This window comes from Ancylobacter sonchi, assembly GCF_018390695.1.
In the GTDB taxonomy this organism is placed as follows: Bacteria; Pseudomonadota; Alphaproteobacteria; order Rhizobiales; family Xanthobacteraceae; genus Ancylobacter; species Ancylobacter sonchi.
Genome location: NZ_JAHBGF010000020.1, coordinates 390357 through 446683 on the forward strand (window position 1 = coordinate 390357; position 56327 = coordinate 446683).

Annotated in this window: 51 protein-coding genes (2 of these 51 cut by a window edge); 22 read left to right on the forward strand and 29 right to left on the reverse strand. The window is 69.3% G+C overall.

What is annotated here, in order from left to right; all coding sequences use genetic code 11:
- The 15 genes from KHC28_RS12495 to KHC28_RS12565 all read right to left on the reverse strand — a co-directional run.
- Window positions 1–579, reverse strand: the start of a protein-coding gene (locus tag KHC28_RS12495; protein ID WP_246564721.1) for an MFS transporter. The gene continues 600 nt to the left of window position 1, outside the view; 579 of the gene's 1179 nt are visible here — the first part of the coding sequence; the start codon lies at window positions 577–579; the stop codon falls past the left edge of the window.
- 41 nt (window positions 580–620) lie between these two features.
- On the reverse strand, window positions 621–1907 hold the full coding sequence (locus KHC28_RS12500) for a protease (protein ID WP_214008676.1): 1287 nt from the start codon (window positions 1905–1907) through the stop codon (window positions 621–623).
- A gap of 216 nt (window positions 1908–2123) precedes the next feature.
- Window positions 2124–4484 carry a xanthine dehydrogenase family protein molybdopterin-binding subunit gene (locus KHC28_RS12505; protein WP_214008677.1) on the reverse strand — a complete coding sequence of 787 codons (2361 nt, stop codon included), beginning with the start codon at window positions 4482–4484 and terminating at the stop codon, window positions 2124–2126.
- Window positions 4485–4495: 11 nt separating this feature from the next.
- Window positions 4496–4951, reverse strand: coding sequence for a (2Fe-2S)-binding protein (locus KHC28_RS12510; RefSeq protein WP_214008678.1), 456 nt, complete (start codon window positions 4949–4951; stop codon window positions 4496–4498).
- Between the two features lie 17 nt (window positions 4952–4968).
- On the reverse strand, window positions 4969–5808 hold the full coding sequence (locus tag KHC28_RS12515; protein ID WP_214008679.1) for an FAD binding domain-containing protein: 840 nt from the start codon (window positions 5806–5808) through the stop codon (window positions 4969–4971).
- A 94-nt stretch (window positions 5809–5902) separates the two neighbouring features.
- Entirely contained in the window at window positions 5903–6913 is a 1011-nt protein-coding gene (locus KHC28_RS12520) for an ABC transporter permease (protein ID WP_214008680.1), read from the reverse strand.
- Window positions 6906–7958: an ABC transporter permease gene (locus tag KHC28_RS12525; protein ID WP_214008681.1), complete on the reverse strand. Its 1053-nt coding sequence runs from the start codon at window positions 7956–7958 to the stop codon at window positions 6906–6908. Before KHC28_RS12525 ends, KHC28_RS12520 begins: the two co-directional genes overlap by 8 nt.
- Window positions 7955–9496, reverse strand: coding sequence for a sugar ABC transporter ATP-binding protein (locus KHC28_RS12530; RefSeq protein ID WP_214008682.1), 1542 nt, complete (start codon window positions 9494–9496; stop codon window positions 7955–7957). Before KHC28_RS12530 ends, KHC28_RS12525 begins: the two co-directional genes overlap by 4 nt.
- A 285-nt stretch (window positions 9497–9781) precedes the next feature.
- Window positions 9782–10870: a TMAO reductase system periplasmic protein TorT gene (gene torT / locus KHC28_RS12535; protein WP_214008683.1), complete on the reverse strand. Its 1089-nt coding sequence runs from the start codon at window positions 10868–10870 to the stop codon at window positions 9782–9784.
- 135 nt (window positions 10871–11005) lie between these two features.
- Window positions 11006–12952: a hydantoinase B/oxoprolinase family protein gene (locus KHC28_RS12540; protein ID WP_214008684.1), complete on the reverse strand. Its 1947-nt coding sequence runs from the start codon at window positions 12950–12952 to the stop codon at window positions 11006–11008.
- A 5-nt stretch (window positions 12953–12957) separates the two neighbouring features.
- A complete protein-coding gene (locus KHC28_RS12545; protein WP_214008685.1) occupies window positions 12958–14982 on the reverse strand; it encodes a hydantoinase/oxoprolinase family protein in 2025 nt (674 codons plus the stop codon).
- Between the two features lie 388 nt (window positions 14983–15370).
- On the reverse strand, window positions 15371–16750 hold the full coding sequence (locus KHC28_RS12550; protein WP_214008686.1) for an aspartate aminotransferase family protein: 1380 nt from the start codon (window positions 16748–16750) through the stop codon (window positions 15371–15373).
- Between the two features lie 51 nt (window positions 16751–16801).
- Window positions 16802–17761: an AraC-like ligand-binding domain-containing protein gene (locus KHC28_RS12555; protein ID WP_214008687.1), complete on the reverse strand. Its 960-nt coding sequence runs from the start codon at window positions 17759–17761 to the stop codon at window positions 16802–16804.
- A gap of 196 nt (window positions 17762–17957) precedes the next feature.
- The gene (gene pxpA, locus KHC28_RS12560; RefSeq protein ID WP_214008688.1) at window positions 17958–18683 is read right to left on the reverse strand and encodes a 5-oxoprolinase subunit PxpA; all 726 of its coding nucleotides are present in this window, start codon (window positions 18681–18683) and stop codon (window positions 17958–17960) included.
- 102 nt (window positions 18684–18785) lie between these two features.
- The gene (locus KHC28_RS12565; protein WP_214008689.1) at window positions 18786–19820 is read right to left on the reverse strand and encodes a LysR family transcriptional regulator; all 1035 of its coding nucleotides are present in this window, start codon (window positions 19818–19820) and stop codon (window positions 18786–18788) included.
- A gap of 150 nt (window positions 19821–19970) precedes the next feature.
- On the opposite strand from KHC28_RS12565, the gene KHC28_RS12570 reads away from it, so the two are divergent.
- From KHC28_RS12570 to KHC28_RS12610, 9 genes are all read left to right on the forward strand, one after another.
- Window positions 19971–20210 carry an acetyl-CoA carboxylase gene (locus KHC28_RS12570; RefSeq protein WP_214008690.1) on the forward strand — a complete coding sequence of 80 codons (240 nt, stop codon included), beginning with the start codon at window positions 19971–19973 and terminating at the stop codon, window positions 20208–20210.
- Window positions 20211–20212: 2 nt separating this feature from the next.
- Entirely contained in the window at window positions 20213–21607 is a 1395-nt protein-coding gene (locus KHC28_RS12575; RefSeq protein ID WP_214008691.1) for an acetyl-CoA carboxylase biotin carboxylase subunit, read from the forward strand.
- A gap of 12 nt (window positions 21608–21619) precedes the next feature.
- A complete protein-coding gene (locus KHC28_RS12580) occupies window positions 21620–22489 on the forward strand; it encodes a 5-oxoprolinase subunit B family protein (protein ID WP_214008692.1) in 870 nt (289 codons plus the stop codon).
- Window positions 22482–23465, forward strand: a complete 984-nt coding sequence (locus tag KHC28_RS12585; RefSeq protein ID WP_214008693.1) for a 5-oxoprolinase subunit C family protein — start codon at window positions 22482–22484, stop codon at window positions 23463–23465. The genes KHC28_RS12580 and KHC28_RS12585 overlap by 8 nt, the downstream gene beginning before the upstream one ends.
- A 317-nt stretch (window positions 23466–23782) precedes the next feature.
- Window positions 23783–25153, forward strand: a complete 1371-nt coding sequence (locus KHC28_RS12590) for an LLM class flavin-dependent oxidoreductase (protein ID WP_214008694.1) — start codon at window positions 23783–23785, stop codon at window positions 25151–25153.
- 116 nt (window positions 25154–25269) lie between these two features.
- Window positions 25270–25914 carry an amino acid ABC transporter permease gene (locus KHC28_RS12595; RefSeq protein WP_376772695.1) on the forward strand — a complete coding sequence of 215 codons (645 nt, stop codon included), beginning with the start codon at window positions 25270–25272 and terminating at the stop codon, window positions 25912–25914.
- A complete protein-coding gene (locus KHC28_RS12600) occupies window positions 25911–26582 on the forward strand; it encodes an amino acid ABC transporter permease (RefSeq protein WP_214008696.1) in 672 nt (223 codons plus the stop codon). Before KHC28_RS12595 ends, KHC28_RS12600 begins: the two co-directional genes overlap by 4 nt.
- Window positions 26583–26592: 10 nt before the next feature.
- On the forward strand, window positions 26593–27423 hold the full coding sequence (locus KHC28_RS12605; RefSeq protein WP_246564722.1) for an amino acid ABC transporter ATP-binding protein: 831 nt from the start codon (window positions 26593–26595) through the stop codon (window positions 27421–27423).
- 110 nt (window positions 27424–27533) lie between these two features.
- Window positions 27534–28385, forward strand: coding sequence for a transporter substrate-binding domain-containing protein (locus tag KHC28_RS12610; protein ID WP_214008697.1), 852 nt, complete (start codon window positions 27534–27536; stop codon window positions 28383–28385).
- Between the two features lie 75 nt (window positions 28386–28460).
- Here the strand turns inward: KHC28_RS12610 and KHC28_RS12615 are convergent, their stop codons facing one another.
- Window positions 28461–29660 (reverse strand): MFS transporter, encoded by a 1200-nt coding sequence (locus KHC28_RS12615; RefSeq protein ID WP_246564799.1) that lies wholly within the window; start codon window positions 29658–29660, stop codon window positions 28461–28463.
- 238 nt (window positions 29661–29898) lie between these two features.
- On the opposite strand from KHC28_RS12615, the gene KHC28_RS12620 reads away from it, so the two are divergent.
- Window positions 29899–30351 carry a winged helix-turn-helix transcriptional regulator gene (locus tag KHC28_RS12620; RefSeq protein ID WP_214008699.1) on the forward strand — a complete coding sequence of 151 codons (453 nt, stop codon included), beginning with the start codon at window positions 29899–29901 and terminating at the stop codon, window positions 30349–30351.
- A 24-nt stretch (window positions 30352–30375) separates the two neighbouring features.
- On the opposite strand, the gene KHC28_RS12625 is transcribed toward KHC28_RS12620, so the two are convergent.
- Window positions 30376–31830 carry an AMP nucleosidase gene (locus KHC28_RS12625; protein ID WP_376772682.1) on the reverse strand — a complete coding sequence of 485 codons (1455 nt, stop codon included), beginning with the start codon at window positions 31828–31830 and terminating at the stop codon, window positions 30376–30378.
- A gap of 266 nt (window positions 31831–32096) precedes the next feature.
- Here KHC28_RS12625 and serA point away from each other — a divergent pair, with 266 nt between their 5' ends.
- Complete coding sequence (serA, locus tag KHC28_RS12630) at window positions 32097–33365, forward strand: phosphoglycerate dehydrogenase (RefSeq protein ID WP_214008701.1); 1269 nt, start codon at window positions 32097–32099, stop codon at window positions 33363–33365.
- A gap of 75 nt (window positions 33366–33440) precedes the next feature.
- On the opposite strand, the gene KHC28_RS12635 is transcribed toward serA, so the two are convergent.
- Window positions 33441–35789: a Tex family protein gene (locus KHC28_RS12635; protein ID WP_214009029.1), complete on the reverse strand. Its 2349-nt coding sequence runs from the start codon at window positions 35787–35789 to the stop codon at window positions 33441–33443.
- Window positions 35790–35949: 160 nt separating this feature from the next.
- On the opposite strand from KHC28_RS12635, the gene gntR reads away from it, so the two are divergent.
- The 8 genes from gntR to KHC28_RS12675 all read left to right on the forward strand — a co-directional run bounded on the left by gntR (window position 35950) and on the right by KHC28_RS12675 (window position 43149).
- Window positions 35950–37017, forward strand: coding sequence for an HTH-type transcriptional regulator GntR (gene gntR, locus KHC28_RS12640; RefSeq protein ID WP_246564724.1), 1068 nt, complete (start codon window positions 35950–35952; stop codon window positions 37015–37017).
- Between the two features lie 127 nt (window positions 37018–37144).
- A complete protein-coding gene (locus KHC28_RS12645; protein WP_246564726.1) occupies window positions 37145–37690 on the forward strand; it encodes a gluconokinase in 546 nt (181 codons plus the stop codon).
- On the forward strand, window positions 37687–38265 hold the full coding sequence (locus KHC28_RS12650) for a TRAP transporter small permease (protein WP_214008703.1): 579 nt from the start codon (window positions 37687–37689) through the stop codon (window positions 38263–38265). The genes KHC28_RS12645 and KHC28_RS12650 overlap by 4 nt, the downstream gene beginning before the upstream one ends.
- Complete coding sequence (locus KHC28_RS12655; protein ID WP_214008704.1) at window positions 38262–39539, forward strand: TRAP transporter large permease subunit; 1278 nt, start codon at window positions 38262–38264, stop codon at window positions 39537–39539. Before KHC28_RS12650 ends, KHC28_RS12655 begins: the two co-directional genes overlap by 4 nt.
- A 46-nt stretch (window positions 39540–39585) precedes the next feature.
- Window positions 39586–40602: a TRAP transporter substrate-binding protein gene (locus KHC28_RS12660; RefSeq protein ID WP_214008705.1), complete on the forward strand. Its 1017-nt coding sequence runs from the start codon at window positions 39586–39588 to the stop codon at window positions 40600–40602.
- Window positions 40603–40871: 269 nt separating this feature from the next.
- The gene (locus tag KHC28_RS12665) at window positions 40872–41123 is read left to right on the forward strand and encodes a DUF3302 domain-containing protein (protein ID WP_214008706.1); all 252 of its coding nucleotides are present in this window, start codon (window positions 40872–40874) and stop codon (window positions 41121–41123) included.
- Complete coding sequence (locus KHC28_RS12670; protein ID WP_214008707.1) at window positions 41120–42061, forward strand: HlyD family secretion protein; 942 nt, start codon at window positions 41120–41122, stop codon at window positions 42059–42061. Before KHC28_RS12665 ends, KHC28_RS12670 begins: the two co-directional genes overlap by 4 nt.
- A gap of 113 nt (window positions 42062–42174) precedes the next feature.
- On the forward strand, window positions 42175–43149 hold the full coding sequence (locus tag KHC28_RS12675; protein ID WP_214008708.1) for a SphA family protein: 975 nt from the start codon (window positions 42175–42177) through the stop codon (window positions 43147–43149).
- A 69-nt stretch (window positions 43150–43218) separates the two neighbouring features.
- Here the strand turns inward: KHC28_RS12675 and KHC28_RS12680 are convergent, their stop codons facing one another.
- From KHC28_RS12680 to KHC28_RS12730, 11 genes are all read right to left on the reverse strand, one after another.
- On the reverse strand, window positions 43219–44184 hold the full coding sequence (locus KHC28_RS12680) for a catechol 2,3-dioxygenase (RefSeq protein WP_214008709.1): 966 nt from the start codon (window positions 44182–44184) through the stop codon (window positions 43219–43221).
- Window positions 44185–44232: 48 nt separating this feature from the next.
- Window positions 44233–44946, reverse strand: a complete 714-nt coding sequence (locus KHC28_RS12685; RefSeq protein WP_214008710.1) for an ABC transporter ATP-binding protein — start codon at window positions 44944–44946, stop codon at window positions 44233–44235.
- Window positions 44939–45694, reverse strand: coding sequence for an ABC transporter ATP-binding protein (locus tag KHC28_RS12690; RefSeq protein WP_214008711.1), 756 nt, complete (start codon window positions 45692–45694; stop codon window positions 44939–44941). Before KHC28_RS12690 ends, KHC28_RS12685 begins: the two co-directional genes overlap by 8 nt.
- Window positions 45691–46767 carry a branched-chain amino acid ABC transporter permease gene (locus tag KHC28_RS12695; RefSeq protein ID WP_214008712.1) on the reverse strand — a complete coding sequence of 359 codons (1077 nt, stop codon included), beginning with the start codon at window positions 46765–46767 and terminating at the stop codon, window positions 45691–45693. The genes KHC28_RS12690 and KHC28_RS12695 overlap by 4 nt, the downstream gene beginning before the upstream one ends.
- Before the next feature lie 2 nt (window positions 46768–46769).
- A complete protein-coding gene (locus KHC28_RS12700; RefSeq protein ID WP_214008713.1) occupies window positions 46770–47624 on the reverse strand; it encodes a branched-chain amino acid ABC transporter permease in 855 nt (284 codons plus the stop codon).
- Window positions 47625–47629: 5 nt separating this feature from the next.
- Entirely contained in the window at window positions 47630–48319 is a 690-nt protein-coding gene (locus tag KHC28_RS12705; RefSeq protein WP_214008714.1) for a 4-carboxy-4-hydroxy-2-oxoadipate aldolase/oxaloacetate decarboxylase, read from the reverse strand.
- A complete protein-coding gene (locus KHC28_RS12710) occupies window positions 48316–49041 on the reverse strand; it encodes a PIG-L deacetylase family protein (protein WP_214008715.1) in 726 nt (241 codons plus the stop codon). The genes KHC28_RS12705 and KHC28_RS12710 overlap by 4 nt, the downstream gene beginning before the upstream one ends.
- A 25-nt stretch (window positions 49042–49066) precedes the next feature.
- Window positions 49067–50179 (reverse strand): 4-oxalomesaconate tautomerase, encoded by a 1113-nt coding sequence (locus KHC28_RS12715; RefSeq protein ID WP_214008716.1) that lies wholly within the window; start codon window positions 50177–50179, stop codon window positions 49067–49069.
- A gap of 2 nt (window positions 50180–50181) precedes the next feature.
- Window positions 50182–51177: a Bug family tripartite tricarboxylate transporter substrate binding protein gene (locus KHC28_RS12720; RefSeq protein WP_214008717.1), complete on the reverse strand. Its 996-nt coding sequence runs from the start codon at window positions 51175–51177 to the stop codon at window positions 50182–50184.
- Between the two features lie 23 nt (window positions 51178–51200).
- Window positions 51201–52382 carry an ABC transporter substrate-binding protein gene (locus KHC28_RS12725; protein WP_214008718.1) on the reverse strand — a complete coding sequence of 394 codons (1182 nt, stop codon included), beginning with the start codon at window positions 52380–52382 and terminating at the stop codon, window positions 51201–51203.
- A gap of 259 nt (window positions 52383–52641) precedes the next feature.
- Window positions 52642–53544 carry a LysR family transcriptional regulator gene (locus tag KHC28_RS12730; protein WP_214008719.1) on the reverse strand — a complete coding sequence of 301 codons (903 nt, stop codon included), beginning with the start codon at window positions 53542–53544 and terminating at the stop codon, window positions 52642–52644.
- A gap of 229 nt (window positions 53545–53773) precedes the next feature.
- Here KHC28_RS12730 and KHC28_RS12735 point away from each other — a divergent pair, with 229 nt between their 5' ends.
- The 3 genes from KHC28_RS12735 to KHC28_RS12745 all read left to right on the forward strand — a co-directional run.
- A complete protein-coding gene (locus KHC28_RS12735; RefSeq protein WP_214008720.1) occupies window positions 53774–54718 on the forward strand; it encodes a LysR substrate-binding domain-containing protein in 945 nt (314 codons plus the stop codon).
- Window positions 54719–54832: 114 nt separating this feature from the next.
- On the forward strand, window positions 54833–55459 hold the full coding sequence (locus KHC28_RS12740; protein ID WP_214008721.1) for a malonic semialdehyde reductase: 627 nt from the start codon (window positions 54833–54835) through the stop codon (window positions 55457–55459).
- A gap of 92 nt (window positions 55460–55551) precedes the next feature.
- Window positions 55552–56327 carry the 5' portion of an NAD(P)-dependent oxidoreductase gene (locus KHC28_RS12745; protein WP_214008722.1) on the forward strand. It continues 133 nt past the right edge of the window, so the window shows 776 of its 909 coding nt (coding positions 1–776); it begins with the start codon at window positions 55552–55554; its stop codon lies off the right edge, out of view.

A 56327-nucleotide genomic window follows, 5' to 3' on the forward strand; every position in this document is an offset into this window, starting at 1 on the left:
CTCGATCACCGGCGCGGAGATCGAGGGCGACACCACGAAGGCCGCCGCGCATAGCGCGAGGCCGGCGCCGATCGCGTAGGGCAGGAAGCCCTGCGAGCCGGCGACCGACAGGATCAGCGGCCCGAGCGCGAAGCCGACCGACATGGCGGCGGTATAGGCGCCCATGGTACGGGCGCGCGAGGATTCGGAGCTCAGCGCGTTCAGCCAGGTCTCCGACAGCACGAACAGCACCTCGGACGCTGCGCCGAGCAGGATGCGCAGCGGGAACCACAGCCAGACCAGCGGCATGGCGGGGAACAGGCAGAGCAGCAGGGCGGCCAGCAGCAGCGAGCCGATCACCGAGCGCCGCACGCCGAAAAACGCGGTGAGGCGTGGCAGCAGGAACGCCATCAGCAGCACGCCGATCGCATGCATGGCGGCATTGGCGCCGATCAGCGCCTCGCTCAGCCCCTTTTCGGCGAGGTCCAGCGCGATCAGCGCCGCGCTCAGGCTGTAGGTCAGCCCGAAGATCGTCGCCGTGGCGATGATGGCGACGCGCGCCAGTATGGTGTTGCCGGCTGACGGCTGCATGGTGGTCATTCCCCCTCCGGGCCGCGCCGCGCAGCGGCCGCCCGGATTCCCTAGATGGCTTGCGGTGTCCGGTTGCGCGGGGCCCCCCGACCCATGCGCTCCGGCAGTTCGACGATGGCGGACAGGGCGCGGGCATAGTCGAGCACCAGGCCGGGCGTCCAGGCCATCAGCTCGGCACGGCGGCGGATGACGCCGGCGGCCCAGAATTCCGGCAGCATCAACAGCCGCAGGAGAAACCAGGGGGAACGGACCTCCTGCGCGAACAACCCTTCAATGGCGGCGTCGAGCGCCTTGGCCACCGAGCTGGAGCAGTTTCGGTTGGTCAAATTGTAGGTGGTGTTCTGGCGGTAGGACGCCCAGAAGGCACGCAGCGCCCCGACATCGAGGCCGGCGAGCTCGACCCGCCAGCTCGACGGGCACCATTCGGCGCTTTCAAACGCATAGCTCGGCTGGAACTTGCCCGGCACGTCGTTTTCCCGCGTCGCCCGCAGCACGCGGGTGAATTGCGAGCCGTCGCGGTCGATCTCCACCGCCGGATAGTGGCTGATATAGATGTCCGGCCCCGCTTCCAGCGCCGCATGGCCGGTGGAAATAACGCCGTGCTCGTCCAGCGCTGCCACGTAGCGGGCGATGCCCCGGCCGAGCCCGACGAGGTCGCCGGTCGGCGTCCAGACATGCACGGTGAGGGTGCCGACCATGGGATCGGCCGAGTCCTGTTCCGAGCCGGCATGCGCGCGGCCGCGCGGCCAGCCCTCGCTGAGGATGCGTGCCACCGGCATGCCTTTCGGCAGGCGGCGGATGCGTCCGGCCGTGACCAGCAGCCCATAGGCGGTAACGATCAGCAGCGTGCCGACATCCTCTCCGACCTCGCCGCGCCAGCCGGTCGGCCAGGGAAGGAACGACCAGAGGCCGAGTAGGAACTCGATGCCGGCGGCAATGAGCGAGCGCCGCCAACTGGGGAAACGCACCACCCAGGCGCTGGCCGCGCGGAAGCTCGCATCGGTGACGAGAAACGTGCCGACGAGGAAGCCGATGAACATGTCGCTTCCCCACGGATGGATGATGATCAGCAGGGAGATGGCGACCATGATGCCGGCCTTGCTGAAGCGCAGCGCCCGCCGCGTGCCGGTGCTGCTGAACCCGGCGGTCAGCGAGGCGGCGGCGTCGAGCAGCAGCGGCACGGTGAACCAGTGGGCCGGAATCCGCCATTCGTCGCTGAGCGCGTTGATGAGGATGGCGCTTCCCATCGCCAGCCAGACCAGACCGATGATGCCGACCACCCACCATTTGTCCCGAATCGCCCGGGCTCCGATTAGCAGCATCAGCACTTCGATCATGGGTCACCTTGCAGAAACGCGCCGTCTCGCGGTTGGCGGCCGCGACGAGCGATCTCCGATAGCATGAAGGGGACAGCCGAGAACGAGCGGCCGTCGAGGTGGCCGGAGCCTATCAATCCATGCTTCGGTTCGGCAAGCTTTCATAGCGTTGTCAACGCCCTGGCGTTAGCAACCGATGAACGGCGGTGCGTGTGCGCGGCGCGGGCCGGTTGCGGATCAGCCCTCCGCCATGCCGTGCGGTCGCACCAGATTGTCGTCCCATTCCGGTAGGATATGGGGGAAGGCGAGCTCGGGCTGGCGGCCCAGCATCAGGGCGAGCACGCGCGGCGGGGTCAGCGGCAGTTCCTGCACGCGCGTGCCGGTTGCATTCGCCACCGCACAGGCGACGCTCGCCCCGACATTGAGGATCGGCACCTCGCCGGCGCCCTTGATGCCCATTGGCCCGAGCGAGGGAGCCCCCTCGAACAGGTCGATCTCGACCGGTACCACGTCGGCGGCCAGCGGCACGCGGTAGGTTTCGAAGCCGTTCTGGCGGATCCGGCCTCCGGCGTCGATCGACACCTCCTCGTGCAGCGCATAGCCGAGGCCCTGCACCACGCCGCCCTGGATCTGGCCGCATATGGCGCTGCGGTTGAGCGCCCGCCCGACATCCTGCACCACGCGATAGGCGACCACTTCGACATGGCCGGTGTCCGGGTCGACGGCGACCTCGCAGTCATGGACAGCGAAGACCGGGATATCCAGCGCGTCGATGAAGTGCCCGGCGGCGCAGCCGGGCATGGCCGGCACGCCCTTGCGGGTGAAGGAGCCGGTGCCGGCGACCGGACCGGTCAGCGCCTGCGCCTGCGTCGCCACCTCGGCGAGGGTGAAGCCGGCGCCGTTGGGGCCGGCGATCTCGATCCGGCCGTTCTGCACCACGAGATCGTCGGGCGAAGCGTCCAGCATCTGCGCGGCGACCTTCATGAGCTTGCCGCGCACCTCCTGCGCCGCCTGCAGGCTGGCGGCGCCGAGCGAGACGGTCTGCCGGCCGCCGCCGACACCGACATCGTAGCCGGCGGCGTCGGTATCGGCCTGGCGCACTACCACGTCTTCCGGCCGTATGCCGAGCGTGGCGGCGACGATCTGCGGCAGGCTCTGCATCATCGAGCCGGAGCCGATCTCGACTCCCGAGGTGACCAAAGTGGCGCTGCCGTCGGCATTCATGTTCACCGTCGCCGCCGAGGGGCCGGTGAAGACGAACCAGGTGCCGACCGTGGTGGCGCGGCCGTAGAGCCGACCGTCGTCGGCCTGGCGCGGCGGCGCGGCGGTACGCAGCGTCTGCATGCGCTCCAGCATCGGGCGCAGCACGTCGCCCTCATAGACCTGCCCGGTGGCGCCGAGGTCGCCGTCGCCCAGCACGTTGCGGCGGCGGAATTCCAGCGGGTCCATGCCGATGGCAGCGGCGATCTCGTCGGTGTGCCGCTCCAGCGCGAAGGTGTTGTAGACGCCGTTGCAGGCGCGGAAGGCGCCGTTCGGGGCGGTGTGGGTGTAGACGGCGCGCGAGGCGAGGCGGGTGGCACCGAGCCGGTAATTACCGCCCAGCGTGTGGGCGGTCATGGTGGTGAGGAAGATCTGCTCGCCGCCATAGGCGCCGCAATCCATCAGCACCACGGCTTCCCGACCGGCGATCTCGCCCTCCCGTGTCACCGCCGAGCGGATGCGGATCTCGGCATTCTCGCGGAACAGGCAGGTGAGCATCTCCTCCTCGCGGGAATTGACCAGCCGCACCGCCCGCCCGCTGAGCTTCGCCAGCAGAGCGGCGAAGGGTTCGATGGCGATGTCGAATTTCAGCCCGAAGGCGCCGCCGACCGGTGGCACCGTCACCCGCACCTGCGAGGCGGGCACGCCGAGGAAGCGGGCGGTGGCGTTGCGCACCGTCCAGGGCACCTGGGTGGAGGTCTCGATATGGAAGCGGCCTTCCTCGTAGTTCGCCACCGCCGCCCGCGGCTCGAACGCCATGTGGTTCTGTCGCCCGACGCGGAAGGTGCTCTCGATCACCGTCACGTCCGGCCGCGCGAAGGCGGCGTCGACGTCGCCGCGCACCACCGTCGCCTCCCAGGCGACGTTGCCGGCGCGCGCGCCGCCCTCCACCAGCACCTCGTAATCCTGCCAGCCGGCATGCACCAGCGGAGCGCCGGGTGCCAGCGCGTCCTCCATGGTGAAGAGCGCCGGCAGCGGCGCGATCTCGACTTCAATGGCGGCAAGTGCCGCCTGCGCCTGCTCCAGCGTCTCCGCCGCGATGGCGGCGAGCGGCTCGCCGACATAGCGGATGATGTCCTCGGCGAAGAGCGTGTGATCGGCGATACCGATGCCGACGCGGCCGGGCGCATCGGCGGCGGTGGCGATCGCCCGCACGCCGGGCATCGCGGCGGCCTTGGTGACGTCGAGCCGCACGAGGCGTCCCGAGGGCACCTGCGCGCGCAGCACCGCCGCGTGCAGCATGCCGGAGGCGGTGCGGTCGATGGTGTAGCGGGTGCGCCCCATCAGCTTGTCGCCGGCGTCGCGGCGGCGGAACTCCATCACGGCGTCGACGGTCATCGCGATCCTCCTCAGGCGCCGGCGGCGTCGAGCGCCGCCGCGACGATGCGCTCATAGCCGGTGCAGCGGCAGGCATTGCCGGCGAGGGCGGCCTGCACCTCGTCGCGGCTTGGGCGCGGCGTGTGGGCGAGAAAATGCGTCAGCGTCACCACCATGCCGGGAAAGCACATGCCGCATTGCACCGCGTCGTGCTCGGCGAACTTGGCCTGGATCGGGTTGAGCCGGCCTCCGGCGGACAACCCCTCGACGGTGCGGATTTCATGCCCTTCCGCCAGTCCCGCCGGGGTGAGGCAGGACAGTACGGGCGCGCCGTCAAGCTGCACGGTGCAGGCGCCGCAAAAGCCTTCGCGGCACACCGGCTTGGCGCCGGTCAGGTGGAACTCATCGCGCAGCACGTCGATCAGCGGCGTCATCGGCTCGGCAAGGGAGCGCCTCGGCTCGCCATTGACGGTCATCTCGATGGGCATGGGACCTCCTGTCGGGATCAGTGGAGCGCGGCGACGGCGCGCCGGACCAGCGCGGGGAGCACCGCGACCCGGTACCAGCCCGGCGCTTCCACGCCGTCGCGACCGGTGAAGTCGTCGGCCAGCTCGGTGGCGAGGCGATGGGCGGTGCCGGCATCGAGCGGGGCGCCGGTCAGCGCGGCCTCGAGGCGAGGCCAGCGGCGCGCCACCGGCTCAACCGAGCCGACGGCGATGCGGGCCTGCGCCACACGTCCGTCGGCGTCGCGGGCGACCGACAGGCTAAGGATGGCGGTCGGGTAGTCGCCGGCCTTGCGCAGCGGCAGGCGGGCATGGGCACTGCGGGCAACGGTACGCGCGATTACCACGCGCGTCAGCAGGTGGCCGGGCACAAGCGATTGGCGAATCACGAGAAATTTCTCCAGCGGCATGCGCTCGACCGCGCCGGGCGAGTGGATCTCGACCTCGGCGTCGAGGCAGAGAAGCGCCGGCACGAGGTCGGCGGCGGCGAAGTCGGCGGTGCACAGATTGCCGCCGAGGGTGGCGGCGCGGCGCACGGCGGGGTTCGCCGAGCGGCCGGCGGCCTGGGCGAGAACGCGCAGCTCGGGGGCCTCCGCCAGGGCGCCGGCGAGGCGGTCATGGGTGACGCCGGCGCCGATGGCGACATGGTCGCTTTCGATCTCGATGCGCCCCAGCTCGGGCACCCGGCCGAGCCCGACATAGGCGCTCCGCAAGGGTTCGTGGCGGATCGGCGCCCGCATGATCCAGGTGCCGCCGGCCAGCGGCGCCCCCTCGGTGCCGCGCTCGGCGAGGGCGGCGACGGCGGTATCGAGGGAGGGGGCGAGATAAAGCGAGGGCGTCATCGAGAGACCTCCGACGGCTGTCTCGGGGCGTGTCCGGTCAGGACGGTGAGGTGGACGATGCGGCCGATCTGTCCGGTGAGGCCGATGCCGCGCATCAGCGCCGCTCCAGCCGCAGCCGGTCGAGCACCACGCCGGCGATGACGATGGCGCCGAGCACCACCATCTGCACATAGCCGTCGATGCGGGCGAGGTTCATGCCGTTCGACAGGATGGTGACGAACAGCGCGCCGACGACCGCGGTGCCCACCCCGCCGCGTCCGCCGGCGAGGCTGGTGCCGCCCACCACCGCCGCGGCGATGGCCTGCAGCGACAGCGAGCCGCCGAGGTTGGGCTCGCCGGAGCCGGTGCGCGCCGTCATCATCAGCGCCCCCAGCGCCGCGAGGCAGGAGCACAGCACATAGGTGGCGACCAGCAGCCGCTTCACCGGCAGGCCGGCCACCGCCGCCGCGCGGGGATTGGTGCCGATGACATAGAGCGCGCGGCCATAGACGGTGCGGGTCAGCACGAGGTGCAGCCCGATGCCGACCAGCACCGCGATGACGATCGCGGCGGGCACGCCGAACACGGTGCCGCCATAGAGCAGCTGCGAGAACAGGTCCGGCACCCCCTGTACCGGCCGGCCGCCGGAGATGGTGGTGGCGATGCCGATGGCGATGTTGTAGCTGCCCAGCGTCGCCACGAAGGGGCTGACCCCGAGATAGGCGACCACCACGCCGTTGAACACGCCGCAGGCGGCGCCGAGCGCAAAGCCGGCGGCGAGACCCATGACGAGCACGGTGAGGGGTTCCTGCCCGCCGGCGACCCCCGCGGCCATGGCGAGCGCGGCGCCGACGCTGACCATCGACACGGTCGGCCCCAGAGCGAGGTCGAAGCCGCGGGTGAGGATCACCACGGTCTGCGCCATGGCGAACAGAGCGAGGTAGCTCGCCTGCTGCGCGATGTTGACGAGGTTGCCGGTGCTGAGCACGGCGGAATCCACCGTGGCGAAGCCGAGCAGCAGCACGACGAGGGCGATGGGCAGCGCCGCCTGCCACAGGAGCGACAGCAGGGCGGCGCGGCGCTCGGCCGGCGCCGGGGTGGCGGGAGAGGTGGAGAGGTCAGACACGGGACTTCCTCCGCCGGCCGAGTTCGTCCAGCGCCACCGCCGCCACCATGATGACGCCGAGGAACACCGGTTGCAGGCGCGAATCGATGTGGAGCAGGTTGAGGGCGTTGCCGAGAATGGTGAGGAACAGCGCGCTGACCGCGACGATCTCCACCCGTCCGACGCCGCCGCGCAGGCTGACCCCGCCGATGACGGCGGCGGCGATGGATTGCAGCATCATGCGGTCGCCACCGAAGCTCGCCTGCCCGGAACCGACCTGGGCGGTGAGCAGGATGCCGGCCAGCGCGGCGAGCACGCCGGACAGCACGTAGGTGCCGACCAGATGCCGGCGGATGCCGACGCCGGAGACGATGGCGGCATCGGCATTGCCGCCGATGGCGTAGACATAGCGGCCGAACAAAGTGCGGCGCTGCACGAACACCATCACCGCCAGCACGATGAGCGCCACATAGATGGCGGTCGGCAGGCCGAGGAACTGGGCGCGGCCGAAATCGCGCACGAAGCTCTGCGGCATGCCGTAGACCGGGATGCCCGAGGTGATCATCAGGGCGACGCCGGCGGTCGCCGACATGGTGCCGAGCGTGACGACGAAGCCGGACACTTTCAACCGGGCGACGCACAGCCCGTTGATCAGCCCGACCGCCGCGCCGCTGCCGAGCCCGGCGGCGACGCCGCAGGCGATGACCAGCGCGTCATTGCCGGGGAAGGCGGCGGCGGCGAGGCCCATCACCTTGGCCGTCACCACGCTGGCCAGCGCCACCACCGCGCCGACCGACAGGTCGAAGCCGCCGGCGATGATCACCAGCGCCTGCCCGCAGGCGACGATGGTGAGGAAGGAAGCGTTGCGCAGGATGTTGAGGATGTTGATCGGCCCGTAGAATTGCGGGTCCGCCGCCGACATGCCGACCACCACCAGGATCAGCAGCGCCGGCAGAAAGCCGATGCGCCCGACGAGGCCGCGCGCGGAGGCGGCGATGCCGGGGCGGGCGGCGAGGGCGGGGGCGTGGGACGTGGAGGTGCCGGGAACCGAGGCTTGCACGCTCATGCCGCCTCCGTCGTCGCCAGATGCTCCTTGAAGAAGGAGGCGAGAACGTTCTGTTCGGTCTTCTCGCTGCCTGTCAGCTCGGCGGCGATGCGGCCGTGATGCATGACATAGAGGCGGTTGGAGAGCGCCAGCACCTCCGGCAGTTCCGAGGAGACGACGATCACCGCCGCGCCCTCGCTCACCAGCTGCTTCATGAATTCATAGACCTCGAGCTTGGCGCCGACATCGATGCCGACGCTCGGTTCGTCGAACAGGAAGACCTTGAGGTCGCGGGTCAGCGCCCGGCCCAGCATCACCTTCTGCCGGTTGCCGCCGGACAGCGCGCCGGCCGGCCGCTCGATATTGGGCGGGCGCAGCTTGAGCCGCTCCATCGCGGCGGCGACGAGGCCGCGCTCGCTGCCCTGCCGCAGCACCCCCAGCCGGGCGAAGCCGGGCAGGTCGAGCGCGGTGAGCGAGGCGTTCTCGCGGATCGGCCGCGACAGGGCGAGGCCCTCCGCCACCCGGTTGGCCGGGAAATAGGCGACGCCGCGCTTCAGGCTGTCGCGCGGGGCCGGCGCGTCATAGGGCGTGCCGTCGATGCGGATCGTGCCGGCGACCACCGGCTCCAGCCCGTAGATCGCCCGCACCAGTTCCGACTTGCCGCAGCCGACCAGCCCGGCAATGCCGGTGATCTCGCCGGCGCGGGCGTGGAAGTTCACCTCGCGCACCGAGCCGTCGGCGAGGCTGAGGCCCTCGACATCGACAGCCACCTCGGCCGGGGCGTGCTCGATGGTGGGGAACAGCACGTCGATGCGGCGGCCGGTCATCAGCTCGACCAGCTCGCCATCGGTGACATTCGCCGCGTCGAGGGTGCGGATGTGGCGGCCGTCGCGCAGCACCGTCACCCGGTCGGCCAGCGCGCGGATCTCCCGCATGCGGTGCGAGACATAGATGAGGCCGACGCCCTGCGCCTTCAATTTGGCGATCAATTCGAACAGCCGGCCGGTCTCGCGCTCGGTGAGCGAGGCGGTCGGCTCGTCGAGGATCAGCAGGCGCACCTTGCCGAGCAGGGCCTTGGCGATCTCCGCCATCTGCTGGTGGGCGCGCGAGAGGTCGTCGACCCGCTTGCCGGGGTCGAGGTCGAAGCCGAGCTCGTCGATCAGCGCGCGGGCCTTTTTCCGCATCGCGCCGGCGCGCAGCACGCCGCCGGCCGAGATTTCGCGGCCGAGAAACAGGTTCTCTTCCACGGTGAGGCTCGGCACCAGCGAGAATTCCTGGAACACCGGGCTGATGCCGATGGCGCGCGCCCGCTGGGGCGACAGATGGCGGATCTCCTCGCCGTCGAAGCGGAACGTGCCCTCGTCCGGCGGGAAGGTGCCGGAGATGACGTTGATCAGCGTCGACTTGCCGGCGCCGTTCTCGCCGAACAGCACGTGCAGCTCGCCCGCCCGCACGTCGAGATCGACATGGTCGAGGGCGCGCACGCCGGTGAAGCGCTTCGAGATGCCTTTCAGCTCCAGCAGGGGGGCGGCCTTTCGGGCCTCTACGCTGATGTTCATCCGTTCTCCTACCGTCCCTTCTCCCACTCCTCGTGGCAGAGGAGCGGGGTGAGGGGGCTCTACGCTTCCCGATGCCGTCGACCCTCACGGCCCCGGCTTCGCAGGGCCGCCTCTCCGCCGAAACCGTACTCGGCAACAGCCGAGTTCGGGCGGGGAGAGGGAAAGAAAGGCGATGGGCGCGAGTTCTCACCCGCGAGGGGATCGATGCAGTTCCCGGGCCACGCGAGGCTCCGTGCGCGGGGACGCGCACGGAGCCTCGACGCGGTACCGGCGCCCGTGGGGGTCCTACTTCGCCTTGACGGAGTAGACCGGGCTCCAGCTGGCCGGGGCGAGCACGAGGTCCATCTGCAGGTTCGGCACGGTGGTCTTGTCGATCACCGCCGCGATCGGCTGCACCAGGCTGACCACCGGCTTCTTCTCGATCAGCCGGATCGCCTGGTCGATGGCGATGGCGCCTTCGCCGACCGGGTACTGGGTGGCGAAGGCGAGGATGTCGCCGCGGTTCAGCGCGTCGAGCATCGCCTGGTTCTCATAGGAGGAGATCACCTTGATGTCCGAGCGGCCGGCCTCGGCGACGGCGCCGATGGCGGCCTCGGCGGTGGGGGCGCTGCCCCAGATCACGTTCATCGACGGATAGGCCTGCAGCGCGTCCTGGATCAGCTGCAGCTGCACCGCGACGCCGGAATCGCCGAACTTCTCGCCGAGGATCTTGGCCTTCGGATTCTTCGACACCGCCTTCTTGAAGCCGTCATTGAAGGCTTCCGCCCAGCCAGAGCCGGCCGGGCCGGGGAAGGTGACGATGTTGAGGTCCTCGTCGGGCTTGGACTGCGCCAGCAGGCCGTCGCCGGTCACCTCGCCCATGGCGAAGAAGTCGACATAGTTGGCGGCCGGCAGCGCGTTGGGCGGCAGCGGGTTGGTGACGCCGACCACCGGGATGCCCTTGGCCTTGGCCTCCTCGAACTTCTTCATCAGGCCGGCGCCGGAAATCGCGCCGACGATGATGGCGTCGGCCTTCGCCGCCATGCAGTCGTCGAACTGGGAGAGCTGCTTGGGCAGGTTCTCGTAGCCGCCGGCCTCGTAGAGATTCATGTTGACGTTGGAGGCCGCCGCCTGGGTGACGATGCCATAGGCCACCGCGACCCAGAAGCTGTCCTTCATGTGCGGGAACAGCACGCAGATATTGTAGGGCTTCTCGGCCTTGGCGAGCGGGGTGTATTCCGCCGGCACCGGCTTGCCCGAGGAGCTGTCGTAGATCTTCATCGGGAACCACTTCGTCTCCGCCGCGGCGGGCGACAGCGAGGCGGCGGCGAAGGCGAGGAGGGCGGCGCCGGCGAGGGCGCGGCGCTTCACGCGGGAGAGGGCGGTGGTCGGCATGTCTCTTCTTCCTCTGGTTGGTTTTTGGCGGGAGGAGGCCGGCGGGACGACCCGTCGCCTCCTCTCCGAACGCACTGCGTCGCGCCGCCGGAGCGGCAAAGAATGTCGCGGCGAAAAGGTTGCGGCGACGAAGGCTCAGGCCCAGCCGGCGATCGAGCGGCGCTCGAACACCTCGCGGAACTGGCGGGTGGATTCCGGCAGCAATTCGCCGGTGCCCCAGTCGAGGATCACCGCATGCTGGCGGATGGCGTCGAGGGCGTCGATCTCGCCGGCCTGGTAGCGCTGCGCGACGAGTGCCGGGTCGAGGCGGGCCTCGGTGACGCGGCGGGCGCGGATGGCCTCGCGCAGCGCCGCGGTGGCGGCGACGTCGATGCGGTACTCGCACAGCTCGGCGTCGATGGTCTCGACGACGACGCCATAGTCCTTGGCGGCGCGTTTGACCGAGACGTAGTCGTCCTTCACGTCCTCGAGCACCAGAGCGGGATCGCGCTCCAGGGGGTCGCCGAAGCCGCCGCCGCCGGCGGTGGGACGCGAGAAGATGTCGCCCTCGCCGATCGGCACGTCGGAGAAGATCGAGCCGAGGCGCTCCTCCTCATTGGCGCCGGCGCGCTTCAAGGTGAGGCCGTGCGGCATGGAGGGCAGGCCGCCCTCGATGCCCCACACCACCGCGCGCTCGCGGTCGCAGATATAGGAGATGACCGTCTTCTCGGCCTCCAGCATCACCGAGGTCTTCACCACGCCGGCGCCGCCGCGCCACTTCCCCGGTCCGGGTGAGTCGCGCAGGATCTCGCATTCGGTGGTGAGGATCGGGTTGGCGCGCTCCTGGCCCTCGACCGGCTGGGCCATCATGCCGGTGCCGAAGCAGGCGGTGGTGACGTTGGCGCCGTCGCGGCCGTTGCGCCCGCCCCAGCCGCCGGGCAGCCAGTCGTAGAACATGAAGATCGGCTTGTCCGGGGTGCGGGCGTCGCGCCCGCCGGTGAGCAGGTATTCGAGATTGAAGGCGCAGGCGAGCGCCCGCTCCGGCATCAGCTTCGACCACATCTCGTAGATGGCGTTCATGATCTTCTCGAACGGCATCAGGAAGCCGGTGACCGCGACCGGCCACTGGGCGTCGACGATCGAGCCGGCGGGCTTGATGATCTCGAAGCAGCGGTAGAAGCCGGAATTGAGCGGCAGATCGGGGAAGAAGGTCTTCATCCCCGCCGCCACCGCCGAGAAGGTGGTGCCGAAGGCGGAATTGTAGATCGAGCCGATCACCGGGTGCGAGCCGGTGAAATCGTAGATCGCCTTGTCGCCCTTGATGGTGAGCTTGATGCGGATCGGGATCATGCCCTCGCCGCCGGCCGGGTCGCGGTCGATGAAATCCACCGTCTCCCACTCGCCGTCCGGCAGCGCGGCGATGCGCTGGCGCACCGAGCGCTCGACATAGTCCTGCACGGCGGAAAGGCCGGTCTTCACCGTCTCGCGGCCATATTTGCCGACGAGGCGATGGATTTCGCGCTCGCAGACGGCGGTGGCCTGCGCCTGCGCCTGGATGTCGCCGATGATCGAGGCGGGGTCGCGGGTGTTCGACGCGATGAGGTGGGCGACGTCCTTGCAGAAGCGGCCCTTGTCGAACAGCCGCACCGGGGTGATGCGCAGGCCTTCCTTGAACATCTCCTTCGCCGAGACGTCGAACGAGCCCGGCACCGAGCCGCCGACATCCGACCAGTGGCCGTTGGACTGGGCGAAGGCGATGATCTTGCCCTCGGCGAACACCGGGCGGATCAGCCGCACGTCGGAGAAATGGGTGCCGCCGGCATAGGGGTCGTTGATGGCGTAGACGTCGCCCTCATGCATGTCGCCTTCGAAGTGGCGCATCACTTCCTTGCAGGTGAAGTGCAGCGTGCCGACATGCACGGCGATGTCGGCATTGCCCTGGGCGGCGCATTCGCCATCGGCGTCGTGCAGCGCGCTGGAGAAGTCGTGATTGTAGATCACGAAGGAATAGCAGGTCCGCAGGATCTGCTCGCCCATCTGGTCGACGCTGGTGATGAAGGAGTTCTTGAGGACCTCGAAGGTCACGGGGTCGAGCTCGGTCATCGGTCTCAGCCCTTCACGCGGATGACGATGTTGAGGAACTTGTCGACCTCGGCGCGGGCGCCGGGCGGCACGACGGTGGTGGAATCCAGCTGCTCGACGATGGCCGGACCCTCGAAGACGAAGCCGCAGGGCAGGCTGTCGCGGGCATAGACCGGGGTATCGAGGCCCTCGCCGTCGAACCAGACGCGGCGATGCGAGACCGGGTCCGGGCTGACGCCGGTCGGCGCGTGCACGGCGAATTCGGCCTTGGGCACCAGACCGATGGCCTTCAGGTTGAGGCGGAAGAAGCTGACCGGCGCGTCGTCGCGGCGGAAATTATATTCGCGCAGGTGCTCGGCGTGGAAGTGCTCGACCAGATCGGCGATCTTGCCGATCGGGCGCGGCGCGTTCACCGCCAGCGAGCGCCACTGGCCGCGATACATCATGTCGATGGAGCGCTGCAGCGCGATGTCGGCCTCCGCGACGCCCTCATGGGTGAGGCGGGCCAGCGCCTCCTTCTCCAGTTCGGCGAACAGCGCCTCGATCTCCGCCGGGTCGGCCTCGTCGGCGCCGACCATGCAGCTTTGCGAGAAGTCGTGCTGCATGTCGACCAAGAGGCAGCCGAGCGCCGAGGTGACGCCGGGATTGGGCGGGATGATCACCACCGGGATCGCCAGCTCGCGGGCGACGTCTACCCCGTGCAGCGCCCCGGCGCCGCCGAAGGCGACGAGGGCGAAGTCGCGCGGGTCGTAGCCGCGCGAGATGGAAATCAGCCGCACCGCGTCCGACATGTTGGCGTTGGCGACCTTGAGGACGGCGTCCGCCGCCTCGTGCAGGCCGAGGCCGAACGGCTTGGCGACGCCTTCCTCCACCGCCTCGCGGGCGAGGGCGGGATCCAGCATCACCTTGCCGCCGGCGAGCGAGGTGCCGAGCCGGCCGAGGGTGACGTTGGCGTCGGTGTTGGTGGGCTGGGTATTGCCGTTGCCGTAGCAGGCCGGGCCGGGATAGGCGCCGGCCGATTGCGGGCCGTTGCGCAGGCCGCCGGCCGGATCGGTCCAGGCGAGCGAGCCGCCGCCGGCGCCGATGGTCAGGACCTCGATGGAGGAAAAGCGGATCGGGTAGCCGAACTCGATGTACCAGTCCTTGGTGACGCGCGACTGCCCCTCATAGGCGAGCGACACGTCGGTGGAGGTGCCGCCCATGTCGAGGCCGATGGAATTGGGGAAGCCGCACAGCGAGGCGATGGTGCGGCTGGCGATGGCGCCGGCGGCGATGCCCGAGCCGGCGAGGCGGGCGGCGAAGTCCTTGACGCTCGCCGGGGTCATCACGCCGCCGCCGGTGTGCAGCAAGAGCAGGTCGCGGGTGTAGCCGCCCTCGGCGAGGCGGTCGCCGAGCCGGGTCGTGTAGTCGACCACCACCGGGCTCACCACCGCATTGGCCACCGTGGTGGAGAAGCGCTCATGCTCGAAGATCTCCGGCAGCACCTGCGAGGAGATCGACACCGGGATGTCCGGCATCGCCTCCTTCAGGATCTCGCGCATGCGCCGCTCATTGGCGCCGTTGAGATAGGCGTTCATGAAGCACACCGCGATGGCGGCGACGCCGCGCTTCTTGAGGATGCGGGCCACCTCGCGGGCGGCGTCCTCGTCCAGCGCCTCGACGATGCGGCCGGTGGAATCGATGCGCTCGGGCACGGTGAGACGGTCGCGGCGCGGCACATAGGGCGGCACCACGTCCTTGTAGACGTCCCACAGATCTTCCTTGTTGGCGCGGCGGATCTCGATCACGTCGCGGAAGCCATTGGTGGAGACCACGGCGGTACGCGGCAGCCGGCGGGTGATCAGCGCGTTGGTCGCCACCGTGGTGCCGTGGGAGAACAGCGCCACCTTGGAGAGGTCGATGCCGGCCTTCTCGACGCCGCTGAGGATCCCGTCGATGGGATCGCGGGTGGAGGAGGTCTTCTCGATCCGGATGAGGCCGCTGGCCTCGTCCATGATGCAGATGTCGGTGAAGGTGCCGCCCACATCGACGGCCACGCGGAGATTCTGCACGACTGCGCTTCCTTGTCCTAGGCCCGCTCCGTCCGCTCCAGCCGCGCATGAGCATAGGTCGGCCGGAAGGGATCCGGCCGCCGGCGTCAGGACGGCGGGGAGGCGATGTCGGAGGTGTCGGCAAGGATTAAACGTCGTTTCGCGACGGCGCTCTTGACGCTCCGCGCAGCAAGCTTTGCGTCTGAGAGCGATGTTGGCCCGATTTATGGGCTCGACCGTGCGCTGCCTGCAAAATGGTCAGCAGCGCTGCCCGGCTACGGCGGACGCGGCGTAGGGGCGTGGGGCGCGCGGTGTGCATGCGCCGGGTGGGCGTAGGGCGCGGGCAAAGAAAATCCCGCCCCGGAAGCCGGGGCGGGATCGATGGGTCTCGCCGTGGAGAGGCGATCGATCAGGCGTCCGGCATGCCGGCATTCACCCAGTCGGTGATCTCGTCCAGCGTCACCTTGAAGCGGCGCAGCATCTCGTCGATCTGCTCCTCGGTGATGATCATCGGCGGGCAGAAGGCGATGGAATCGCCGATGGCGCGAATGATCAGCCCGTGGTCGTGGGCGCGGTCGAACAGCTTGAGGCCGACCTTGCCGACGGGGTCGAAGCGGGCCTTGGTCTCCTTGTTCGCCACCAGCTCGACGGCGGCGATCAGGCCCATGCCGCGCACCTCGCCGACGAGGGGATGATCGGCGAAGCGGGCGAGGCCGGCGCGCATGTACTCGCCCATGGCGGCGGCGCGGGCGACGAGGCCGCGTTCCTCGATGATGGCGAGGTTCTCCAGCGCCACCGCGGTGGCGACCGGATGGCCGCCGGTGGTGTAGCCGTGGCCGAAGGTGCCGAACTTCTCCGACTGGTCGGCGATCGCCTGGTAGATCTCGTCCTTGATCAGCACGGCGGCGAGCGGCTGGTAGGAGGAGGTGATCTGCTTCGAGCAGACCAGGATGTCCGGCTGGATGCCGAGCGTCTCCGAGCCGAACATGGTGCCGAGCCGGCCGAAGCCGTTGATCACCTCGTCGGCGATGACCAGCACGTCATACTTCCGGCAGATCTCCTGCACCTTCTGCCAGTAGCCCTTCGGCGGCACGATGACGCCGCCGGCGCCCATCAGCGGCTCGCCGATGAAGGCGGCGACCGTCTCCGGCCCCTCGGCGAGGATCAGGTCCTCGAGCTCCTTGCCGAGCCGCTCGACGAAATCCGCCTCGGTCTCGCCCGGCAGGGCGTTGCGGTAATAGTGCGGACGCGAGACGTGCCGGGCGAAGGGCAGCGGCAGGTCGAAGCCCTTCTGGTTGCCGGCGAGGCCGGTGAGGCTGCCCGCCGCGATGGTGATGCCGTGATAGGCGCCCTCGCGGGAGATGAACTTCTTCTTCTCGGTGCGGCCGAGCGCGTTGTTGTAGTACCAGACGAACTTGATGACGCTGTCGTTGGCCTCGGCGCCGGAATTGGTGAAGAACACATGGGTGAGCCCGGCCGGGGCCAGCTCGACCAGCTTGGCGGCCAGCAGCGCCGACGGCGCGTGCGCCTTCTGCGAGAACACATGGTAGTAGGGCAGCTTGGAGAGCTGCTTGGTCGCCGCCTCGACGAGGCGCGGCTCGCCGAAGCCGACGCCGACGCTCCACAGCCCGGCCATCGCCTCGATATATTCGCGGCCCTCGTCGTCATAGACATAGATGCCGTCGCCGCGGTCGATGACGATCGGGCCCTGGCGCTCGTGACGGCGCAGATTGGTGACGGGATGGAGGTGGTGGGCCACATCCAGGCTGTGGAGCGAATTGGCGGACATGCGGGGAAACCTTGAGGCGGGGAAACCTGTAGCGGGGAGAACCCCCCGCGATCAGCTCGCGGGGGAACGGGAAGCGGAGCGCGTCTCGCTCGGCGTGCAGCCGAAGCGGGCGCGGTAGTTGCGGCTGAACTGGGCCTGGTCGCCGAAGCCCCATTCATAGGCGATCTCGGAGATCGACTTGCGGCAAAGAGGATCGCGCAACATCGCCTCGCAGGCGAGCAACCTTTGGTTGCGTATGTAGGCGCAAACCGTAATACCTTCGGCTTCGAACAGCTGGTGCAGGTAGCGCACCGAAATGCCGCAGCCCTCCGCCACCGCCTGCGGCGACAGCCGGACATCGCCGAGCCGGGCGCGGATGAAATGCTCGCAGCGATGCAGATGCGCATTGCGCACGCTGGAGGAATGGCCGGCCAGCACCCGCTCGTCCGCCTCGATCGCCATGGCAAGCAGGTCGACCAGCTGCTTGCCCATCAGGGCGCGGGCCGGCTCGTCCATCTCGTCGATGCGCGCGCCGGTGAGCCTGAGCATGTCGACGAACAGCGCGCCCACCGCGCGGGTGGCGTCGAATTGCAGGGTGGCGAGCCGTTCGGGCCGGGCGATATGGGCGCGCAGCACCGCGCTCGGCACCTTCATCACCCACAGCGCGGCGGGATCGCGGTGGCTGAACTCATAGGGCAGGTGGCTGCGCTCGATGAGGAAGGAGCCGGGGCGGCAATGCACCTGCCGGCCATCCTGCTCGAAGCGGATCTCGGCGAGCTCGGGCACGGTGATCAGGTAGCATTCCTCGCGCTCAGCGACGAGATGACGCTGGTGGCGGCGGTAGAGCAGCCCGTCCGACACGTTGCGCGATACCGCCACCGGGCCGAGCGACCACGCGCCGAGGCTGCCATTGAACTCGGTGCCGGCGCCGAAGCGCAGGTCGAGCGGGAAATAGGTCTTCGAGACGGCGTCCTGCCAGAACTGGCGCCGCTGGGCGGGCGCCGCCTGATCGGTCGAGTAGCTGGCACGCATGTCACGCTCCTCCGATCCAAGGACGGGGCGGCCGCACGGCGCCCCCGGAACCGGCGCCGCCGCTGGATCGCGGCGCGCCGGGGCGGTTCGATCGGCACGTCAGACGACGGTCTTCAAACGACAGTCTTCGATGGGCACGTCTCGGGGGACGCATCCCCCCATGATGGCACGTCGCGGGGCGATGGCGAGGGCGCGTTCAGGCGTGCCAGGGCTGCACCGCCTCCTTCAAGACCCGGGCCAACTCGACGGCGTTGGGGGTGTCGGAGTGGATGCAGATGGTCTCCGCCTTGAGGTCGAAGTCGCGGCCGTCAATGGTGGTGGCCTTGCCCTCGCTCAGCATGCGTACCGCGCGGCGCGCCGCCTCGACCGGATCGCGGGCCGGGTGCTCGCGGGTGATGATAAGCGCTCCCGAGGGATCGTAGTCGAGGTCGGCATAGTATTCCGACACGAAGGTGAGGCCGCGGGCGCGATAGACCTCCTCGTGCAGCGTGCCGGCCATGCCGATCACCGGCAGGTCGTAGACCGAGGCGGCGTCGGCGATGGCCTGCGTCACCTCCTCGCGCCGCATCGCCGCGCCATAGAGGGCGCCATGCGGCTTCAGATGGTTGAGCTTCAGCCCGGCGGCGTCGAGGAAGCCCTTCAGCGCGCCGATCTGGTAGAGCACGCAGGCGGCGAGCTCCTCGCGGCCCATCGCCATGTCGCGGCGCCCGAAGCCCTGCAGGTCCGGGAAGGACGGGTGGGCGCCGACCGCCACCCCCTGCGCGGCGGCAAGGCGCACGGTCTCGCGCATCACCACCGGATCGGCGGCATGGAAGCCGCAGGCGACGTTGCCGATGTCGATATGCGGCATGATGCCGGCATCGTCGCCGCAGCGATACAGGCCGAAAGCCTCGCCCATGTCGCAATTGATGACGACGCCCATTGCCACGCTCCCTGCTGCCCGTTTCGATGTCCATTCGATGGGCACGAAGCGTGGCGAAGCCGGGCGGTCAGCGTCAAATCGTATTAAACGGAAGCCGATATCTCAATTTTCGATGTCTCCGGCGATGTCCGGCGCCATCTCGCCGGGCAGCTTGCCGGCGAAGTCCTTGACGGCATCTCCGGCGATGGCTCCCGTCACGCCGCGCGGATCCGAGGAGGGCGCGGCGCGGCCGGCGCTGTCGCCCGCCACCGCGAAGCGCAGGAAGTCGCAGAAGGCCTGCGTCGCCGGGGTGAGCACGGCGTCGCGCCGCCAGGCGAGGCCGACATCCATGCTCGGCACCTCGTCGGCGACGTCGCGCAACTCGATGCGCTGGCCTTCCAGCGACCAGGGCCGGTAGACGAGATCGGACAGCACGGTGACGCCCATGCCGCCGCCGACCATGGAGCGCACCGCCTCCACCGAGGAGGTGCGGAAGATGGCGTTGGGCTCCAGTCCCTGCGCCGTCCAGTAGCGCAGCGCGGTATGCTTGGCCTCGTCGACGGTGAGCATGACATAGGGGTAGCGGGCGATGTCGGCGAGCCGCACCCGCTCCGGCCGGGTCAGCGGGTGCGACGGGGCGAGCCACAGCCGGCGCGCCGAGCGCAGCAGCAGCTGGCTGGCGAGATGCTCGTCGTCCTTCAGGTTGGACACCAGCAGCACCGCGACGTCGAGCGCGCCGTCGACCAGCGCCTGCTCGACCACCGAGCGCGGCGCCTCGAACAGCTCGATGGTGATGCCGGGAAAGCTCGACTGGAAGCGGATGTGGTGGCGCGGCAGGAAATAGCCGGACACCGTGTAGGTGACGCCGACCCGCACCGTGCCGGCGATCGGCACGGTGGAGTGGCGGGCGTCGCGCACCGCCTCCGCCACCTGGGTGAGAATCTGCCGGCCCTGCAGCAGGAAGCGGCTGCCCTCCAGCGTCACGCTTACCCCGGTGGGGGTGCGGTCGAGCAGCCGGGAGCCGAGCATCGCCTCCAATTGCTGGATGGCGGCAGTGACCGCCGATTGCGAGACGTTGAGCTCCACCGCCGCCTGGCTGATCCGCCCGGTCTCGGCGGCGGCGACGAAATAGCGGATCTGCTTCAGAGAAATCGACATCAGTCCCTCGGAATGAGGCCCTTCCGGCCCTTTTCCGCCATGCTATCTGATTTTCTGATGTCCCGAATTCCTTATTGCTACTTCTCGGCCGGAACGTCTTTTGCAACTCTCCCCGCTGCTTTGGCCCACAGCTTCGATGGACGACACGCGATGGCGAAGACGATACAGGCACCGCTTCCGGGCACCTTCTACCGGGCTTCGGCGCCCGGCGAGCCGGCTTTCAAGTCGGAAGGTGACGCGGTGGCGGTGGGCGACACCATCGGCCTGATCGAGGTGATGAAGTCGTTCACCCCGGTGGTTGCCGAGGAAGCCGGCACGCTCGTCGCCTTCCATGTGGAGAACGAGGACGCCGTGATGGCCGGCCAGCCGCTCTACGACCTCGACGCCTGATCATGGGCGTGACGTCGATCTTCATCGCCAACCGCGGCGAGATCGCGGTGCGGGTGATCCGCGCCGCCCGCGAGCTGGGGCTGCGCACCGTGCAGGCGGTGAGCGCCGCCGATGGCGACATGCTGGCCGCCCGGCTCGCCGACGCCGTCGCCCCTGTCGGCCCGGCCCATGCGACCAAGTCCTACCTCAACAAGGAAGCGGTGGTGCGCGCGGCGCTGGAGGCCGGTTGCGACGCGGTGCATCCCGGCTACGGCTTCCTGTCGGAGAATGCCGAGTTCGCGCAGATGGTGGAGGCGGCCGGCCTCGTCTTCATCGGGCCGAAGCCGGAGACCATCCGCCAGATGGGCGACAAGGCCCGCGCCCGCCAGGAGGCGCAGGCCGCCGGCGTGCCGACCGTGCCGGGCACCGAGGGGGTGGTCGCCGATCTCGACACCGCCAAGGTCGAGGCGGCGCGCATCGGCTATCCCGTGATGATCAAGGCGGCGGCCGGCGGCGGCGGACGCGGCATCCGCGTCGCCCGCGACGAGGCGGAACTCTCGACGCTGTTCCCGCAGGCGAGCGGCGAGGCCCGTGCCGCCTTCGGCGATGGCGGGCTCTATCTCGAGCGCTTCATCGGCCGCGCCCGGCACATCGAAGTGCAGGTGCTCGGCGATGGCGAGCGGGCGGTGCACCTGTTCGAGCGCGAATGCTCGCTGCAGCGCCGCCGCCAGAAGGTGTGGGAGGAGGCGCCGGCCGCCTGCCTGACGAATGAGCAGCGCCTCGCTTTGTGTGCGTCCGCCGTGCGGCTCGCCGAGCGGGTCTCCTATCGCGGTGCCGGCACGCTGGAATATCTGTTCGACGACGTCACCGGCGAGTTCTTCTTCATCGAGATGAACACCCGCATCCAGGTGGAGCACCCGGTGACCGAGATGGTGACCGGGGTCGATCTGGTGCGGGCGATGATCCGCATCGCGATGGGCGAGAAGCTGGCGCTGCGGCAGGAGGACATCGTGCTGCGCGGCCATGCGGTGGAGGCGCGCATCTGCGCCGAGGACCCGACCGCCGATTTCCGCCCGTCTCCCGGCACGGTGGCCGGGCTCGCTCTGCCCGGCGGCTTCGGGGTGCGCTTCGACACGCTGCTCTATGCCGGCTACACCGTGCCGCCCTTCTACGATTCGCTGCTCGGCAAGCTGATCGCCCATGACGACAGCCGTGCCGCGGCGATCGCCCGGCTCGACCGGGCGCTCGGCGAGCTGGTCGTCGAGGGACTGCCGACCACCGCGCCGCTGCACCGCGCGCTCGCCGCCGACCCGGCGGTGCTGGCCGGTGCCGTGCATACGCGCTGGCTGGAGGAGTGGCTGGTTGCCACGCCGCTGGCTGCCGCTCCCGCTTCGCCCGTTCCCGCCACATCAGCCTGAGGACCGCCCGGAATGCAGACGCGCTATTCATTCGGCGGCGACGAGCACATCTTCGTCGAGGTCGACGAGGAAATGTCGCTGGAGGCCTTCTTCAAGAGCCTGTCCATGACCACGGCGGTGCGCGAGGCGGATATCGCCGGCATCACCGAGATCTGCCCCGCCAACGCCTCGTTCCAGATCAAGTTCGACCCGGACGTGATCGCGCCGCAGGTGCTGATGGAGCGGCTGAAGGGCTTCGAGGCGGCGGCCGAGAGCGCCGAGAAGACCATCGAGACCCGGATCATCGAGATCCCCGTGCTCTATGACGACCCCTGGACCCGCGAGACGCTGATGCGCTTTCGCGAGCGCCACCAGGACCCGGACGCCACCGACCTCGAATATGCGGCGCGGGTGAACAACTACCCGGACGTCGCCAGCTTCATCGCCGCGCATGCCGCCTCGCCCTGGTTCGTCTCCATGGTCGGTTTCGTTGCCGGCCTGCCCTTCACCTACCAGCTGGTGGAGCGCGAGAAGCAGATCGAGGTGCCGAAATATCTGCGCCCGCGCACCGACACGCCGCGCCTGACCATCGGCCATGGCGGCTGCTTCGGCTGCATCTATTCGGTGCGCGGCGCCGGCGGCTACCAGATGTTCGGCGTCACCCCGATGCCGATCTACGACCCGGCGGGAAAGATAAGCTACCTCAAGGAGCTGATGATCTTCCGCCCCGGCGACATCCTGAAGTTCCGCCCGATCGAGCGCGAGGAATACGACGCCACCGTCGCGGCGATCGAGGACGGGAGCTTCGTGCCGAAGATCGTACCCGTGACGTTCTCGCTCGACGCCTTCACCGCCGATCCCGCCGGCACCAACGCCAAGCTGCTGGAGGCCCTCAATGGCTGAGCGCTCCTTCGAGGTCGTCAAGCCCGGCCTCGCCACCACCGTGCAGGACCTCGGCCGCCCCGGCTACTACCATCTGGGCCTGCCGCTCTCCGGCGCCATGGACCGCTTCGCGCTGATCGCCGCCAACCGGCTGGTCGGCAATGCGGACGGCGCCGCCGGGTTGGAGGCGGTGTTCCTCGGCCCGGAACTGCGCTTTTCCGCCGACGCGCTGGTGGCGATCACCGGCGCCGAGCTGCCGCCCAAGCTCGACGGCGTCGAGCAGCCGCTGTGGACCGCCTTCGCGGTCAAGGCGGGGCAGGTGCTGTCCTTCGCCTTCCTGAAGGGCGGCGCCCGCGCCTATATCGCCATCGCCGGCGGCATCGACGTGCCGGAGGTGCTGGGCTCGCGCTCCACCTACGCGCTCGGCGCGCTGGGCGGCTTCGAGGGCCGGGCGCTGAAGGCCGGCGACGTGGTGCCGCTCGGCGCCCCGACCGGCTCCGGCCGCGAGGGCACGAGCCTGCCGAAGGAAGGCCGCCGCCCGACGCAGGAGAGCGGGGTGGAGATCCGCGTTGTGCCGGGCCTCTACTGGCACCGCATCACCGAGGACGCGCAGGCCGGCTTCTTCGAGGACACCTGGAAGGTGGCGCCGGAGGCGGACCGCATCGGCTACCGCTTCCGCGGCGGCAAGAAGCTCGACTTCGTGCCGCGCCAGCAGCCCTTCGGCGCCGGCTCCGACCCGTCCAACATCGTCGACAGCTGCTATCCCTACGGCTCGATCCAGGTGCCGGGCGGCACCGAGCCGATCGTGCTGCACCGCGACGCGGTGTCGGGCGGCGGCTATTTCATGATCGGCACGGTGATCTCCGCCGACATGGACCTGATCGGCCAATTGCAGCCGCACCAGCCGGTGCGCTTCCAGTCGGTCACGCTGGACGAGGCGCTCGCCGCCCGTGCGGTGGAAAAGGTGCGCCTCGCCAAGCTCGGCGAATTGATCTGACGACGGCGGGCGGGCGCCCGCAATCTTCCGACATCGTGCGAGAGGGCGGCCCGGGGCCGCCCTTTTGCGTTTGCCGGTCGGTCGCAGCCGAGGGAGGTGCGCGGCCCTTCGCGCCGCCGGCCCGGCTGCGCAAAGACCCCGACTTTCGGCGCCGGGCGTCGCCATGCTATCGCAGCGCGCCGGTTCCGCTTGCGCGCCACCCTGCCGCCGGGGCGCCGCGGGCGGGACTAGCCGATGGTCGGTTGTGGGGAAATGCGCCGCAACCTCGACAAATACGTCTATACAAATAAGATGGCGGCGCTCAGGGAGGTGGCAACATGGCGCGCGCGGACAAGTTGAAGCTCGGGACCTTCGTCTACACCTTCGGCTACAACCCGGCCGGCTGGCTGCATCCCGGCAGCGACGTCAACGGCGCCAATGATTTCCGCCACCTGCACAAGGTGGCGCAGATCTCGGAAGCCGCGAAGTTCGACTTCATGTTCCTGGCGGATTCGCCGGCCGCCGCCATTGGCGACCCGGAGGCGCTGTGCCGCCTGCCGACCAAGATGAACCGCTTCGAACCGCTCTCCCTGCTGTCGGCGCTGGCGGTCTCGACCTCGAAGCTCGGCCTCGTCGCCACCGCCTCGACCTCCTATTACGAGCCGTTCAACCTCGCCCGCATCTTCGCCTCCATCGACCATCTGTCGGGCGGGCGGGCCTGCTGGAACGTCGTCACCTCCGACCATGACGAGACCGGCTACAATTTCAACCGCGAGGGGCTCGACCCGCACGCGCTGCGCTATGAGCGCGGCAAGGAGTTCGTCGACGTGGTGTTCGGGCTGTGGGACAGCTACGAGGCCGACGCGCTGAAGCTCGACCGCGAGACCGGCGTCTATTACGACAAGGACAAGCTCCACACGCTGAACCACAAGGGCAAGCACTTCCAGGTGCGTGGCCCGCTGAACATCGCCGCCTCGCCGCAGGGCCGGCCGGTGATCGCCCAGGCCGGTGGCTCGGAGGCCGGCATCGAGCTCGCCGCGGAGACGGCGGAAGTGGTGTTCTCGCTCGCCTCCAACCTCAAGCGCAGCCAGGATTTCTACGCGACGCTGAAGGACCGCATGGGCGCCTTCGGCCGCCACCCGGACGAGCTGAAGGTGATGCCGGGCGTGGTGATCAATGTCGGGCGCACCGAGGCGGAGGCGCGCGAGAAGGTGGACTACCTCGCCGACAAGCTGCACCCGGATGTCGGCCGGGCGATGCTGGCCGAATTCCTCGAGGCCGACCTCTCCGGCGTGCCGCTCGACGCGCCGTTCCCGAAGGATCGCCTCCCCGCCGCGCCAAAAGGCTCCAAGGCGCTGTTCGACGAGCTGACCGACTTCGTGATGAAGGGCCACACGGTGGGCGAGTTGATCCGCCGGTTCAGCGAGAAGCACACCGGCAACGGCATCACCGGCACACCGGCGGTGGTGGCCGACTTCATGGAGGAGTGGTTCCAGGGCCGCGCCGCCGACGGCTTCATCGTGATGTGCCCGACGCTGCCAGCCGCGCTGGAGGACTTCACCGAACTGGTGGTGCCGGAGCTGCGGCGGCGCGGGCTGTTCCGCGACGAGTATGAGGGTGCGACGCTGCGCGCCAATCTCGGCCTGCCGGTGCCGGAGAACCGCTATGCGCGGGCCCGGCGCCAGCGCGGCGGCACGGTGCCGGCGTGACGCGCCCGGCGGATACACGGTTGGCGGGCATCTTGCTACGTTGCGTCAGCTCGGGCGGCCGCTGCCGCCCACTGCCCGCCCGTTCTTGTCCGAGAAACTGAATGTTCGATGTCAACCTGATCATCAAATCGCTGCCGATGCTGCTGCAAGCCTCGGTGTGGACGGTGATCTATTCGCTGAGCTCGGTGGCGATCGGCTTCTGCATCGGCACGCTGGTCTGCGCGGCCGGGCTGTCGTCCTCGCGGCTGGGGCGCGGCTTTTCCGCCTTCTATGTCAGCTTCTTCCGCGGCGTGCCTCTGCTGGTGCAGTTGCTGATCTCCTATTACTGCCTGCCGCTGATCGGGGTGAACGTGCCCTCCTCGGTGGCGGCGGTGGGCACGCTCGCCTTGTGCACCGGCGCCTATCTCGCCGAGATCCTGCGCGGCGGCTTCCTCGGCATCCCGCCCGGGCTGATCGAGGCGGCGCGCATGGTGGGCTTAAGCCGGGCGAAGATCCTTACCCGCATCGAGGTGCCGCTGGCGGTGCGCCTGACGCTGCCCTCGCTGGTCAACGAGACCACGATGATGGTGAAGGCCTCCTCGCTGATCTCGGTGGTCGGCGTGCTGGAGCTGACGCGGCTGGCGCAGAACATCGCCACCTCGACCTTCCAGCCGCTGGAGATCTACCTGACCGCCGGGGCGATCTATTTCGTGATCAACGGCGCCATCACGCTCGTCGGCGGGTTCGCCGAGAGCCGCTTCCGGCTGGAGAAGGCGCGATGACCTTCAACCCTGCCATCCTCACCGACAATTGGCGCGAGATCCTCGACGGGATGGCGCTGACCATCCTGATCTGGGCCGCCGGCACCGCCATCGGCCTCGTCATCGGTCTCGCTGTGGCGGTGCTGCAACTGTTCACCAATCGCTGGCTGGCGGCGCCGCTGACGCTCTATGTCGCGGTGATGCGCGGCACGCCGTTCCTGATCCAGCTGTTCGTGATCTATTATGGCGGGCCGTTCTTCGGCCTCGACCTGACGCCGCTCACCGCCGGCATCGCCGGGCTGGCGCTCTATGGCGGCGCCTATTTCTCCGAGATCTTCCGCGCCGGCTTCCTCTCGGTGCCGCCCGGCCAGATCGAGGCGGCGCGGATGATGGGCATCGGCCGGCTCGACATCGTCAGACATGTGCAGCTGCCGCAGATGCTGGTGATCATCCTGCCGGCGCTCGCCAACATGACGGTGCTGCTGTCGAAGGAGACGGCGGTCCTGTCGGTGATCACGGTGAACGAGCTGACCTCGGTGGTGCAGTCGATCGGCTCCACCACCTTCGCCTTCGCCGAGACGCTGCTGTTCCTGGCGCTGGTGTACTGGGCCTTCCTCGAAATCGTCACGGCGGCGGCGCGGCGGCTGGAGAAGCGGGTTGGCCGCTTCATGCTGCGTACCCCGAGCTGAAAGGGCGGACATGACCGCAACTCCCGACACCGGTTCCCGCCCGATCATCGACGTGCGCGGTGTGTGGAAGCGCTTCGGCACCGCCGAGGTGCTGAAGGGCATCGACCTCGCCATCCGCAAATCCGAGGTGACCTGCATCATCGGGCCGTCCGGCTCCGGCAAGTCGACGCTGCTGCGCTGCATCGCCTTCCTGGAGGAGTACAGCGAGGGCGAGATCTACATCGAGGGCGAGCTGCTCGGCTTTTCGCTGGAGAACGGCAAGCGCCGGCGGGTGTCCGACGCCGAGGTGGCGCGGGTGCGGCGCAATGTCGGCTTCGTGTTCCAGCAGTTCAATCTGTGGCCGCACATGACGGCGCTGGAAAACGTCGCCATGCCGCTGAAGCTCGCGCGGGGAATTGCGCGGGAAGACGCGGAAAAACGCGCCCGGCGCATGCTGGAGAAGGTGGGGCTCGGCCACCGCGCCGAGGCCTATCCCAGCCAGCTCTCCGGCGGCCAGCAGCAGCGCGTCGGCATCGCCCGCGCGCTCGCCATGGAGCCGCACATCATGCTGTTCGACGAGCCGACCTCGGCGCTCGACCCCGAACTGGTCGGCGAGGTGCTGCAGGTGATGCGCGACCTCGCCGCCGAGGGCATGACCATGGCGGTGGTGACGCACGAGATGGGATTCGCCGCCCAGGTCGCCGACACGGTGGTGTTCATCGACCATGGCGTGATCGCCGCCTCCGGCTCGCCGCAGCAGGTGTTCCGCAAGGACGAGAACCCACGGTTGCGGCAGTTCCTGCAGAACTACTTCGAGCGTAACGTGTTCTGGCAGGGCGCCGAGGACGGCGCCGCGCCGTGACGTTGCGGCCGCCGCGTTGCGGGGCGGAAACCGTTATGTCTATACTTTATCCATAAGGAAGACCGGCGGCATGGCGCCGTCCGCAGCTTCCGGGGGAACAGGAGAAATCGATGAAGACGCTCACCCGGCGTTCCGCCGTCACCAATGCCCTGCGTGTCGCCGCGCTCGGCGCGGTCGCCTCGCTGGCGCTCTCGGGTGCCGCTCTCGCCGAGGACCTGCTCGCCAAGGCCAAGGCCAAGGGCGAGCTCACGGTCGGCACCGAATTGCAGTTCGCGCCGTTCGACTTCGTCGAGGATGGCAAGCAGAGCGGCATGAACAAGGAGATCTTCGCCGAGATCGGCAAGGAGCTCGGCGTGAAGGTGACCTTCCTCGACCTGCCCTGGCCGAGCGTGCTGCCGGGCCTCGAGGCCGGCAAGTTCGACATGGTGGCCGGCCCCGCCACCATCACCAAGGCGCGCATGGAGCGCTACCGCTTCACCTCGCCGATCGCCAACGCCACCGTCGCCATCCTGAAGAAGAAGGGCGACGCCTCGATCACCAAGCCGGAGGACATCGCCGGCAAGAAGGTCGGCTCCGCCAAGGCGACCGCCCAGCTGGCGCAGCTGCAGGAATTCTCCAAGACCCTGCCGACGCCGCCGACCATCCAGGAATATGTCGACTTCAGCCAGTCCTATGCCGATCTCGGCGCCGGGCGCATCGTCGCGGTGGCGAACTCGCTGCCCAACATCGCCTATCTCGCCAAGACCAAGCCGGACGTGTTCGAGGTGGTGGAGCCGCCGTTCGGCAAGCCGGTCTATTTCGGCTTCATCGGCTCCAAGAGCGAGGACGCCAAATCGCTGATGGACGCGGTCGACGCCGTGCTCATCAAGATGAAGCATGACGGCCGCCTCGCCGCCCTTCAGAAGAAGTGGTTCGGCACCGAGATGTCGACCCCGGACCAGGTGACGGAAGCCAGCTTCTGACCGGCGAGCTTCTGACAGGCTTGCGCCTGTCGCGATGAGATCGATCCCGGATCGGCGCCGCCGGTCCGGGATTTTTCATGCGGCTCCGGCCGGGGACGGCATGGCGCGCAGCGTCAGCGCCCAGAAGGCGAGCGCGGCGAGCGCGATGCCGGCGCCCATCAGCGAGACGCCGGGCCAGCCGGACGAGGCGTAGACCAGCGTCGACAGCGACGAGCCGAGCGCGCTGCCGATCGAATAGAACACCATATAGGCGGCGGTCAGCCGGCTCTGCGCCTCCGGCCGGACGCGGTAGATCATCCCCTGATTGGCGACATGCGTCGCTTGCAGGCCGAAATCGATCATCACCACGCCGAGCACCAGCCACAGGATCGAGCGGTCGAGCAGCGAGATCGGCAGCCAGGCGAGAAGCATCAGCCCGAGCGCGATGCCGGTGACGCGCTGGCCATGCCCGCGATCGGTCCAGCGCCCGGCGCGCGCCGCCCCGAGCGCCCCGGCGGCGCCGGCGAGGCCGAACAGCCCGACCTCGGTATGCGACAGCGAGAAGGGCGGGGCACTGAGCGGCAGCACCAGCGGCGCCAGCAGCGTGGTGATGTCGGCGAAGATCAGCAGAGCGAGGATGCCGCGAATGCGCAGCGCCGGTTCCTCGACGACCAGCGTGACCAGCGAGCCGATCAGCCGTGGATAAGAGAGGGTCGCGCGCGGTGTCGCCCGCGACGGCAGCGCCCGCCACAGCAGCGCCGCCACCGCGAGGCCGAGCAGCGCCGCAACGAGGTAGACCGTCCGCCAGCCGGCGAGATCGGTGAGCGCGCCGGCGACGCTGCGCGCCATGAGGATGCCGAGCACGATGCCGCTCGTCACCACGCCGACGACATGGCCGCGCTCGGCGGGGCGGGCCAGCCCGGCGGCATGGGCGACCAGCGCCTGCGTCACCACCGCCATCAGCCCGACCGCCGCCATCGACGCCAGCAGCATCGCCGCCGAGCGGGAGAACGCCACGGCGAACAGGGCGAGCGCCGAGAGCAGGAACTGGCCGACGATCAGCCGGCGCCGGTCGAGGAGGTCGCCGAGCGGCACCAGCAGGATCAGGCCGAGCCCGTAGCCGAGCTGGGTCGCCGCCACGATCAGCCCGGCGGTGGCGCGGGAAAGGCCGAGATCATCAGCCATCACGTCGAGCAGCGGATGGGCGAAATAGGCGCTGGCCACCGCAAGCCCGCTGGCGAAGGCGAACAGCGCCAGCACCGGGCCGCCGAGCGGCGCTACGGAACCGGCGCTCATCGTGGCGGGCGCCCCCTGCGGGCGACGATCCCCACCGCCGGCGAGGCCGCGCAGCTCCGCCTTCGCGGCGCCGCGCGGCGCCACGTCCCGACCGATGTCCATCGTCGCCTCCCGAAGTTTGGTTTCATGATGAAACTTATAGCTGGGATAGCCAATCTGGTTTAATGATGCAACCTTAATTCGTCGCCGCGGGGCGGTAACGTGACGTCGCCGCGGGGCGGCATGCGGAGGGACGCGATTGGTCGCGCGCAAGAGCCTGAAGGGTGACCACTGTCCCAGCGCCCGCGCGCTGGACGTGATCGGCGACTGGTGGTCGCTGATGATCGTGCGCGATGCCTTTGACGGCATGACGCGGTTCAGCGAGTTCCAGAAGAGCCTCGGCATCGCCCGCAACATCCTCGCCGAACGGCTGCGCACGCTGGTCGAGCACGGCATCCTGGCCGCGGTGCCGGCCACGCAGGGCGGCACGCGGCAAGAATACCGCCTCACCGCCATGGGCAAGGACCTGTTCCCGGTGATGGTGGCGCTGCGGCAGTTCGGCGAGCGCCATCTGTTCGCGCCGCAGGAGCCGCGCTCGCGGCTGATCGACCGCGCCGACGGCCAGCCGGTCCGGCTCGACATCACGGCGCAGGACGGACGTGCCGTCGGCCCCGACGACACGGTGATCGTCAAGGTGCCGGAGGCGGAGTAGCGGCGGGTTGTCCCGCCCCGCGCCTCAGCGGAAGGCCGGCTCGTCGAAGGAGCGCAGCTTGCGCGAATGGATGCTGGCGCCAGCCTGCCGGAGCTTGTCCAGCGCCGCGAGGCCGATCTTCAGGTGCTCGCTTACCGCGCGCTCATAGAAGGCGTTGGCGGCGCCGGGCAGCTTGATCTCGCCATGCAGCGGCTTGTCGGAGACGCAGAGCAGCGTGCCATAGGGCACCCTCAGCCGGTAGCCCTGCGCCGCGACGGTGCCGGATTCCATGTCCACCGCAATGGCGCGCGACAGGTTGATGCGCCGGCGCTCCTTGGCCCAGCGCAGTTCCCAGTTGCGGTCGTCCTGGGTGACGACGGTGCCGGTGCGCAGCCGCCGCTTGAGCTGGTCGCCCTGCTCGCCGGTGACTTCCGCCGCCGCCTGCTGCAACGCCACCTGCACCTCGGCCAGCGCCGGGATCGGGATGTCCGGCGGCACCAGCTCGTCGAGGATGCCGTCCTGGCGCAAATAGGCGTGGGCGAGCACGTAGTCGCCGATGATCTGGGTGAGTCGCAGCCCGCCGCAATGGCCAACCATCAGCCAGCAATGCGGCCGCAGCACCGCCAGATGGTCGGTGATGGTCTTGGCGTTGGAGGGGCCGACGCCGATGTTCACCAGCGTCACCCCGCCGCCGGGCCGCACCAGGTGATAGGCCGGCATCTGGAAGCGGTGCCACGGCGCCGCCATCACCCGCTCGACCGCGGCGACGTCGAAATTATCGGCGTCGATGCGGATGCCGCCGGGGGTGATCAGCGCCTTGGCGGTGCCCGCCTCGATCTCGGCGAGGCCGAGCCGGACGAACTGGTCGACATAGCGGTGGTAGTTGGTCAGCAGGATCCAGGGCTGGAAGGCGCGCCAGTCGGTGCCGGTATAGTGGACGAGGCGCCGCAGCGAATAGTCGGTGCGCACGGCGTCGAACAGCGAAAGCGGGCGCGGCTCGCCCTCGACGAGGTCGAAGGTGCCGTCGGCGATCTCGTCGCCGACCAGCGACAGCAGCGGGGTGGGGAAGTGCCGCGCCAGCTCGGAGGCGGTGACCTCGCCGCGCCCAAGCTCGTCGCCGCCCTCCAGCGCATAGGGGTAGGGAATCTCCTGCCCGCTGATCCCGGTCTCGATGCGGGCGCCGAACTCCTCCACCAGCGGGGTGAGCTGGTCGAGCAGATAGGAGCGGAACTCGGCGGGCTGGGTGATCGTGGTCTGGTGCACGCCGGGAACGGCGAATTTCGCGTAGCCGCGCTGGGTCCGCGCCCGCGACATCTTCGCCGGCTCGTACATCACGCGCAGCAGTGGATAGCGATAGCGGGCGCGCTCCTCGGCATCCGGCGCCCGGCCGGTCTCGAAGAAGCGGTGGAGGTCGTGCCTCAGCGCCTCGCGGGCGGCGCCATAAAGGGATTCCAGCCGGTCTATCGCCGCTTCGGGGGTCGCCGCCGTCTCGAAACTCATCGGATCCGTCATCTCCACTTATACGCTGCTAGCGCGATTTGCGCCGGCCGTGAAGGCGGGCGCGAGGAGGATGGCGAGGAGAGCGTGTCGAGGCCTGCCGGTGGCGCAGGGCTGCCCCGCACCGTGGGGAGCCTAGACGGCGGGCGCAAAAGCAGTAAGTTCCCGCCGCCTGCGGACGGTCCGCGCCGCGGGCGCAGGATCGCCGTGGGGCCGGGGCCCGGCGCGCCGGTCCGGTCCGACCACCTGTCGCCGAAGGATACGAGACCGTGCCCGATCAACTCTCCCAATCGCCGCAGCTTTCGCTGGCCAAGGACAAGATCCGGGTGCTGCTGCTCGAAGGCGTGAACGACAGCGCCGTGCAGATCCTGAAGTCGGCCGGCTACTCCAACGTCACCCGCCTGACCAAGGCGCTGGACGGCGCGGCGCTGACCGACGCCATCAAGGGCGTGCACCTGCTCGGCATCCGCTCGCGCACCCAGATCACCGCCGAGGTGCTCGCGGCGGCCGACCGGCTGATCGGCATCGGCTGCTTCAGCGTCGGCACCAATCAGGTCGATCTCGACGCCTCGCGCATCCACGGCATCCCGGTGTTCAACGCGCCGTTCTCCAACACCCGCAGCGTGGCGGAGCTGGTGATCGGCGAGATCGTCATGCTGCTGCGCCGCATCCCCGAGCGCTCGCGCGCCGCCCATGAGGGCAAGTGGGACAAGTCGGCCAATAACAGCCTGGAGGTGCGCGGCAAGACGCTCGGCATCGTCGGCTACGGCAATATCGGTACGCAGCTGTCCAACCTCGCCGAGGCGATGGGCATGAAGGTGATCTACTACGATCACACCGACAAGCTGCGCCACGGCAACACCGAGCCGGTCGGTTCCCTGCACGAGCTGCTCTCGCAGAGCGACATCGTCAGCCTGCACGTGCCGGAGACGCCGGCGACCAACGGCATGATCGGCCGCGATGAGATCGCCGCGATGAAGACCGGCGCCTATCTGATCAACAACAGTCGCGGCACCGTGGTCGATCTCGGCGCGCTGGCCGACGCCCTGCGCGGCGGCAAGCTGCGCGGCGCGGCGGTCGACGTGTTCCCGGTCGAGCCCGGCTCCAACAATGAGCGCTTCGTCTCGCCGCTGCAGGGGCTGGACAACGTCATCCTGACCCCGCATGTCGGCGGCTCCACCGAGGAGGCGCAGGAGCGCATCGGTTCGGAGGTGGCGCGCAAGCTGGTCGACTACAGCGACACCGGCTCCACCATGGGCGCGGTGAACTTCCCGCAGGTGCAGCTGCCGGCCCGCCCGCTCGGCACCCGCTTCATCCAGGTGCAGCGCAACCTGCCGGGCATGCTTGGCCGGCTCAACGAGGTGCTGGCGCGCCACCACGTCAACATCGCCGCGCAGTATTACGAGACCAGCGCCGATGTCGGCTATGTCGTGCTCGACGCCGACGCCTCGCAGGTCGACAGCCAGGCGGTGCTCGCCGACATCCGCGAGCTCGAGGGCACCATCCGCGCGCGGCTGCTCTACGAATACAAGGTGTGAGCGGCCCGCTCCGGGCCGTGCCGATCTGGGCCGGCGGTGCCGAGGGGCGCCGCCGGCCTTTTCATTCGTGGCGGGTCATTTGCGCTTGAAGGCATCCAGCAGCGCGGCGCCCAGCGCGCCGGTGGGCTCCGGGCGGGACGGTTTCGCGGGGGCGCCGCGATGGGGGGCACCCTTGTCGCGATTGTCCCGGTTGTCGCGTGGGCCGCGCTCCGGCTGAGCCTTGTCCGCTGGCTTGCCCGCCCCGGCAGCATCCTTGCGCATCGACAGCGAGATGCGCTTGCGCTTGAGGTCGATCTCCAGCACCCGCACCTTCACCACGTCGCCGACCTTCACCACCTCGTGCGCGTCCTTCACGAAGCGGTCGGCGAGCTGCGAGACGTGCACCAGACCGTCCTGGTGCACGCCGATGTCGACGAAGGCGCCGAAGGCCGCGACATTGGTGACGGTGCCTTCCAGCTCCATGCCGGGCTTGAGGTCCTTCATCTCGTCGACCCCCTCCGCGAAGGTCGCGGTGCGGAAGGCGGGTCGCGGGTCGCGGCCGGGCTTGTCGAGCTCGGCGATGATGTCGCGCACCGTCGGCAGACCGAAGCGCTCGTCGACGAATGTGCGGGGATCGAGCGCCGACAGCGCCACGCTGTCGCCCATCAGCGTGCGCAGGTCGCGGCCGCAGGCGGCGACGATCTTGCGGGCGACGCCATAGGCTTCCGGGTGGACGGCGGAGGCGTCCAGCGGTTCCTTTCCGTCGCGGATGCGCAGGAAGCCGGCGCATTGCTCGAAGGTGCGCGGCCCAAGCCGGGCGACATCCAATAGCTGCCGCCGGCTCCCGAAGGCGCCGTTGGCGTCGCGATGGGCGACGATCGCCTCGGCGAGCGAGGTGCCGAGGCCGGACACCCGCGCCAGCAGCGAGGCGGAGGCGGTGTTGAGGTCGACGCCGACCGCGTTCACCGCGTCCTCCACCACCGCGTCGAGCGCGCGGGCGAGGTGGTACTGGTCGACATCGTGCTGGTACTGGCCGACGCCGATCGACTTCGGCTCGATCTTCACCAGCTCGGCAAGCGGGTCCTGCAGCCGGCGGGCGATGGAGACTGCGCCGCGCAGCGAGACGTCGAGGGTCGGGAATTCGGCGGCGGCCAGCTCCGAGGCGGAATAGACCGAGGCGCCGGCCTCCGACACCACCACCTTGATCGGCTTCGGCCGGCCCTCGGCCGCCGGCAGGTCGGCCAGCAGGTCGGCGACCAGCTTCTCGGTCTCGCGGCTGCCGGTGCCGTTGCCGATGGCGATCAGCTCGACGCCGTGCTGGCGGATCAGCCGTGCGATTTCCGCCTGCGCGCCGCGTACGTCGTTCTTCGGCGGGAAGGGGTAGACGGTGCTGGTGGCGGTCAGCTTGCCGGTGGCGTCCACCACCGCCACCTTGACACCGGTGCGGATGCCGGGATCGAGCCCCATGGTGGCGCGGGTGCCCGCCGGGGCGGTGAGCAGGAGGTCCTTGAGGTTGCGGGCGAACACCTCGATGGCCTCGGTCTCGGCCCGGCTGCGCAGATCGGTCATCAGATCGAGCGAGAGATGCAGCGACAGCTTGACCCGCCAGGTCCAGCCGGCAACCTCCATCAGCCAGGCATCGCCGGGAAGCCGGTCGCCGATGCCGTAGCCTTCCGCGATCATCGCCACCACCGGCTTCACCGGGCGCGGATCATCGGCGTCGACCTCGATGTCGAGCGACAGCACCTCCTCGTTGCGCCCGCGCAGCATGGCGAGCGCGCGGTGGCTCGGCACGGATCCCCAGCGCTCGGCATGGTCGAAATAGTCGGAGAACTTGGCGCCGGCCTCCTGCTTGCCGTCGACCAGCTTGGCGCGCAGATCGGCCTTGCCTTTCAGATAGGTACGCAGGCGGCCGACGATCTCGGCATTCTGCGCGAAGGCTTCCGAGAGGATGTCGCGCGCGCCTTCCAGCGCGCCCTTCACATCCGCCACCTCGCCGGCGACATAGGCCTTGGCGAGCTCGGCCGGCACGGCGGCGCGGTCGGCCAGGATGGCGTCGGCGAGCGGACCGAGGCCGCGCTCGCGGGCGATGTCGGCGCGGTTGCGGCGCTTGGGCTTGTAGGGGAGGTAGATGTCCTCCAGCTCCGCCTTGGTGGCGGCGCCCGCGACGGCGGCCTCCAGCTCCGGCGTCAGCTTGCCCTGCTGGCGGATCGATTCGGCGATGGCGGCGCGGCGGGCCTCCAGCTCGCGCAGATAGACGAGCCGCTCGTCGAGGCGGCGCAGCTGGGTGTCGTCGAGTCCGCCGGTGACTTCCTTGCGGTAGCGCGCGATGAAGGGGACGGTCGCGCCCTCGTCGAGTAGGGCGATGGCGGCGACGGCCTGCTGCGGGCGGGCGCCGATCTCGCTGGCGATGCGGGCGGCGAGGGAGGTGATGTCGGCTGTCATGCGGGTCACGGATTCGCTTCGGAAGGGGCCGACCATAGTCAGACGCGCCGGCAAACGCCACGCCCGGCCCTCCACCGGGCGGGGAGGGCGCCGGCCGCGCTAGTGCAATGAGGGTCATGTCAGCGCTATCATGGCGAAAAGCCGGGAGAGGGAATCGCAGATGCGCAAGAGACGGAACGGCGGGCGCCCGACCATCGCCGACGTGGCCCAGCGCGCCGGCGTGAGCTCGATCACCGTGTCGCGGGCGCTGCGCGATCCCGAGCGGGTGTCGCCGCAGCTGCGCCAGCAAATCGAGGAAGCGGTTCGGGAGCTGGAATATGTGCCCGACCAGCACGCCCGTGCGCTCGCCTCGGCGCGCACCGACGTCATCGGCGTCATCATTCCCTCGTTCACCAACAACGTGTTCGCCGACGTGCTGCGCGGCATTTATGACGGGCTGGCGCAGACCCCCTATCAGGTGCAGCTCGGCAATAGCCGCTACTCGCCGATCGAGGAGGAGCGCCTGCTTGCCACCTTCCTCAGCCAGCGCCCGGCGGCGCTGATCGTCGCCGGCATCGACCAGACCGAGCGCGGGCGGGCGCTGCTCGCCGCCGCCGGCTGCCCGGTGGTGCAGGTGATGGATCTGGGCGACGACCCGGTCGACATGATGGTCGGCTTCTCGCACAGAGCGAGCGGCCATGCCGTCACCAGCCATCTTTTGGAGGCCGGCTACCGGCGGATCGGCTTTCTCGGCGCCCGCATGGACCCGCGCACCCAGCGCCGCCTCGAGGGCTATCGCGCCGCGCTGGCCGAGGCCGGCCTCTACGATCCCGCGCGCATCACCACCACGCCGGCCTCGTCCAGCGTGTCGCTGGGGCGCGACCTGTTGCGCGACCTGCTCGCCCGCATGCCCGATACCGACGCGGTGTTCTGCAACAATGACGACCTCGCGCTCGGCGCGCTGTTCGAATGCCAGCGCGCGCTGCTGGCGGTGCCGGCGAGCATGGGAATCGCCGGCTTCAACGACCTCGAAATGATGGCGGCGGCCTGCCCCTCGCTCACCAGCGTGCGCACGCCGCGCTACGAGATCGGCTCGCGCGCGGTGCAGATGGCCCGCGCCGCCATCGCCGGCCGGCGCCCGGCCGAGCGGGTGGTCGATACCGGCTTCGCGCTGCAGATCCGCGAGAGCACGAAGCGCCCGGAGACCGTGCGCCCCCAGCCGATGGGCGCGCTTTACAACAACGCATGACAGCGCTAACATAACTCATCTTCACAACAAGAGCAGATCATCTGCCGTCGTCTGGCCATCGCGCCGCGACCGATAGGGAGAACGGAACTGTGTCTGTTAGCGCTGTCTTCTCGGCGTACCCTTCCCCATGAGCTTTTCGATCTCGTCGCCCGCCCCCCTCGTGGTGGTGATGGGCGTGTGCGGCTGCGGCAAGTCGAGCGTCGGCGCCGCGCTGGCGGCGCGCAATGGCTGGGCCTTCGTCGAGGGTGACGAACTGCACCCGCCGGCCAATGTCGCGCGCATGGCGCAGGGCCAGCCGCTCACCGACGCCGACCGCCATGGCTGGCTCGCCACCATCGGCGAGCGCCTCGCCGAGGCGGCGCGCGCCGGCGACGGGCTGGTGGTCTCCTGCTCGGCGCTGAAGCGCGCCTATCGCGACCAGCTCGCCGCCGCGAGCCCGCGGGTGATGTTCCTGCATCTCGCCGGCGACCGGGCGCTCATCGAAGCGCGCATGGCCGCCCGCGCCGGGCATTTCATGCCGCTCAGCCTCATCGACAGCCAGTTCGCCACGCTGGAGCCTCCCGGCGCCGACGAGCGGGCCGTCACCCTCTCCATCGACATGCCGCCCGAAGCGCTGGTCGAGGATGCCGAACGGCGCCTCGCCGGCCTCGATCAACGGGAGCCGGCGCCATGAACGCGCTCTTCAATCGCATACAGACCCTCGTCGAGTGGGTCATCGGCGCCCTGCTGGTGCTGATGGTGGTTCTCGTCTTCACCAATGCCGCCGGCCGCTATCTGTTCGGCACCGGCGTCGCCTCCTCGGAGGAGATCGCCCGCCTCGCCTTCGTGTGGCTGATCTTCCTCGGCGCCGTGCTCGCGGTGCGCGAGCGCACCCATGTCGGCGTCGACATGCTGGTGCAGCGCCTGCCGCGCGGCCTGCAGAAGCTCTGCCTGGTGGTGTGCAACCTGCTCATCCTCTACGCGCTGTGGCTGTTCGCGCAGGGTAGCTGGCAGCAGGTGATCGTCGGCTTCAACAGCCGCATGCCGGTGACCAACATCTCGCTGGCGAGCTTCGCCGCGGCCGGGCTGGTGACCTCCGTCGCCATGGCGGCGCTGTTCGTCGTCGACCTCGTCCGCCTGTTCATGGGGCGGATGTCGGATGCCGAGCTGGTGCAGGTGCGCGAGACCGCCGACGCCGAGGAAATCCGCGAATTCGAGCGTGAATTCGCGCCCGCCAGCAACCCGCCGCATTCGGGGAAGCCGTCATGACCATCGCCCTCTTCCTCGGCTCGCTGCTGGGCCTGATGGCCATCGGCATGCCGATCGCCTTCGCGCTGATGCTGACCGGCGTCGCGCTGATGTACCAGCTCGACTTCTTCGACGCTCAGCTGCTCGCCCAGAACATGCTGGGCGGCGCCGACAACTACCCGCTGATGGCGGTGCCGTTCTTCCTGCTCGCCGGCGAGTTGATGAATGCCGGCGGCCTGTCGCGGCGGATCGTCAACATCGCCGTCACCCTGTTCGGCCACATCAAGGGCGGGCTCGGCTATGTGGCGATCGGCACCGCGGTGGTGCTGGCCAGCCTGTCCGGCTCGGCCATCGCCGACACCGCCGCCGTCGCGGCGCTGCTGATCCCGATGATGCGCTCCAACGGCTACAACCTCGAGCGCTCCTCCGGCCTGATCGCCTCGGCGGGCATCATCGCGCCGATCCTGCCGCCGAGCATGTCGTTCATCATCTACGGCGTCGCGACCAACATCTCGATCACCAAGCTGTTCATGGCCGGCATCGCGCCCGGCCTGCTGATGGGCGTGACGCTGGTGCTGATCTGGATGTGGGTCGCCCGCAAGGAGAACGTCCCGGTGCAGCCGCGCCAGTCCTGGGGCGTGCGCTTCCAGGCGATGGTCGACGGCGTCTGGGCGCTGGTCATGCCGGTGATCATCATCGGCGGCATGCGCGCCGGCTTCTTCACCCCGACCGAGGCGGCGGTGGTGGCGGCGGTCTATGCGGCGCTGGTCGGCCTGTTCGTCTATCGCGAGATCTCGCTTGCCGACCTGCCGCGCCTGCTGGTCTCCGCCGCCAAGACCACGGCGGTGGTGATGTTCCTGGTCGCCGCGGCGATGGTCACCGCCTACATGATCACGCTCGCCGAGCTGCCGGGCCAGGTCATCGCGCTGCTCGAGCCGATGCTCGACCATCCCAAATGGCTGATGGCCGCCATCGTGGTGCTGCTGACCCTGGTCGGCACCGCGATGGACCTCACCCCGACCATCCTGATCCTCGCCCCGGTGCTGGTGCCGCTGATCACCAAGGCCGGCATCGACCCGGTCTATTTCGGGGTGATGTTCGTGATGGTCGGCGCCGTCGGCCTGCTCACCCCACCGGTAGGCACCGTGCTGAACGTGGTGTGCGGCGTCGGTAAGGTCAGCATGGAAGGCATCATCCGCGGCGTCTGGCCCTATGTCGTCGCCTATACGGCGCTGATCGGCCTGTTCGTCGCCTTTCCCGAAATCATCACCGTGCCGGCGAGCTGGCTGCACTGACGCCCGTTTTTCGCCGCGCCACCAATTATCGAGAGGAGGAACACCCATGAAGAAGCTGCTGCTCACCGCCGCCGTCGCGGCGCTCGCCCTGTCGTTCGGCGCCGAGGCTTATGCGCAGAACATCCAGCCGCGGCTGATCCGCTTCGGCTACGGCCTCAACGAGGACAGCAACCAGGGCCGCGCCGCCCGCCTGTTCGCCGAGGAAGTCGCCAAGCGCTCCGGCAACAAGCTGAAGGTGCGCACCTTCGGCGCCGCCACGCTCGGCCCGGACCCGCAGATGCAGAACGCCCTGATCGGCGGCGCGCAGGAGATGATGGTCGGCTCCACCGCCACCCTCGTCGGCACGGTGAAGGAATTCGCCATCTGGGACGTGCCCTTCATGTTCGCCAACGAGAAGGAAGCCGACGCGGTGCTCGACGGCCCGGTCGGCCAGAAGCTGCTCGACAAGCTGCAGGAGAAGGGCCTTGTCGGGCTGGTCTACTGGGAGAACGGCTTCCGCAACCTCACCAATAGCCGCCACAAGATCGAGAAGGCCGAGGACCTCGCCGGCGTGAAGCTGCGGGTGATGCAGAACCCGGTGTTCATCGACACCTTCAAGGCCGCCGGCGCCAATGCCGTGCCGCTCGCCTTCGCCGAGCTGTTCACCGCGCTGGAGACCAAGGCGGTCGACGGCCAGGAGAACCCCTACACCACCATCGTGTCCTCGAAGTTCTACGAGGTGCAGAAGTACCTCACCGTCACCAACCACGTGTACAGCCCGTGGATCATGACGGCGAGCAAGGTGTGGTGGGACAAGCTGTCCGAGGACGAGCGCAAGATCCTGATCGAGGCCGCCATCGCCTCGCGCGATTTCGAGCGTACCGACACCCGCGCCGAGGCCACCAAGGCGCTCGACCAGCTCAAGGCCGACGGCATGGACGTCACCGTGATGCCGGCCGAGGAAGTCGCCAAGCTGCGCGAGAAGGCGGCGCCGGTGACCAAGACCGTCATCGACAATGTCGGCCAGCCGCTGTGGGACGAGGTGCAGGCCGAGCTGAAGAAGGCGCGCGGCACCACCAACTGATCGGCTTCCCGGATCTCCTGCCCGACGCGGCGCGGCATCGGCCGGCGCCGCGTCGGGTTCCGCATCCTGCCGGGCGGCCGCCACGTGCCGCCCGGGTTCTTCCGGCCGCCCTTCGGCCGCCATCGCCTTCCCATGGCGCCGCCTCGCTCCGTCCCGCCGCCCGCGCCTCTACCGATTAAGCTTGTAGGCCCGGGCGATTTCCCGGATGTTTCCCGGCGACCGACACGGCCGACGCGGCAGCTTGCCGTGCGAGAGCGTGCGGGGGTGCCATGGCCTTCATCGATATCTTCGCCGTCATCGTGCTTGTGGTCGCCATCGCCTCGGTGATCGGCGTCTTCGTGCTGCTCGGCATGGCGCCCGGCCATGTGGCGCGGCGGCGCGGCCATCCCTTCGCCGAGGCGGTGGCAGTGGCCGGCTGGGTGACGCTGATCTTCGGCTTCGTGCTGTGGCCGCTGGCGTTCATCTGGGCCTATGTCGACGTGCCGGCGCGGCCCGGCGACAAAAGCGGGACGACGCCATGATCGTCTTCCTGCTCAACGTCTATATCGCCGTCCTGGTGGCGCTGATCTGGCTGAAGGTGATTCCCGCCACCTTGTTCTGGAAGATCTCGCCGGTCCTGGTGCTGTTCCTGCTGCTGGTCGGGCTGTTCATTCCGATGGGGTGGGGCGCCCCGTCGGGGCCGGTGGTCGTCGGCCGCCAGTCGGTGGCGATCGTGCCGGACGTCGCCGGCGAGGTGATCGAGGTGCCGGTGGCGCCCAACACGCCGCTCAAGACCGGCGACGTGCTGTTCCGCATTGACCCGACGCCCTATGAGGCGCAGCTGCGGGCCTTGCAGGCCCAGCTGACGCTCGCCGAGACGAGGCTGCGCCAGATGACCGAGCTTGCGCAGAAGCAGGCCTCGCCGGAATTCAATGTCGAGCAGCGGCAATCGGAGGTCGACCAGCTACGCGCGCAGGTCGACGGCGCGCAGTGGAACCTCGACAAGACGACCGTGCGGGCGCCGGCGGACGGCTATGTCACCAATGTGACGCTGCGCAAGGGCGCGCGGGTGTCCAGCCTCTCGCTGTCGCCGGTGATGGCGTTCATCGACACCTCGGAATCCGTCACGGTGGCGGAGATCGCGCAGATCGACGCCCGTTACGTCGCGCCGGGGCAGAAGGTCGAGATGACCTTCAAGTTCCTGCCGGGCACGGTGTTCACCGGCACGGTCGAGACGGTGCTGCAGGCGATCGCCAGCGGCCAGCAGGCGCCGTCCGGCGCGGCGGCTGCGCCGCGCGAGATCGAGGCCGCACCGTTCGTGGTGCGGGTGAGGTTCGACGATCCCGGGCTCGCCGACCGGCTGCCGGCCGGCAGCGTCGGCACCGCGGCGATCTATACCGACCATGTCCGGGTGAGCCACGTGGTCCGCCAGGTCGTGCTGCGGCAGCAGGCGATCGTGAACTACGTCGTGCCGTTCTGATCCACGGGACGCCGCGGGGCCTGCGCCGCCGTGACGCTCCGGGTGCGCCGAGCCGACGAATCACGCATGTTGACGCAAGGGTGGGTGATCCGCCGGCCCGCGTGGGGGCCGCGATGTCGAAGGCAGGGAAGATCGCGCTGGCGGCGCTCGTCGCATCAGGCGGGCTGATCACGGCCAGTGCGTCTCCGGCCAATGCCGCGGAGAACGGCGTCGGCTTCTACCTGCTCGGCGGGCGCGGGCCGATGGCCGGCTACATCCCGCCGCCCGGCGTCTACATCCAGAACGACGTCTACTACTACAGCGGCAGCGGGGGCGGCGGCCGGAACTTCCCCTCGGGCGGCCAGCTCATCGCCAATGTCGACGCCACGCTCTGGGCCGATTTCGTCACCGGCAGCTGGGTGATGCCGCAGGAGGTGCTCGGGGGCAATCTCGCGCTCGGCGTCATCGTGCCGTTCGGCGAGCCCGATGTGAGCGCCGATGCGGTGCTGTCGCCGGCGCGGTTCGCGCCGATCGAGCGCGGCATCGCCGACAACGCCTTCATCTTCGGCGATCCGGTCGCCACGGCGGCGCTGGGCTGGCATTCCGGCAACTGGCACTGGAACGTCACCGGTCTGTTGAACATCCCGGTCGGCGACTACCGCGAGGGCGAGATCGCCAACCTGTCCTTCAACCGCTGGGCCGGCGACATTTCCGGCGCGCTGACCTGGCTGAACCCGGAGAGCGGCATCGAGCTTTCCGCCACCGCCGGCTTCACCTTCAACGGCACCAACGACGTCACCGACTACACCACCGGCACCGAGTTCCATGTCGAATGGGCGGCGACCAAGGCGCTGACCAAGCAGCTGTCGGTGGGGCTGGTCGGCTATTATTACGACCAGATCACCGGCGACAGCGGGCCGGGCGCCCGCCTCGGCGACTTCAAGGGGCAGGTGACCGCGCTCGGCGGCACCATCGCCTATAATTTCCAGCTCGGCCCGACGCCGATATCGGCGCGGGTGAAGATCTACCGCGAGTTCGACGCGGTGAACCGGCTGGAAGGCACGGCGGGGTACTTCACCGTCGCCTTCCCGCTCGGGGCCGGTAAGTAGCCGGCAAAGTGTCGTCGCGGGCGACCGCCGCCGGCGCCGTCCTCGGTGCCGCCCTCGGGGCTTGGCGCGCTAGTGCTCGCCCCCTGCCGCCGGCGGGGTGCCGTGGGTGTGGAAGCTCTCGATGGTCTTCAGCCCCCAGGCCTGCCCCTTCTTTCGCTCGGTCTCGGTCCAGGTGACGGTCTGCCAGTCGGGATCGAGGATGAGCCGTGCGCCGGCATTGGCGACTTCCACCCGGTTTCCGGCCGGCTCGTAGACATAGAGGAAGAAGGTCTGCTGCACCGCGTGCTTGTGCGGCCCGGTCTCGATGAACACGCCGTTCTCGAGGAACACGTCGGCTGCCTCCAGCACGTGCTCGCGCTGGTCCACCGCATAGGTCACGTGGTGGAAGCGCCCCTCGCTATTGGTGAAGTCGCGCGTATAGGCGATGTCGTAGCTCTTGTTGTTCACCGTGAACCAGCAGCCGGCCACCTCGCCGGAATCCAGCACGATCTGCTCGGTCACCCGGCTGCCCAGTGCCGCCGGCAGGAAGGTGCGCACTGCGGAGACGTCGCGGGCGAGCAGATTGACATGGTCGAGCCGGCGCACCGCGCAGCCGCGCCCGTGGTTGCGCTGCGCCTGGTTCTTGAGCGCCGGGCGCTCCTCGGCCGGCGGCACATATTTGCGGGTGTCGAAATAGATCTCGAACACGTGCTTGTCGGGATCGTGAAAGCGGTAGGCGCGGCCATGGCCGAGATCGCCCTCGACCCAGCCGATGCCGGCGCCGAGCTTCTCGATGGCGGCGACCCGCCGCGCCAGCGCCTGCTCGCTGGTGGCGCGGTAGGCGACATGGCCGATGCCGGTGCGGGAGGCGGCGGTCAGCTTGAGGGTGTGGAACTCGTAATCGTCCCAGGCGCGCAGAAAGACGCTGTCGCCCTCGCGCCCGCTCTCGGTGAGGCCGAGAATGTTGACGAAGAAGTCGAGGCTTTCCGCCGGCTTGTCGGTCAGAAGCTCGACATGCGCGAGATGGGCGATGTCGTGGATCGGTTCGGGCGTCATTTCCTGCCTTTTTCCTTTGGTTGGGCGGGCTCGAAGGCCGCCGGTTGTCTACGCCGCCGCACGGGCCACGCCGAGGAAGCCCTGCAGCGTGTCGGCGTCCTCGATCAGCGCGGCGCTCGCCGCCTTGTGCACCACCCGTCCGCGTTCGAGGATCAGCGCGTCGTCGGTGATCTTCAGGATCTTGCGGGCGTGCTGCTCGACGATGATGGCGGCGAGGCCCTCGGCGCGGAAGATGTCGCGCAGCGCCTTGAGCAGCTCCTCGACGATGATCGGCGCCAGCCCCTCGGTGGGCTCGTCGAGCAGCAGCAGCTTGGGGTTGAGCACCAGAGCGCGGCCGATGGCCAGCATCTGCTGCTCGCCGCCGGACAGCTGGTCACCCATATTGCCGCGCCGCTCGCCGAGCCGTGGGAACATGGTGAACACTCGCGCCGGCGTCCACGGGCCGGGCCGGGCGACGGCGGTGAGGTTCTCCAGCACGGTGAGCGAGCGGAAGATGTTGCGCTCCTGCGGCACCCAGCCGATGCCGGCGCGCGCCCGCTTTTCCGGGCCAAAGCCGGTGATGTCGACGCCGCCGAGCCGGATCGTGCCGGCGGTGCGGCGGGTGACGCCGATCAGGCTGTTCACCAACGTGGTCTTGCCGACGCCGTTGCGGCCGAGCAAGGCGAGGCTGCGCCCCTCGCCGAGCGAGAAGCCGATGTCGTGCAGCACCATGGCCTGGCCGTAGCCGGCGCACAGCCGCTCGACATGGAGGATCTCACGCATCCTCGCCCTCCCCGAGATAGGCCGCGCGCACCGCCGGATCGGCGGCGATGGCGGCGGGCTCGCCATCGGCGATCACCGTGCCGTTCACCAGCACGGTGATGCGGGTGGCGAAGCGGAAGACGAGGTCCATGTCGTGCTCGATCAGCAGCACACTGACATCCTCCGGCAGGTCGGCGACGATGTTGAGCAGGTCCTGCCGCTCGGCCTCCGGCACGCCGGCGGCCGGCTCGTCGAGCAGCAGCACCCGCGGGCGGGCGGCGAAGGCGGCGGCGATCTCCAGCTGGCGCTGCTTGCCATAGGACAGGGTGGCGATGGTGGTGTCGATGGCGTCGTCGAGGCGGAAGCGGGCGGCGATCGCCGCCGCCTCGTCGACGAGGTCGCCGCGCGCGTCGAGCCGGCTCCAGAAGCGGAGCCCGCGCCCCTCGCGCTCGCCGAGCACCAGGAGCAGCATCTCCAGCGGCGTCATGGTACGGAACAGCTGGTTGATCTGGAAGGTGCGGCTCATGCCGAGCCGCACCCGCGCCTCCGGCCGGCTGCCGGTGATGTCGCGCCCTTCGAGGCGGATCTGCCCCTCCGTGGGCTTCACCACCCCGGTCAGCTGGTTGACGAAGGTGGTCTTGCCGGCGCCGTTCGGGCCGATCAGCGCATGGCGGGCGCCGCGTTCGAGGCGGAACGACACGTTGTTGGTGGCGAGCAGCCCGCCGAAGCGCTTGACGAGGCCGATGGTCTCGAGAACCGGAGCGTTCATGCGCGGCGCCCTCCGAACAGCGCGGCGACCCGCTGGCGCAGTGCCGCGCCCGTCTTGTGTACCGCCTCGCGGCCGCCGGAGACGAAGACCACCAGCAACAGCCCGACCCAGAACTGCCAATATTGCGGCGTGGCGGCGGAGACGACGTCCTGGAACAGCTCGAACAGCACAGCGCCGATCAGCCCGCCATAGAGCCAGCCGGTGCCGCCGATGATCAGCACCAGCATCAGGTCGGCCGAGCGGTGGAACTCCAGCACGTCGAGCGAGACGAATTGCGTGGTCTGGGCGAGCAGCCCCCCGGCGGCGCCGGCATAGGCGGCGGCGAGCGTGTAGACGAGCACCAGCCGGCCGTTGACCCCCACCCCCGAGGCGGAGGCGCGCAGCCGGTTGTCGCGCAGGGCGCGCAGCGACAGGCCGAAGGGCGAGCCCATCATCCGCCGCGCCGCCAGAAACAGCACGAACAGCACGGCGAGCGAATAGAGATAGGCGGTGCGTCCCTTGAGGTCGAAGTCGAACAGGCCGAGCACCGGGTCGATAGTGATGCCCTGCAGGCCGTCGGCGCCGCCAGTGAGCGAGCGCCAGCTATTGGCGGCCTCGAACATCAAGAGCGCCACGCCGAGCGTCACCATCAGCCGGGTGAGGTCGGTGCCGCGCAGCACCAGGAAGCTCGACAGGAAGCCGAGCACCGAGGCGGCGAGCATCGCCACCACGAGGCCGGCGAGCGGATCGGCGCTGACATTGAGCGCGAACAGGCCGGCGGCATAGGCGCCGACGCCGAGGAAGGCGGCATGGCCGAGCGAGACGATACCGGCATAGCCGAGGATGAGATCGAGCGATAGCGCGAACAGGCCGAGAATGGCGATCTCGTTCATCAGCAGCATGGAGCGCGGCAGCGCCAGCGGCGCCAGCAGCGCCGCGCCCCAGAACAGGAACTCGGCCGGCTTCCAGGCCCGGCGGCGGCGCAGCAGCGCGCGGGCCGGGCTGGCGGTGCCGGGAGCGTTGACGATTGTGGCGGCGTTTGCCGCCGTGCCGGCGACCGGGGCGGCGGGGAGGGGAGTGGTTGGGCTGGCCATGTTCATCGCGCCGCCGCGAACAGGCCCTGCGGCCGGACCAGCAGCACCAGGATCATCACCGCATAGATGATGAAGGCGCCGGCCTGCGGAAGGTAATATTTGCCGGCCACGTCGGCGACGCCGATCAGCAGTGCGGCGAGGAAGGGACCGATCAGCCCGGCGCGGCCGCCGACCGTGACCACGATGAGGAAGTAGATCATGAATTTCAGCGGGAAGGTCGGGTCGAGGCCGAGCATCTCGGCGCCGAGCGCGCCGCCGAGGCCGGCAAGGCCGGAGCCGATGGCGAAGGTGAGGGTGAACAGCGTGCCGACCTCGATGCCGAGCCCGCGCGCCACGCGCTGGTCGTCGACCGCCGCGCGCAGCTGGCTGCCGAAGCGGGTGCGCGCCAGCACGAATTGCAGCAGCGCCGCGATGACGATGCACACCACGATGACGAAGCTGCGGTAGCGGCCGATGCCGACGCCGGCGACGTCGAACCGGCCCTGCAGCCAGGACGGTACATGCACCAGTTGCTGCTGCGAGCCCATGAAATAGTCCACCGCCGCCACCGACATGAACACCAGACCGATGGAGAACAGCACCTGGTCGAGATGCGACTTGTCGTAGAGCGGCCGGTAGAGCGTACGCTCCAGCACGGCGCCGATCAGCGCCGGCACCAGGAAGGCGACCGGCAGCGTCGCCAGGAAGCCCATGCCGTAGCGCTGCATCAGCACCACGGTGACGTATCCTCCCGCCATGGCGAAGGACCCGTGAGCGAGGTTCACGAAGTTCATCAGTCCCAGCGTGACGGCGAGGCCGGACGCGAGGATGAAGAGCAGCATCCCGTAGGCCACGCCGTCGAAGAGGATGGTCAGCATCGCGCTCAGCCTTCCGGATCGTCGATATAGACGAGGCCGGCCTTGGCGAGCGGCTCGCGCATCGCATACATGTCGAGGCCGAGCACGCCGGAGGCGAGGCGCTGGCGCTTCTCCTCCTCATTGGCCTCGCGCTGGCGGGCGGCTGCGGCGACCGCCGCCGCTTCGAGGCGCGGCACCACGACCACGCCGTCATCGTCGGCCACCACCACGTCGCCGGGATTGACCAGCACGCCGCCGCACACCACCGGCACGTTGACGCTGCCGGGCGTCGCCTTCACCGTACCCTTGGCGGAGATCGCCTTGGCCCAGACCGGGAAGCCCATCTCCTTCAGCACCTTGACGTCGCGCACCCCGGCATCGGTGACGAGGCCGACGCCGCCGCGCGCCTTCAGCGAGGTGGCGAGCAGGTCGCCGAACATGCCGTCGGTATTGTCGGCGGTGCAGCCGACCACAACGATGTCGCCCGGCTTCACCTGCTCGATGGCGACGTGCAGCATCCAGTTGTCGCCCGGCTGGGCGAGCACGGTCACCGCCGTGCCGGCGATCTGCGCACCGGGATAGATCGGCCGCATATAGGGCTTCATCAGCCCGAGCCGGCCGAACGCCTCATGTGTGGTGGAGACGCCGAGCTCGCCGAGCGTGGCGATGTCGGCGGCGTCGGCCCGCTTGTTGGTACGAACGACGACGGGCTTCATGCCAGCACCTCCACGGCTTCGGGGAACAGTCGCTGATAGGCCTCGCCATAGGTCATGGAGCGGCCGGAATTGCGCCCGCCCTGCATGCCGCGGTTGAGCGCGACGCGGGTGTAATATTCCCAGAGATGCTGCTGGGCGGCGAGCACCTCGAAGGCGCGGCGCTTCACCTCCCACACCTCGTCGATGTTGAGGATCAGCGTCGGCTTGTAGTTGCACTGCTCCGGCTGGTGCGGCTCGAACAGGAACACCGGCGGGGCCGAATAGGGGCGGTTCGGGTCCGGCTTGTGGCCGGCGGCCTGGGCGATGATGCGCGCCTCCTGGGCGAAGCGGGTCGCCTCGGGATGGTCGACGTTGTAGGGGTCCTGCAGCGAGTGGGTGAGCACGAAGCTCGGCGTGAGTTCGTGGAAGATGTCGACGGCGCGCTCCAGCATCGCCTCCGTGGTGCGCAGCGGGTAGTCGCCGGCGTCCATGAACTCGATCTCGGCACCGAGGATGGCGGCGGCGCGCTCGGCCTCGTCGCGGCGCTGCGCCTTGACGTCCTCCATCTTCACCCCGGCCTTCTTCCAGGCGAACTGGCTCTCGCCGCGCTCGCCATAGGAGAGGCACAGGATCTTCACCCTGTAGCCGCGCTTGACGTGCAGCGCGACCGCGCCACCCGTCCGCCACACGAAGTCGCCGGGATGCGCGGTGACGACCAGACCTGTCTTCTGCAGGCTCGACATGCGAACTTGGTCCTTTCGGTTTTGATCATTCGGCGGCGCGGAGCGCCTCGGTCGATGCCGAGGCGGCGTGGGCCGGGACATAGGCGTAGCCGTCCATCAGGATGCGGGCGGTGCGCAGAAGGCCGCCGCGCTCGATCACCGGGCGGTCCGGCGTGCCGCCGACCGTCAGGTGCACGGTGAATTCGCCGGTGGGATGCTCCACCGACACCGATTTCTCGCGCCCCGGCGGCAGCTGCGCGACCGAGGCCGCCGGCGAGCCGGGCAGGGCGGCGGCGGTGGCGACGGTGAGCGCGGCGAACACGCCGATCGAGGCGTGGCACTCATGCGGGATGAAGCTGCGCGTCGCGATGGCGCCGCCGGCCTGCGGCGGGGCCACCAGCGCGATCTTCGGCACCACCTTGCCGGCGACGTCACCGAGATTCATCAGCGGCCCGGCGGCCAGCCGGATGCGCTCGATGCGCGCCTTCAGCTCGGTGTCCTTGTCGAGCGCCTCGCGGCTCTCATAGCCGGTGCGCCCGACATCGGCGGCGCGCAGCACGATCACCGGCATGCCGTTGTCGATCAGCGTCACCTCAACGCCGTCGACCACGTCGACCGCATTGCCGGTCGGCAGCAGCGTGCCGCAGACCGAGCCTTCGGTGTCGCGGAAGCCGATATTGATCGGCGCCGAGGTGCCCGGCACGCCGTCAATGCGCGCCGTACCCTCGCTGCGCGCCTCGCCATCGGCGATCTCGACATTGAGGTCGGCGATGGTGCCGGTGTTGAGCGTGCGCACCCGCACCACCGTCACCGGCTCCTGGGCGGCGATCAGCCCGCGGGCGATGGCGAACGGGCCGACGCCGGCGAGGATGTTGCCGCAATTGGGCGTGGTGTCGACGTTCGCCGTGTCGACGCCGACCTGCGCGAACAGGAAGTCGATGTCGCAGTCCGGATCGGCGGAGGGCGAGACGATCGCCACCTTGCTGGTGAGCGGATGCGCGCCGCCCAGCCCGTCGATCTGCCGCTTGTCCGGCGAGCCCATCACCGCCAGCAGCAGGGCGTCGCGGGCCTCGCGTTTCTGCGGCAGCTCGGAGGCGAGGAAATAGGCGCCCTTCGACGTTCCGCCCCTCACGAGCATGCACCTCACGCGGCTCTGCATGGTCAGCCTCCGGCTTTGATCTGGGCCTGGGTGATCACCTCGCGCCAGACCGGCAGCTCCGAGGCGATCAGTTCGCCGAAGGCCTCCGGCGAACGGGGAGTGGCGACGGCGCCGTCTCTTTCCAGCACGGCGGCGAATTCGGGCGTGGCGAGCTCGGCGTTGATCGCCCGGTTCAGCCGGTCGACGATGTCGCGCGGCGTGCCCTTCGGCGCGACGATGCCGTACCACTGCACCGCCTCGAAGCCGGGCAACCCGCTCTCGGCGATGGTCGGCAGCTGCGGCGCGAAGGAGGCGCGTTCGGCGCTGGCGACGCCGAGCGCCCTGAGCTGGCCCTTGGCTGCGAAAGGCAGCACCGCCGGCCCGCCGGTGAGGGTGAACTGCACGACGCCGCTGACGAGGTCGATCACCGAGGGCGCCGTACCCTTGTAGGGAATGTGCACCGCCTGGAACCCGGCCTTGTAGGCGAGATAGGCGCCGGCGATGTGGGCGGCGCTGCCCTGGCCGCCGGAGCTGTAGTTGAGTTTGCCGGGATTGGCCTTGGCGTAGGCGACGAATTCCTGGAAGTCCTTGGCCGGCACCTCCGGGTTGACCACCAGGATGTTCGGCACCGAGGCGACCAGCGCCACCGGCTCGAAGTCGCGGATCGGGTCGTAGGGCAGGTCGGGATACAGCGCCGGATTGAAGGCCAGCGTGCCGATATGGCCCATCATCAGCGTGTGGCCGTCCGGCGCCGCCTTCGCCACCTGCGCCGCGGCGATGGTACCGCCGGCGCCGGGCTTGTTGTCGACGATGAAGCCCGGGCCGCCGAGGACCGGGGCGATCTTGGCGGCGATCAGCCGGGCCAGCACGTCGGTGCTGCCGCCGGGCGTGAACGGCACCACGATCTTCACCACCTGCGAGGGCCAGTTCTGCGAAGCGGCCGTCTGCGCGCGCAGGATGCCGGGTGCGCAGGCGCTGGCGAGACCGAGGCCGACGATGAGCGAGCGTCGATTGAGCATGGTTTCCTCCCCTGTGTCCGTGCTCAGAGCCCGGCCTTGGACGGGTCCTTGACGTTGGGGATGGTGGCGAACTCGACATTGTAGAGCTCGCCATCCACGCGCTCGACGCGGCGGATATAGATGTTCTGGATCGGCTCGCGGGTGGCCGGGTCGATGGTGATCGGGCCGCGCGGGCTCTCCCAGGACAGGCCCTTCATGGCGTCGACCAGTTGCTGGCCGTTGGTCGAACCGCCGGTCTTCTTCAAGGCCTCGTAGACGAGGCGCATGCCGTCATAGGCGTGCACGGCGATGTGGTTCGGCCGGTGGCCATAGGCCTTGCGGAACGCTTCGACGAAGGCGGCGTTCTCCGGGCTCCTGTGAGCCGCCGAATAATGATGCGCGGTGATCATGCCGAGGACGGAATCGTCCATCTGGGTGATGATGTCGTCCTCGGTGACGCTGCCTTCGCCGAGCACCTTGATGCCGGACTTGTCGAGGCCGCGCTCGACGAACTGCTTCATCAGCGCCGCGCCGAGGCCGGTCGGCACGAACACGAACAGCGCTTCCGGCTTGGCGTCGACCGCGCGCTGCAGGAAGGGAGCGAAGTCGCGCGTGCTCAGCGGCACGCGGATCGCCTCCAGCACCTCGCCGCCCTCCGCCTTGAAGCGGTTGTTGAAGCCGGCTTCGGAATCGAGGCCGGGCGCGTAGTCGGCCACGATGCTGACCACCTTGCGGATGCCGTTCTTGTAGGCCCAGTCGGCCAGCGGAACCGTGGTCTGCGCCTGGGTGAAGGCCGGGCGGACGATGAAGGGCGAGCGCTCGGTCACCACCGAGGTTGCCGCCATCATCACGATCTCCGGCACCTTGGCCTGGGTCGCCAGCGGCGCGACGGCGAGCGCCAGCGGCGTCAGGCCGAAGCCGGTGAGGATGGTGACGCCGTCATTGGCGACCATTTCCTGCGCGATGCGCTTGGTGACGTCGGCGACGCCGGTGTCGTCGCGCACGATCAGCTCGATCTTCTTGCCGGCGACGGTATCGCCCGCCTGCTTCATGTAGAGCTTCGCACCCTCCTCCAGCATGCGGCCGGTGGAGGTGAACGGGCCGGTCATCGGGGCGATCAGCCCGATCTTCACGACATTGTCGTCCGCTAGCGCTGCATGGGCGAAGGGGGAGACGGCGAACGCCAATCCGGCGCTCGCCAGAAGGGCGCGGCGATTGATGGCCATGATGCGTTTCCTCGGGCGTTGGTTTTTGGTTGTTTTGGCGTGCTGTTTTGTTGGCGTCTGGTCGGTCGACCGTGGCGGTGCGTCGACCGCCGGGCTGGTTCCGTCCGGCCGGGATGCGTCGCCCGTGGCGACGTCCACCCGGGCAGCGCGGACAGCTCCCGATTTTCTTGCCGCCAAGGTGCGGGGAAATTATTGCTGAATCAAATGAGAGTTTTGCAGCGATTGATGCAAGTTGTGCATCTCGCGGTCGACGAGGCTCTCACTCGGCGATGCTTTCATGCAGTGCCGCGATCACCAGATCGAGCAGGTCGCGCGCTGCCGGGCTGAGCGGCAGGCCCTTGCGGGTCACGATGCCGAGCGTGCGGGTCACGGCGGGAGCGCGCAGCGGGATCGCCACGATGTCGTCGCGCGGGACGATGTCGAGCGCCAGCTTCGGCACCACGGCGCAGCCGATGCCGGAGCGCACCAGGCTGACGGCGGTGATCACCCGCTGCACCTCGTAGCGCCAGAGCAGCGTCTCGCTGCGCGCGCCCAGCGCGTCGTCGATCAGGATGCGGTTGCCGGTCTCCGAGCTGATGCGCACCAGCGGCACGTTGTCGAGCTCGGCCCAGCTGATCGAGGACGCGCCAGCCATCGGCTGGCTGCGGTGGCAGACCAGCACGAACGGCTCCTTGACCACCGGCGTCAATTCGAGGTCCCAGCGATTGGCCGACATGATGGTCACGCCGAATTCGGCCTCGCCCGACTGCACCTTGTCGGCGATCTCCAGCACCGAATTGTCGTGCACCGTCACCTGGATAGTGCCGTAGCGGGCTATGAAGGCGGCGATCACTTCAGGCATGCAGCGCATCGCCACGGTGGGGAGGCAGCCCATCACCACCCGCTCCTCCGCCTCGCGGGCGGTGCTGCGCAGGTCCTCCAGCGTGCTGCCGAGCTCCTCGAACACTTTTCGCGCACGCGGCAGCAAGGCGGTGCCGGCCGGGGTCAGCGTCACCTGCCGCGTGGTGCGCACCAGCAATTGCAGCGACAGCGATTCCTCCAGCTTGCGGATGCGGTGGCTGAGCGCGGTCTGCGACAGGTTGAGATGCGAGGCGGCGGCGCGGAAGCTGCCCCGCTCGGCGATGCTGACGAAGGCCTGAAGTCCCAGCACGTCGATTCGCATGGTGGCCTCCGAAGTTCGGGCGGATCGTTCCCGGGCGAGCCCGTGCCCGCGACTGGCTTAGCCGAACCCGGCGGCGCCGAACAGCGGGCGGAGGATCAGGACGCCGGCTACTAGGGCGCCGGTTATCGGGGCGCTGGACAAGCCGGGCGCCGCCGGGCATCCCTGTCGCGGGTGCCGGCCGCCAGCGGCGGGGGAACGGCGGAGGCCACGTCATGCGCCAGAACTCGTCATGCGCCAGAAGCTGAGCACCCGCCTGAAGCTGCGGCAGGTGGAGATCGTCATCGCGGTCGCCGAGCAAGGCAGCTTCCTCGCCGCCTCGCACCAATTGGAGCTGAGCCAGCCGGCGGTGTCCAAGGCGGTGCAGGAGGTCGAGACGATACTGGGCCAGCCGATCTTCGACCGGGTGCCGCGCGGCGTGCTGATCAACCCGTTCGGCCGGGCGGTGGTCGAGCGCGGCCGGGCCATGCTGTCGCTGGTCGACGGGCTCGGCGACGACATCGTGCTGATCGAGCAGGGGCTCGCCGGCACGCTGGTGATCGGTGCCCTGCCGACGGCGGCGTCGAGCGTGCTGCCCGCTGCGCTCGGGCGGCTCAGGGCGACCAATCCCGGTCTCAACATCCGCATCGTGCAGGGGCGCACGGTGGAGTTGATGCCGCAGCTGGAAAGCGGCAAGCTCGACCTGATCGTCGGGCGCCTCTACGAGGCGGAGACCTCGCAGGAGGTGCAGCGCGAGACGCTCTATCACGAGCCGATCTCGATGATCGTGCGCGCCGACCACCCGGTGCTGCGCGACGGCCGGATCGATGTGGAGACTTTCGCCCGCTACGGGCTGGTGCTGCCCTCGCTGGAACAGCGGCTGGGCCAGGAGGTGGATTCGGTGCTGGCCTATTCCAACCTGCTGCCGGGCACACCGCCGCTGCGCTCGACCTCGATCTCGTTCATCCGCGAACTCATCCTTTCCAGCGACTTCGTCACCGTGCTGCCCCGCCTGATGCTGGCCGGCGACCTGACCCGCGGCGCGGTGCGCCTGGTGCCGGTGGCGCTGGTGTCGGTGAGCCGGCCGGCCGGCATCGTCTCGCTGCGCCATCGCCGGCGGCCGGCCAGCGTGCTGGCGCTGCTGGCGGCGCTGCGCGGGCATCTGCGCGAGCTGCAAAAGACCGGCCTGCTCGACTGAGACCGACGCCGTACCCCACGTATAACTTTTAGCTATAGATATTTTGCCGTTTGGCCGGACGACGACGCTTCGAAACTTGTGTCTATTTCCATCCAATAAAAGATGGAAACGACCATGGACGCCAAGACGAATAGGACGGCCGGCGCGACGCGCGAGCACGTCGCCGACACTAGTCTCGACCTGATTTTCCGCGACGCGCGGACCTATTATGGCTGGCTGCCGAAGCCGGTGGAGGAGGCGGATCTGCGCGCGCTCTACGAGCTCGCCAAGCTGCCGCCGACCAGCAGTAACATCTGCCCGCAACGCATCGTCTTCGTGAAGTCCGCCGAGGCGAAGGAGCGGCTCAAGCCCTGCCTGAAGCCCGGCAATGTCGACAAGACCATGGCGGCGTCGGTGACGGCGGTGCTCGGCGTCGACACCGCCTTCTACGAGCATCTGGAGACGCTGGCGCCGCATGCGGTCGGCCGGCGCGAGGTCTACATCGCCGATCCCGATCTCGCCTGGCGTGCCGCCTTCCGCAACGCGACGCTGCAGGGCGCCTACCTGATCCTGGCGGCGCGGGCGCTCGGCCTCGATTGCGGCCCGATGTCCGGCTTCCTGCACGACGCGGTGGACGAGACCTTCTTCCCCGGCGGGCGGGTCAAGTCGAACTTCCTCGTCAATATCGGCTACGGCGACCCGGCCAGCCTGCGCCCGCGCGGCGCCCGCTTCGGCTTCGACGACGTCTGCCAGATTCTCTGAACGCGGCGTCGCAGGTTTCGACACGCCGAGTCCGTCTATCAGCCCCGCCCGCGCCTCGCGCGGCCCGGCTCCGGCGCGCAATGGAGGTGACCATGTCCCAGCCCGATCCCGCTCCCGAGAAGGGCGCCGTGCCGAGGCTCTGCTTCATCGGCTTCGGCGAGGCCGGGCAGGCGCTCGCGGGCGGCCTGATGGAGGCCGGAATTCGCGAGGTGTCGGCGTTCGACATCGCCGGCCACGAGGCGCGGGTCCGCGCGCCGGCCGAACGGCTGGGCGTGCGCCTCGCCGCCGATCCCGCCACTGCGCTGGAGGGGGCGGACTACGTGTTCGCGGCCGTCACTGCCGCCTCCAGCCTCGATGCTGCCCGGGACGCGGCGCCGCTGCTGGCGCCTGGCCAGCTCTTCGTCGATGTGAACTCGGTGTCGCCGGGCCGCAAGCGCGCGGCGGCGGCCGCCATCGGCCGGACCGGCGGTTATCTCGATCTTGCGATCATGGCGCCGGTGCATCCGCGCCGGCACCAGACCCCGTGCCTCGCCGCCGGTCCGGCGGCAGTGGCCTTCGTCGAGACCTTCCGCGCCTTCGGCATGAACCTGTCGGTCGCCGGCGCGGAGATCGGCGCGGCGACGCAGATGAAGATGGTGCGCAGTGTGATGGTGAAGGGGCTGGAGGCGCTCAGCTACGAGTGCTTCGCCGCCGCGCGGGCGGCGGGGATCGAGGCGGAGATCCTCGACTCCCTGCAGCGCAGCTATCCCGGCATCGCCTGGCGCGACGCCGCTGCCTACAACGTCAGCCGCATGCTGGACCATGGCGTGCGGCGCGCCGCCGAAATGCGCGAGGTCGCGCTCACCCTGCGCGAGCTCGGCGTCGAGCC

Excerpts from the sequence above, each read along its gene's own strand:
- KHC28_RS12500 (WP_214008676.1), bottom strand. The coding sequence starts at position 1,907 with ATGATCGAAGTGCTGATGCTGCTAATCGGAGCCCGGGCGATTCGGGAC.
- KHC28_RS12505 (WP_214008677.1), bottom strand. The coding sequence starts at position 4,484 with ATGACCGTCGACGCCGTGATGGAGTTCCGCCGCCGCGACGCCGGCGAC.
- KHC28_RS12510 (WP_214008678.1), bottom strand. The coding sequence starts at position 4,951 with ATGCCCATCGAGATGACCGTCAATGGCGAGCCGAGGCGCTCCCTTGCC.
- KHC28_RS12515 (WP_214008679.1), bottom strand. The coding sequence starts at position 5,808 with ATGACGCCCTCGCTTTATCTCGCCCCCTCCCTCGATACCGCCGTCGCC.
- KHC28_RS12525 (WP_214008681.1), bottom strand. The coding sequence starts at position 7,958 with ATGAGCGTGCAAGCCTCGGTTCCCGGCACCTCCACGTCCCACGCCCCC.
- KHC28_RS12530 (WP_214008682.1), bottom strand. The coding sequence starts at position 9,496 with ATGAACATCAGCGTAGAGGCCCGAAAGGCCGCCCCCCTGCTGGAGCTG.
- torT (WP_214008683.1), bottom strand. The coding sequence starts at position 10,870 with ATGCCGACCACCGCCCTCTCCCGCGTGAAGCGCCGCGCCCTCGCCGGC.
- KHC28_RS12540 (WP_214008684.1), bottom strand. The coding sequence starts at position 12,952 with ATGACCGAGCTCGACCCCGTGACCTTCGAGGTCCTCAAGAACTCCTTC.
- KHC28_RS12550 (WP_214008686.1), bottom strand. The coding sequence starts at position 16,750 with ATGTCCGCCAATTCGCTCCACAGCCTGGATGTGGCCCACCACCTCCAT.
- KHC28_RS12555 (WP_214008687.1), bottom strand. The coding sequence starts at position 17,761 with ATGCGTGCCAGCTACTCGACCGATCAGGCGGCGCCCGCCCAGCGGCGC.
- pxpA (WP_214008688.1), bottom strand. The coding sequence starts at position 18,683 with ATGGGCGTCGTCATCAATTGCGACATGGGCGAGGCTTTCGGCCTGTAT.
- KHC28_RS12565 (WP_214008689.1), bottom strand. The coding sequence starts at position 19,820 with ATGTCGATTTCTCTGAAGCAGATCCGCTATTTCGTCGCCGCCGCCGAG.
- KHC28_RS12570 (WP_214008690.1), top strand. The coding sequence starts at position 19,971 with ATGGCGAAGACGATACAGGCACCGCTTCCGGGCACCTTCTACCGGGCT.
- KHC28_RS12575 (WP_214008691.1), top strand. The coding sequence starts at position 20,213 with ATGGGCGTGACGTCGATCTTCATCGCCAACCGCGGCGAGATCGCGGTG.
- KHC28_RS12580 (WP_214008692.1), top strand. The coding sequence starts at position 21,620 with ATGCAGACGCGCTATTCATTCGGCGGCGACGAGCACATCTTCGTCGAG.
- KHC28_RS12585 (WP_214008693.1), top strand. The coding sequence starts at position 22,482 with ATGGCTGAGCGCTCCTTCGAGGTCGTCAAGCCCGGCCTCGCCACCACC.
- KHC28_RS12590 (WP_214008694.1), top strand. The coding sequence starts at position 23,783 with ATGGCGCGCGCGGACAAGTTGAAGCTCGGGACCTTCGTCTACACCTTC.
- KHC28_RS12600 (WP_214008696.1), top strand. The coding sequence starts at position 25,911 with ATGACCTTCAACCCTGCCATCCTCACCGACAATTGGCGCGAGATCCTC.
- KHC28_RS12605 (WP_246564722.1), top strand. The coding sequence starts at position 26,593 with ATGACCGCAACTCCCGACACCGGTTCCCGCCCGATCATCGACGTGCGC.
- KHC28_RS12610 (WP_214008697.1), top strand. The coding sequence starts at position 27,534 with ATGAAGACGCTCACCCGGCGTTCCGCCGTCACCAATGCCCTGCGTGTC.
- KHC28_RS12615 (WP_246564799.1), bottom strand. The coding sequence starts at position 29,660 with ATGAGCGCCGGTTCCGTAGCGCCGCTCGGCGGCCCGGTGCTGGCGCTG.
- KHC28_RS12625 (WP_376772682.1), bottom strand. The coding sequence starts at position 31,830 with ATGAGTTTCGAGACGGCGGCGACCCCCGAAGCGGCGATAGACCGGCTG.
- KHC28_RS12635 (WP_214009029.1), bottom strand. The coding sequence starts at position 35,789 with ATGACAGCCGACATCACCTCCCTCGCCGCCCGCATCGCCAGCGAGATC.
- gntR (WP_246564724.1), top strand. The coding sequence starts at position 35,950 with ATGCGCAAGAGACGGAACGGCGGGCGCCCGACCATCGCCGACGTGGCC.
- KHC28_RS12645 (WP_246564726.1), top strand. The coding sequence starts at position 37,145 with ATGAGCTTTTCGATCTCGTCGCCCGCCCCCCTCGTGGTGGTGATGGGC.
- KHC28_RS12650 (WP_214008703.1), top strand. The coding sequence starts at position 37,687 with ATGAACGCGCTCTTCAATCGCATACAGACCCTCGTCGAGTGGGTCATC.
- KHC28_RS12655 (WP_214008704.1), top strand. The coding sequence starts at position 38,262 with ATGACCATCGCCCTCTTCCTCGGCTCGCTGCTGGGCCTGATGGCCATC.
- KHC28_RS12660 (WP_214008705.1), top strand. The coding sequence starts at position 39,586 with ATGAAGAAGCTGCTGCTCACCGCCGCCGTCGCGGCGCTCGCCCTGTCG.
- KHC28_RS12665 (WP_214008706.1), top strand. The coding sequence starts at position 40,872 with ATGGCCTTCATCGATATCTTCGCCGTCATCGTGCTTGTGGTCGCCATC.
- KHC28_RS12670 (WP_214008707.1), top strand. The coding sequence starts at position 41,120 with ATGATCGTCTTCCTGCTCAACGTCTATATCGCCGTCCTGGTGGCGCTG.
- KHC28_RS12675 (WP_214008708.1), top strand. The coding sequence starts at position 42,175 with ATGTCGAAGGCAGGGAAGATCGCGCTGGCGGCGCTCGTCGCATCAGGC.
- KHC28_RS12680 (WP_214008709.1), bottom strand. The coding sequence starts at position 44,184 with ATGACGCCCGAACCGATCCACGACATCGCCCATCTCGCGCATGTCGAG.
- KHC28_RS12685 (WP_214008710.1), bottom strand. The coding sequence starts at position 44,946 with ATGCGTGAGATCCTCCATGTCGAGCGGCTGTGCGCCGGCTACGGCCAG.
- KHC28_RS12690 (WP_214008711.1), bottom strand. The coding sequence starts at position 45,694 with ATGAACGCTCCGGTTCTCGAGACCATCGGCCTCGTCAAGCGCTTCGGC.
- KHC28_RS12695 (WP_214008712.1), bottom strand. The coding sequence starts at position 46,767 with ATGGCCAGCCCAACCACTCCCCTCCCCGCCGCCCCGGTCGCCGGCACG.
- KHC28_RS12700 (WP_214008713.1), bottom strand. The coding sequence starts at position 47,624 with ATGCTGACCATCCTCTTCGACGGCGTGGCCTACGGGATGCTGCTCTTC.
- KHC28_RS12705 (WP_214008714.1), bottom strand. The coding sequence starts at position 48,319 with ATGAAGCCCGTCGTCGTTCGTACCAACAAGCGGGCCGACGCCGCCGAC.
- KHC28_RS12710 (WP_214008715.1), bottom strand. The coding sequence starts at position 49,041 with ATGTCGAGCCTGCAGAAGACAGGTCTGGTCGTCACCGCGCATCCCGGC.
- KHC28_RS12715 (WP_214008716.1), bottom strand. The coding sequence starts at position 50,179 with ATGCAGAGCCGCGTGAGGTGCATGCTCGTGAGGGGCGGAACGTCGAAG.
- KHC28_RS12720 (WP_214008717.1), bottom strand. The coding sequence starts at position 51,177 with ATGCTCAATCGACGCTCGCTCATCGTCGGCCTCGGTCTCGCCAGCGCC.
- KHC28_RS12725 (WP_214008718.1), bottom strand. The coding sequence starts at position 52,382 with ATGGCCATCAATCGCCGCGCCCTTCTGGCGAGCGCCGGATTGGCGTTC.
- KHC28_RS12730 (WP_214008719.1), bottom strand. The coding sequence starts at position 53,544 with ATGCGAATCGACGTGCTGGGACTTCAGGCCTTCGTCAGCATCGCCGAG.
- KHC28_RS12735 (WP_214008720.1), top strand. The coding sequence starts at position 53,774 with ATGCGCCAGAAGCTGAGCACCCGCCTGAAGCTGCGGCAGGTGGAGATC.
- KHC28_RS12740 (WP_214008721.1), top strand. The coding sequence starts at position 54,833 with ATGGACGCCAAGACGAATAGGACGGCCGGCGCGACGCGCGAGCACGTC.